This window comes from Enterococcus sp. GPZ-007 (assembly GCF_059374735.1).
Window position 1 is genome coordinate 1 of the sequence record NZ_JCAFYN010000015.1, and the last position, 56990, is coordinate 56990.

The window sequence follows — 56990 nt, forward strand, 5'->3', positions numbered from 1 at the left end:
TTACGAAATTCCAGCTGAAATTTCGAAAAATCAAAAGCGCATCGTCTTAATCACAATGCACCGTCGTGAAAATTTGGGTGAACCGATGCATTCCGTTTTTAATGCTATTCACAAAGCGGCCAATGATTATCCAGATACCCAATTCATTTTTCCGATGCACAAAAATCCTGCGGTCCGGGAGGTTGCTAGCGAGACTCTAGGCAATCTAGAGAATGTCTCGTTAATCGAACCCTTGGATGTGATTGATTTCCATAACTATGCCAAACAAAGCTATTTAATCTTAACTGATTCTGGCGGTGTTCAGGAGGAGGCTCCTTCCTTAGGTGTGCCAGTATTGGTTCTGCGTGATCAAACGGAACGGCCGGAAGGCGTTGCAGCCGGTACATTGCGCTTGGTTGGAACAGATACTCAAGCCGTTTATACCACTATCAAAGAACTGTTTGAGAATTCAGCTGCCTATGAAGACATGTCAAAAGCTAGCAACCCCTACGGTGATGGGAAAGCCAGTGCAAGAATTACAGAAGCGATCGCTCATTATTTCCAATTAGCGGATCGCCCTGAAGACTTTAGCCACTAAGGAGAATAACGATATGAAATATTTTCAACGAATTCGTATTGAGTGGATGTCGATCATACTAGCCGCCGTCTTCCTCATTCAAAATTTAATTTTAGATGATCGTTTTGGTTTTGTTCCAGTATTGAGTATTTCGCTTCTAGCCTTTTTGGGACTGCTTGTAGGCTTTTTAGGCAATACTATTATGGTCGCTCTATTTTCCATGATGGTGATGTCTACAGGAACTTTTCTTCTGTATTACACGCCTATCATCATGCCTAGACTGGAAAAAATTTACTTGATTATTGTCATTCCGCTCTTTGCTGTTTTAGGACTAATCGCAAAAAATAGTGTGCTATTCAATCAACGGACCAATACTTTCCAGCCGAGAATGCGGCACTATCTGACTACTTTAGACGAAACCACCGGCTTATATAATAAAGGAGAATTCGAATCCCGCTTCGAAAAGTTTAAGTGTGCGATGAATTTGTATACCCGAACCGATCGCGGGATTGTCGTTTCCTTCTATACAGTCGATTACATTGAACAACTGAAATATCAAAATGTTCAGGCCACCGATCAATTACTGCAGGCACTGGCACAAGAATTGAGTGATATTCGGTTGCCAGAAGAAGATCAGTTTTACCTAGGTAATGGAACCTTTGTCGTTATGTCGCCTGTATATCAATCGGGAGATAGTCTTGAATTTATCCAAAAAATGAACAGAATAACCAAGACACAATTTTCACTGTTTCCATTCAAAAACTTTGAACGATCACAAAACACAGTCATTCGTTTTGGAGAGATTGTCATCGAAGGAAATACCGAAATGACCGCAGAGCAAGTAATCAGTCGTGTTAGACGACGTTCCGAAGCTGATTTGACCGATGAATATATATTATAGGGAGGGAAATACGCATGGATCAGCTACTCATTTACTTCTTTGAAGCAAGTAAAATCATCACAGGTATATTTTTTGTCGCGGCTGTGGTCTTATTTCTCTGCTTATTGATTATTAAGGACCGGATTTGGCGTTACTTTAGGAGGCGAGATTACTGATGAGCACAATTCTATTAATGTTTGGGATCATCTCAATCTGGTTTTCTTTACTAATTACCTTAGTCATTCTATTTGGTGCAGTGTACTTTTTGCTGAAAAACATTCGACCTCCAAAAAATCGTTTGGAGCCGCTCAGCTCTTATCCGCTTATCACAATCGTGGTTCCGGCGCACAATGAAGAGATCGTTATCCAAGATACGGTGAAAGTTATTTTAAAAATGAATTACCCGCGAGAAAAAATGGAGATTCTAGTTTTCGCGGATAATTGTGATGACGATACTTATGCGCGTGTCCACACGATCCTTCAACAGCCAGAGTACGAAGGCTATTATTTGACTAAAGTTATTGATCGCAAAGGATCTGGAGGAAAAGCCGGGGTATTAAATGATGCGCTAGAGATCGCTCATGGAGAGTATCTCTGCGTGTATGATGCGGACGCAATGCCTGAACAAAATGCGCTACACTTTTTAGTGGAGAAAGCCTTGGAGGACCCTGAGCGTTATGGTGCGGTCTTTGGCAGAAATAAGACGAGAAATTATAAGCGGAACTTTTTGACACGCTGTATCAATTTAGAGATTGTCACCAGCCAACGAATCATCCACACCGGTTTATGGCAATTGTTTAAAATTGGACAAATTCCCGGCACCAATTTTATTATCCAAACAGAGATGATTCGAGAATTAGGCGGATGGGATAATGGTGCATTGACTGAAGATACTGCATTAAGCTTTAGAATTATGAAGCTTGGCAAATTAATCGCCCTAGCCTCTCGTGCTGAAGCTTTTCAACAAGAACCTGAGACCTTATCGGTTTACTACCGTCAGCGGAAACGTTGGGCTAAAGGAAACTACGAAGTTATCATCAATAATGTCAAAGATATTTTCAGCGGCTCCAACTGGCGGATTCGCCTGCAGAGTATTTATTATTTCAATACGTTCTTCTGGTTCACCAGTGCGATTATTTTATCCAATATCATGTTTATTGCTAACTTGATCGTAATGATTTTGCATAATTGGTTTCCTTCGATTGAAATAATTTTCACCTTTGGCGGGAGCAATCGACAAATTGGTGCTCTTCTGCTGGTGAACTGGGCTTTAATGTTTGCGATCTACTTATTGCAGATCCAACTAGCCTTGTCTAGTCAATTTGGACAAGCAACCACTGCGAATTTCTTTTATGCCATTGCATCCTATTTTACCTATTCTTTATTATTCATAGGTATTTCAATCGTCGCCTTCTTTTCCTATATAGGGGATAAAGTGCTTCGGCGGGATAGCAGTAAATGGTATAAAACACAACGTTTCGACAACTAGGAGGCAAATTTATGCGCAGACGTCCGGCAATTATGTGGTCACTGCTGGCATTACTTTTTTTAGGCTATATCGCCACAGTGCTTTTCAATATAAATGATAATCAGAAAAAAATGGAGAAAACAATCTATCAGCAATGGCGGTCTACTTACGTGAAGGAAAGCTCTGTAGGGACTTTCATCAAAACAAATCCTAGAGAAAAAATCGATATTTCATTGTCTGAAGGGCATGGATATGGGATGCTGATCACTATGGAGGCCGTAAAACGAGGATGGGCCTCTGAAAAAGATTTCAAAGGTTTTTACCAGTATTACGATAATTTTCGGATCAATAAAGAAAATCCGCTAATGAGCTGGCGGCAAAAATACGAAGCAAACAAACAAATAGAAAAAGAAACAACCAATGCGACAGATGGTGATTTAGATATTGCTTATGCTTTAATTCAAGCAAGCAAACAATGGCCCAATAGTCAGACTGACTACAAAGGTGCCGCGCAGAAGCTGCTTTTAGGCATTAAAACAGAAAACTACAATTCAACCACCAAGCTGTTAACCGTCGGTAATTGGGCAACGAAAGAGTCTGACTCTTACGCATTGATTCGTCCATCAGATATCATTCCCAGTTATTTTGATACCTTTGCATCGTTCAGCGGTGATGATTTCTGGCGAACACTTAAAATAAGCTCGGTAAAAGTATTGGAAGCTTTAAGCGCTCAACATGAAACTGGATTGATTCCCGATTTTGCTTGGGTGGAAAACGGCACGGTCACACCTGCGAAAAAGAATCAGGTCGCAGATGCCAATGATGGCAATTACGGTGCCAATGCTTGCCGAATTCCTTGGCGCCTTGCAAGCTCAAATGACAAAGCTGTCAATCAGGTATTAAGTAAAATGATGAACTTTTTCTTAGAAGAAAACACGATCACTGAGGGCTATACACTCTCAGGAAAATCATTATCTTCAAGTAAATCTAAAAACTTCTCGGCTCCTATTCTATTTGCCGCAAAACAGAAGGAAGCCTATGGAAATCTAGTAAATTCGCAAGCATGGGTAGTGAACGACGGATTATCAGAAAATGACTACTATGGTGATACATTGACAACCTTGATAACCATGCAGATGAACAAATAAAGACAGGAAGAGTCGTCTCTTCCTGCCTTTTTTAACGAAAAATATCAACGTCGTATAAAAGGTTTTTCAAATTTTGAACATCCCAAGGCAACAATTCCCAAATCGTCAGCCCAACGACATCACTTTGTTCTGAGATAGCCTGCATCGTTTCTTTCACTTCTGATAAGGACATTTTACCAGCTGCAGCAGAGTAATCTGTGACTCCTGGCTCTGAAAAATACAGGATGCGAAATTCATTCGGGTCTAATACATCTAGGTCAAAGTGAACGACTACCTTAGTAAACTGATGCTGATTTAACCATGCTTTTATTTCTTCTGGTGTGATTCGGGCTTGATCTTGAACTTGATATTCTATTCCTAGTCTCTCTAGAATCACTTTTTCTTCCGCAGTTGGTTCCTGCAGCCCAACATACAAAACATCTTTTGCTTTAAATGGATGCTGGATCTTCTCTGCTAATACGGGGTCGCCGGCATTTTAGCCCGTGGCTGATGCAACGTTGATTTATTTAGCCGCATATTCCCCCACCAGATAACCATACTGCAGCATATGCCCTTCCATTGCTGCTAAAAGATCTTTTTTCTTAGCTGAGACGGGCAAATCTAGCTTTTTATCCAAAACAAAAACATGGTATTTATAGCGATGACTGCCGAAGGGCGGCTTTGGTCCGCGATAGCGATGTCTACCGTAGCCTATTCCTTGAACAGCATTATTTAATTGAGCTACCTGCTCACCTTCTGGTATTTCTGCAGGGATATTCTCAGTTGCCGGCAAATTCCAAATTAACCAATGATTGTAAACACCGACTAGGGGATGATCAATATCATCCATGATCACCGCCAAGGAAACTACAGCTTTATCCAGTCTGGATAGCTGCAGCTCCGGTGAGATATCTTTCCCATTCCCTGAATATTCTTCAGGGATCATGCCGCCAGCAGCGAAGGCAGAACTGGTGACTGTCAATTTAGAAACATTTTCAATCACGATATCTTTTTGCCGCGTAACTACCAGAATGATCACAACTACCAAGACAATTCCAACAACCATTTTCCCTCTCCTCTTCATCAGTTTTCCTCTCTCATCGTTCGTCGGATGCGGCTCAAGGAAACAGGCGTGACCCCGATATACGAAGCAATGTGGCCATGACTGACCCGCCGATCAATGTCCGGAATCTCGTTCTTCAATTTCACATAGCGCTCCGTTGCCGTTTCTGCCAGCAGCGCTGTCTCCCGCACCAATTTAATGCGCAAGGTCTCTTCAAGGATGCCGATATAGATTTTTGTTAATGAGGGATCATCCAGCATCAGCTTTTGAACCCGCTCATAATCGAAACAAACTAACTTACAAGGCTCCACCGCTTCAAAATTACACATAACCTGTCCGCTAAATACAACATGCTGCGTACTGAAGACTTGACCTGCTTCAAGAAATTGGTGTGTCAGATCATTGCCTTGATAATCCAAATAATACTTTCGAATCAATCCATCCACGAGCAAATAGAGCTTGCTTTGATTGTCTCCTGCCGCAACAATCAAATCTCTAGCGGGAAATTCGGTAAAGCTCCCCAATTCTATTAATCTTCCAAGAACCTCTTCACTGATTGTCACCTTGGCATAGCGTTTGACTAATCTCCGGATTGCTTGTTCAATATCCTGCATCGCCTGCTCCTTCTACTCTTTTTTATTTAATTGTAGCGAAGGAGGAAAGCCCTGTCATTAACATAGGATAATTGAAGGTACTATTTTCTTAATAATTATTTTTTAAGTCTTTGCCCCACTATTCCCCAAAAGTTACCTTTTGGTATCAATGGCACTTAAAAGTACGTACTATACATTTTTAAACTCACCCCATATACTAAGCTCAGGAAATTATAAGGGGGCTTTTAAATGATTCATTCATTAACAGATAAAGTACGATTTAACAACGGGGTGGCAATTCCCGGACTAGGTTTAGGTGTCTTTCAAATACCTGATGAGGATACTGCGGAAGTGGTTAAAAATGGGATTATTAATGGCTATCGTTTGATCGATACCGCTCAAATTTACGGAAATGAAGTTGGCACAGGGATCGGTATCAAAGAAGGGTTGGCGGCGACAAATCTCAAACGAGAAGATCTATTCGTTACATCAAAAGTCTGGAACAATCATCTCACTTATGAGGAAACGATTACGGCCTTCGAAGAAACGCTAAAACGTTTAGAACTAGATTATTTGGATCTATACCTGATTCATTGGCCCGGCCAAGCTGCCTTCAAGGAATCTTGGCAAGCTTTGGAAGAACTATATTCAGCCGGAAAAATCAAAGCCATTGGCGTCAGCAATTTCGAGATCCATCATTTAGAAGAATTATTAGCTTTTGCAAAAGTCACTCCTGTGGTCAATCAAGTAGAATTGCATCCAAAATTAGCACAGCAAGCACTCCGCGACTTCTGTGAAAAGCATGATATCAAAGTCCAAGCTTGGTCACCTTTGATGCAGGGAAAACTATTAGCTGATCCTGTTGTGAAAGACATCGCTGAAAAACATCAAAAAACACCAGCACAAGTCATCCTGCGCTGGGATATTCAGCAAGAGATCTTACTGGTTGTCAAATCGGTCCATGAACAACGGATGAAAAGCAATGCAGATGTTTTCAATTTTGAACTGAACCCCACCGACATGGCTCGCTTGAACCAATTAAATGAATCGTTGCGTGTCGGACCAAATCCAGACGAATTTGATTTTTAGCTTGGTCTAAACTTCCAGTTAAGTTCCTGCATTCCCTCTAGGAATCACTATACTATTCACCACTTGATTAAACTTAGCCGCTCTTGTCCACTGAGGAAAATGAGCGGCTTTTTCATGCAAATATAGAACTTAGGCATCATGACTTTTTTGATTAATCTTGGCAGGATTATCTGGATATACTGTCTGATGCCGTTAATGATATACGATTCTCCATAAATCATTTTCTGCTCCTTCATTGACACACATGTGTCATGAAAGTATAGTTTAAGAGAGCAGCCTTGCTGTTTCAAACAAATAAAACAGATTTACTAATAGTCTGTCAGGGAGGGTATTATGGGAAAAGAAGCTGAGATTATCACGGGTTTGTTTGAGGCGATGAAAGTCGATGACTTTTCATTGATCACCGTTACGCAAATCGCCCAAGAAGCAGACATTGGACGCAAGACATTCTATCGCTATTTCAAAAACAAGAAAGAAGTCCTTGAACGCAGTGTTGAATTGCTATTTATGGAATATGCCGCCTTCGAAAAAAATTATTTCGCTTCAGACTATGAGACGTTGATTTATTACCACTTTGCGTTTTGGCGTAAATACAGCAAGCAATTGAAACTCCTCTATAAAAATGACCTGATGTTCTATGTTTTTCGACAATATCAAAACCATGTCCCGAAACTGAATGCTGCGTATATCAGACAAGACAAACTTAGTCCAAATGTTGCAAAATATGCCAAGGCCTTCACGACGGGGATCTTCTGGTCGATCCTCTATACTTGGGTAGAGAACGGCGCAAGAGAAACACCCACCGAACTGGCTAAGATTTGTTCAGACTTTTTAAGTCACTAAAAAGTGCTCAGATAATTTTCTGAACACTTTTTTGCTTATTTTTTCCCTACAACAAACAGGTACATTCCTTCGGCTGGCGTGGTTTGCTGAATAATCGGCAGCTTCAGTTTTTCCAAACTTGCCTTCATCGCATGCGACGGGATCCGATGACCACCATTGGCATGAGTCGTTTCTGATTCAAATTCTACGATCACAAGTTGTCCGTCGGGCTTAATGATGCGTGCCAATTCTTTCAATGCTGCTTCAAACGGGTGAACCTCATGGATCATCACTGAAACGATGGCAATATCCACTGAGCTGTCAGGCAAATCAATCGCTTTGATATCGCCGGTCATGTTGGTGATATTTGTCAGCTGCTCCTTCGTCGCTCTTTCTTGGATCAAATCCAGCATTTTTTGTGATTGATCAAATGCGATCACTCGCTCTGCTTGCTTAGCCAGCGGCAAGGTTAAATAGCCAGTCCCCGCCCCACCGTCAAAAATTGTTTGCCCCATTAAATCCGGTAAATAGCTGATAATCGCTTCGGCAGATAATTGCTGCCTGCGTTCTTCTCCGTCTAAGACCGCGACCATTCGTTTGAAATTCTCTTCGTTTTCTAAGTTGTGGTTCTCATGTATGTGATGTGACATTCTACTCATCCTTTTCTTTTGTTTTAATTATTGTATTTATATTAAAGATATTTTATGTCGCTGATTAATCTAAAAATGAAGAGCGGGCTTCATTTTAAAGCGCAGACAGCTGACTAAGCTTCACCGAAGCAAAATACTCCCACATCTTAGCTTCGCCTTCATTGATGATCTGACTGATGGGGCAACTATGCTGATTATTCGCCAAACAACTGACTTCATCAGGAAAACCATCGATCGCATGGATAACATCTAAAAAAGAGATTTCCGCAGGACTCATTTTTAACCGATAGCCGCCTTTTACTCCTGAAACCGATGAGACCAGATTCGCTTTTGCCAACTGAGTCAAAATTTTGGATAAATAGGATGGTGAAACCTCAAATTTATTGGCAACATCGTGAATGCTCAAATTATTATCCGATTGATCCTTTTGCGCAAAATAGACCATGACATGCAAACCCATATTCGCTGCTTTGGTAAACTTCATGAATATCCTCCTTTCCAATTAAAGATATTATTTATCTATAATATACACATAAAAGCTATTTGTCAATCTGTCTTCAAAAAAACGATCAAAATCTTTTCGACTCTGATCGCTTCCGGTGATTACTTTAGCAGCTTCAACATAAATACAACGATCGTCACCATCGACAAAATCACAGTAGCAACGGACAACATTCCATGAAACCCCGCATCCTTTTCGCCCGGCCCAAATTTCATCCAAAGTCCACAAAGCAAGGTGCAAGCCAACATAACCAAGGTAAAAATCCCTAAAATTCTCATTGAACTCCCTCCTATCCTTTAACTGCGTTCTCGACAAGCATTCGACAAAGCTGGTGGCGTTGGTCCTTATCCATCACATCGATTGAAGAATAGCGTTCAAAATCCTTCCCTCGATAGAACGCTAGTTGCAGAAACGAAACCAATTGATAAGCAATCACACGACACTCCACTTCAGCCTTTTGATTGTTGAAACAGTCCTTTACCATCGGCAAAATCTGATAAGGTAAATCAAGTTCTCCTTCCAAGAGTAAGTATGGGATTGTTGGTCGGGTTAATTCTGCATACTCACAAGTACTATCTGCGGTAGCGATTAAAAAGGCGATCAGCTTTTCTGTAGGATCATTCGATTCCTGTTGTTTTTCTTGCTTTTGTCCACTTTTTTCGATCAATTGGTTCACAGCGATACTTACCAGCTCATCTTTGGATTTGAAATAATAATTGATCATCGCCAGATTGGCCTCTGCTGTCTCCGCGATTTTTCTAGCGGTAATTTTTTTGGCCCCGTTTTCCTTCTGCAATAAATCCACCGTTGCTTGAATCAGCCGCTCCTTGACATTTTCTTCATTCATCTACATCCCTCACTTTAACTAAACGTGTTTAATACATGATTAATTTTATCAAAATATGGAGAATTGTCAATAGCCACCGCTTCAGTATTTCTATAATGAACTAGCCAAGTCAGATGGCATCAGCTATCATTTGCTTATAAAAAAAATTGTGATGGAGGGATACTATACGGTATGAGTTTGAAGGAAAGTGCACTCAAGAGGGCAATCGACCTTTTATTGAAATTCCTTTTAACGTATGGGAAGTCTGTCAGCAGAAAAGCAATATTCCTGTGGAAGTTACGATTGAGCAAATTTCCTTTGAGTGTAAATTAATCCCTAAAGGACAAGGGCGGTACTATATTCTATTAACTAAAAAATATTTGACACAGCTCCCAGAAAAAAGCAGCTATTCGACTACCTTTAGCATTCTCAATCAATTATCGAGAATCAATCATGATAGTCCATACTCCACTCCACTTCGGACGATCGATTCGATCAATCTTGTTTTGCAGCTTGACGATGGCCTATCCGGACAAGCTTCACAATGCTCACCGACTTGCCGCTAGAGGAAATAGTAACTATTATGAAAGCAAAAAAATAGCAGGTGTCCTTAAGTAAAATGGTGGAAACCCTAGATTCCTTTGGGTTGAAGCATGCAGAAAAAATGAGCTGTAAAAAAGAACATTTCGCTTAGCTACCGAATTTATGCTTACTTAACGTAAAAACGGATCATACGATCAAGAGTCATTTACTGCTTTACTTCGACAAATTATTCTATGACCCGGCTACGGACATACTTACAGACTATGATCGCAGCAGAATTATTGGGTATTTGGAGATAATTGATGACTATTGAATAAAAATAAAAACGAACAACCATAGACGATCAATGATAGCCTATGGTTGCTCGACTTTGTGGTTGTATTTCATTCTTATTCATACACGTTTTCCTTTTTTCATCACTCTTGCTGTGAACGAAAATACTGATTAAACAAAACATAACTGGACACGAGAGAAGTAAGCGGCAAGATGATTACTGCAGCCATTCCCGTCAACAAACTCGTCAGCAACTCCCCTACAAAAGCTTTGGAGTTGATAATTTCAAGAAACGAATAGTTCAAATCTTGAAACCAAATAATCAACGCTAAACTTGAACCCATAAAAGCAAAAAGCAAGGTGTTGATCGTAGAACTCAGTATTTCATGAACTACCGTCATACTGGATTGAACTAGCTCCTTGAATGTCAGCTTCTCCAAGCGACGATAAATTTCATAGGCCGAACTGCTGACAGCGATGCTGCTGTCGATCACGGCTCCCGAGAAGCTCATCAAGATGATCGAGAGATTCAATGCGGAAAAAGGAACAGAGACAGAAAGGTCCATCATCTGTAATTCATCTAGTTCCTCCAAAGCAAAGCCCTGTACTCTAACTACGTGAATGATCGGCAACGTGACCGCTGTAAATACGACCAAGAAAAACAAGATACAGAGAAAAGCGGCTTTCGTTTTTTGATTCACATCATTGATATAAAACAATGTCACGATCGTTACAGCTAGAAAAATCAATAAGGTTACTGGATATACTGGAAAGCCTTGACTCAATAAATACAACAGCAGGATAAACAAACAAAAATTAGCAAACGTCCCAGTGATCATGTAGATTGAACTTTTCTTGAAGATCAGCAGCACCAATCCCATCAAAATCAAGGTAAGAAAAATCAAGACACTCATCACAATCGCCTCCTGCTCATTTTTTCAGCCATACTGAAGGCAAACAAGGCGGCTGGAACAGACAACACGATCGCGAAGCCGCCACACAAGGTTCGTAAAATCTCTAATGACAAGTGCATACCGATCACCTCAGAAAAAATCCAGCCATTCGCCATGTAAAATACAAAGGAGGGAATGGCCCCGCTAAGATAAGCGAACATTAAGACATTGATCATTGACGAAGCAGTATCTTGGGCAATTTCTCGTCCTGATTGCATGAGTTTTTTCAACGGAAGCTGCTGGTTTTGTGCGCGAATCTCATCCAGTGCTGAAATGATCGTCACTACATTGTCCATACTTGCACCGATCGCGCCGATCAGCAGCCCGGCTAAAAAGACGGAACGGTAAGGGCGCGTGATAAACTGCATTTCTTCATACCGCAGGCCTTCATCTTTCAGAAAATTCATCGCAACGACACAGACAGTAAACGCGAGAAAGACACTGACTAAGGTACCAAAGATTTTTCGAATATCCAGCTTTTTAAAACCATAAGAGGTACCCATCGCAAAAAATACCGCAATGATTGTATAGATACTCATCAAAAACAGGAGAGACAAACGGCCGTTTTGCTGGTTGATCCATAAAAACAAAAGCAACAAGGTGCTATTCAATACCAAGCCTAGCAGCGCGCGAAGCCCCTTTTTCCCGCTAATGGACAGCATCACAAAAATAAACAAGCCCAGCAAAATAAAGACATAGCCATCTCGTTTTAACGCCTGTACTCGCCAAGTATTCCTCGTTTTTTGCAGAATCAGCTGATCTCCTGTGCGATATAGCGGGGAGACACTTTCATTTTCATAATAGGTGGTTTCTAGGGTGACGCTGCCGCTTTGATTCAGCAGCTTCCCCGTTACTTTTTGCGTCTGCGTTGCGGCATCCGCTTCTGCTTTTTCTACTCGCATCACCGGTTCTGAATAAAGAGCACTGCTCTTTGCTTGGATCAAAAAACCTAGCAAGAGAATAGCCAACAAAGCAAAACTATACATGAGAATTTTCTTCATAGAAGACCTCCCTCAAAATTCATCTTTCACTTATTCTACCATCCAGCAATAAAGTTAGGTGCACCTATAGTTGATACTTAAAAAAATTAAAGGAAAAATCTCCCGACCGGCTTTCTGATCAGGAGATAGGCTCACTATTTCTTCAATTGATTACGTTTTGCCTCTTTAATGATTTTTAACGCGCGTTTGCGGGTCTTAATATTGGGACTTTTTAAACGGCGATACGCACTTGCCAAGTCGGTTTTTTCCATTGATTTCCCCTCTTTTATTTAATGTGCCAGCATTTCCTGCGCGATTTCATGACCGCTCATTTTTACTGGATAAAAAGTTGGCCAATTCTCTAGCTCAGCAAACAACGCTTTCTGACTTTCACCACCAAAGTAAATATGGAAATGTGCGGCTTTGGCTGGTGCAATTCCGTGATCGCTGAACTGAACATATTTGTAGTTCCCTGCATCCGGATCTTTAGTTTCAAAGGTAAAGCGGACACCACGATTTCCTTTTTCATAGGTTAGGATCTCGGATCCAGCATATTCATACGTATAGTTGTGATGCTTCCCGTCAACGATGAAATCTATTTGATTATCGGTGATCTTGATTTCATCAACATCTGTCTGGTAGCCTGTTTCATAATAGCTCTTATATTCGTCTGCCGTCTTGTCCTTGTTTCGCTTCGCTTTGTAATCAAACACTTGATCCAATGTACCGTCCTTCAATAAAGGATAGACCGATTGCCAATCCCCAGCATAATCGGATAGTTTACGGTCCTTCACCTGTGAATCTTTGAAATAGCCGTTATAAATCGTTTCTTCTTGCTGAGATTCTTCTTCAGGCTTGACTTCTTTTCCTGCAACACTTGTTGTTTTCTTTAAAGCCGCTAAATTTTTTTCCATCACTGACACATAATTTTCACCAGCATCCATTTGCTTTTGAGTTAAGCTCTCTAATGGATTTAGGACCTCCAGTTTTACCTTCGTTTCATCTGCGAGCGTTTTTGCCGCTTTTCCTTGGTGATTGTTCTCGAAATAGATATAGTTGATTTCGTTGTCCTCAACATAGTGCTTCAACTCAGCAATACGTGAAGGATCCGGATTGATTCCTGAGATTCCCACTTGATTCAAGCCATAATCCAAAGCCAAATAACTGAAGGCTGTATGTTGAGTCACGAAATTCTTCTGTTTGGCCGTTTTCAACACATCTGAATATTCTTTATCTAAGGCTTCAAGCTTTGTTACATATTTTTTTGCATTCGCTTCAAATTCGGCTTTTTTATCTGGATACAAGTTGATCAATTGATTTTTGATGGAAGTCACTTCTTGGATTGCTCGATAAAGTGAAAACCAAGTATGTGGATCAAGTTCATGGTGATGTCCGTCCTCATGACTGTGATCATGATCTTCCTCACCGCCAGGCAATAGAAGCATTTCCCTTGTGCCTTCCACGATCCTAGGTTTGTCCTTCTGCCAAGACTTAAGGGCACTTGGTACCCAAGTTTCCATGTTCTCATTATGATAAACAAATGCATCTGCTTCAGTGATTTTCGCCATGTCCTTTGCCGATGGTTCATAATCATGGGGCTCCGAACCTGCAGGCATTAATAAGGTCACATCGCCATCTTCTCCAACAATATTTTTCGTAAAATCATACGCTGGATAAAACGTTGCGACAATTTGCAACTTTTTTTCTTTATCTCCTGTCGCTGCTTGATTACTCTTGCAGGCAGTTAACCCGATAAGTGCTAACAAACTGATCACGATAAATCCTAACTTCTTCATTCCAAACCTCTTTCTATCCGTTACTTTTTATTTTAATCCTCAATTATAAAAAACACGTGGACTCTGTAGATTCTTTCTCGAGCAGTACTATTTTGTCGTATCGTAAGATTCCTTAAAAAGCTTCCTCCATTTCTCAACCTTAAATTTCCTTGATTTCCATTACAATTTACAGGATACAAAGCGTAATCGTTACGATTCAACAACGATACTTCATCATTTGGAAAAAAGCGTGTCAACATAAAATAACATGAAATCCCATTCATGTGAGTGTGCCTTCATTTTTTACTCCATCCACTACGAAAAAAAAAGCGACTAAAATCAGTAGATTTTAGTCGCTTTTTTCTAAGCCAATTGTTCTTTCTCAAACTGACTATTATATAAATCCGCGTAGAAACCTTTTTGTGCCATCAATTCTTCATGGTCGCCTTGCTCGATGATATTTCCTTCATTCATGACCAAGATTAAATCAGCGTTGCGGATCGTTGATAGTCGGTGAGCGATCACAAAAGAGGTCCGGTTATTCATCAACTTATCCATCGCAGCTTGGATCAGTTCCTCTGTTCGTGTATCAACAGAGCTGGTCGCTTCATCCAAAATCAGCATTGGTGCATCCTTGATGATCGCACGGGCAATCGTCATTAATTGTTTTTGACCGACTGATAAGCTGACACTATCATCCAGATAGGTATCATAGCCTTTTGGCAAGGTCCGAATAAAATGATCAATTCCGACTGCTTTACATGCTTCGATAACTGTTTCATCAGAGACATGCTGCTGGTTATAGATCAGATTTTCTTTGATCGTTCCTTCAAACAACCACGTATCCTGCAGCACCATACAAAATTGATCATGAACTTCTTCTCTGGTCATATCTTTGGTAGAAACACCATCAATGACGATTTCTCCATGATTTGTCTCGTAAAATCGCATCAGCAGATTGACGATCGTGGTTTTTCCGGCGCCAGTTGGACCGACAATCGCGATCTTTTGTCCTGCTTTAGCATCCACACTAAAATTATGGATGATCGTCTGATCTTTATTGTAGCCGAAGCTGACATTTTCAAAACGAACATTTCCTTCTGGATTTCTCAGCTTTTGTTTTTTTTCTGACTCATCATCTAATTCTTCTTCTTCAAGAAATTCAAACACACGACTCATTGCAGCTCCTGCCGATTGCAAATTCGAAAAGGCTTGAGCTAACTGAGATAACGGTTGTGAGAATAAACGAATATACACGGTAAAGGCTACAATAACCCCTAATGTTATATCGCCTCTTAAAGCTAAAACAGCCCCAACAACGCAGACAGCGACATAACCAAAGTTTCCAATGAAACCCATCAACGGCTGCATGATTCCCGAGAGAAACTGCGATTTCCAAACACTGCCGTAAAAATCTTGATTGATGTCTGAAAATTCTTTTTTCATATCTTCAGTAGCGCTGTAGGCGTTGATAACTTGTTGACCGGAATATGCTTCTTCAGCAAAGCCGTTGATCTTGGCTAATTTTTCCTGTTGTTGGTTAAAATGAACTTGCGACTTTGCCATGATGACTGCCATGAGGATGAATCCTAATAAAACAGCTACGACTGATGTGATTGTCAGCAACAAATTCGTGCGGAACATCATCACTAGACATCCGATAAACAACGTGATCGAGGGAAACAATGAACTCAAGCTTTGGTTCAACGATTGGCTCACTGTATCCAAGTCATTCGTCACCCGACTCAAAGTATCTCCTTGACTATGGGAATCAAAATAATTCAATGGAACCGCGTTGATTTTTTCCGAAATTTGACGACGCATTTGTTTAGAGAAGCGTTGAGTAACTGTCGCTACGATGAAGCCTTGAAAGTAGGAGAGGATTGCTCCGATTACATATAAAATGACTAGACTTAATCCAATCTGACTGATTCGTGTGAGGTTGATCGAACCACTTAAACCCTCAGTGACCAAATCGGTGATCTCACTTAAGCGATTTGGTCCAACGATCTGAGTAACGCTACCAATCGTGGCAAATATGATCGCTAGAAGCAAGGGCCATTTATATTGATTCAATGCTTTACGTACATTATCTCTTAATGGGTGTTCTTTTGTCTGCGCTTGAACATTTTCTAAGGTATTATCCATGTGCTAATTCCTCCTTTGAAAGCTGTGAATAAGCAATTTCTTGATAAACATCATTTGACTCTAGTAATTCTTCGTGGGTTCCCTGTCCAACGATGTGTCCTTCATCTAAAACAATGATTTGATCGGCATCCATGATGGTGCTGATCCGTTGGGCGACGATCAATTTTGTTGTGCTCGCTAATTTTTCGTTTAAGACTTCCCGTAATTTTTTATCAGTTTTATAGTCTAACGCTGAGAAGGAGTCGTCGAACAAGAGAATCTCTGGCTTGCGGGCAATCACACGGGCAATTGCCAAACGTTGCTTTTGTCCTCCTGAAAAGTTGCTGCCGTTTTGCGCAACGTGACTATTTAGCTTGTCTTCTTTTCCATTTACAAACTCACTAGCTTGTGCGATTGACAAGGCTTCGTCCATTTTTTCCTCATCCAGCGGAGCATTGCTACTGATCCCAAAGTCCAGATTTGATTGGATTGTTCCGCTGAACAATACTGGCTTCTGCGGAATATAGCCAACGATATCATTCAAATTCACGTGGCTATAAGTGTTGATCGGCTGTCCATCAATCGAGATCGTTCCTTCACTGGTTTCATAAAAACGCGGGATCAAATTCAGAATGGTACTTTTCCCGCTCCCAGTCGAACCAATGAAAGCGACTGTATCACCTTGTTCCGCTTTAAAGTTGATATCATGGATTACCGGCTCAGAAGCATCCGGATAACGGAAAGACACATGATCAAATTCCACAGTCCCTTTAATATCTGGTTGAACCTTCTCCCCCTCATCAGGAAATTCAACGGTGGTTTCTTTATTCAGCACTTCGTTGATCCGTTTTGCCGAAACGGTCGCCCGTGGCAGGGTCATAAAGATCATCGACATTAAAACAAAGCTCATCACGACCTGCATTGCATAAGAAGAAAACACGATCATATCACTAAACAGTGTGAGCTTCGTCATGCCTGCTGCCTGTTGAATCATATAAGCACCAATCCAATAAACAGCCAAAGTTAATCCACTGGAAATCAAGCTCATTCCGGGGCTCATAAACGCCATCATGCGCCCTGCGAATAAGTTGGTCGATGTTAACTCTTGGTTCGCCTCTTCGAATTTTTCTTCTTGATAGTCTTCGGCATTATAAGCACGTACCACGCGTAGTCCTGTTAAATTTTCTCGCGTAATACTATTTACTTTGTCCGTCAATTGTTGTACTTTTCGGAATCTTGGCTGCACTAGCGTTAAAATGACCGACAGCATGATTAATAAGATCAATACTGCTACACCGGTCGTCGTTGTCCATTGCCAGTTCTTGCCGGCGATTTTTAAGATTGCCCAAACTGCTGTGATGGGTCCTTTAATCAACAATTGCAATCCCATCGCGACCAATTGTTGAATTTGTGTTAAGTCGTTCGTAGTCCGTGTGGTCAAACTTGGAATCGAAAATTGTTGAATCTCGTGGGTAGAATAGTCCATCACCTTGCCAAACATGTCTTGGCGCAGCCGACAGGTTAAACTTGCAGCGATTTTGGCTGCGAACAAACCGACGATTGATGAAAAGACAAAGCTCATTAGCGATAGTAAGACCATCCAGCCACCTGGTTTTAAGATCTCGCTGAAAGCCGTATTAGGTGTTTGTAACAGTGTCGTGATTTGCGACATATAGTCTGGTACTTTCAAATCCATCCAGACCTGTCCGACGATAAATAGAACACTTACCAGTACCAGCAGCCGTTCTTTCGTATTGGTTCTTTTGATTAGTTGTATCATAGGGGGGCCTCCTTACTCGTTTTAAATAAACAAATGATAGTTCGGTTTTAAATTAGCATGCTAACTATTAAAGGAAATTGAAATCTGATCGTTTGATCGACCAGATTAGAGTTGGATATTCTGTTTGAACTTTTCCATCGTCGCGAAAAATTGTGTCAATTCTTCATCTGAAATTCCTTGTTTCAATTTTTTTTCAATTTCATCGACCTGCTTCTCAATTTTGATCGTTGTTTGAATTGCTTTTTCTGTTACAATCAATTGCTTCAGCCGCCTATCCTTTTGAGATGGAGCAGTCGTTAAAAATCCATTCTTAATCATGCGGTCAACTAGTTTGCTGGCGGTAGGTTTGCGAATAGATAGCCTCTCTTCCAGATCTTTTTGATAGATTTCTTTGTCACGATTGTTTACCAGATACCCTAAAGCAAAGCCTTGAGGCCCTCTAATATGAGCATCAGGGCTCATCTTTTCAACGTACCTAGCAATCAACAGTGATAACTCTCTGACCTCAAAACCAACTGTTTCCGGTTCTTTCATGAGTTTCTCTCCTTAATTAGTTATCATGCTAACTATTTTAAAGTCATTTTCTCTTTTTGTCAACCTCTGTAATTACCATTTGCCGTCTCTTTAAGAAAAGCGTAATAATATCGCTGACCAGAGCACACAGCAGGACCGCACTTGTAGCGATAAATACTTTATTACCAGCGGAAATACCGCTCAGTCTGAACAACAGATATAACAGTAAGGATATCCCCACTAACAGTCCGCCAAATAAACGATTGGAAAATTGCCAGATCCGCTTGCCATATTTCAAGAAAGCAATCCCGCGGAAACCAATCCCGCCCGTATATCCCTGCGCACTAATTAAAAGAACAACTAAGCCTAGCGCCCCAAACATTATCGGTACACTATCTACCCCTGCCTTTTCAATAATTCCCATAATCGGCATGTCCAGCCCCCCTGTTTTCTTCGCAAAGACTTTTTCTCAAATAAATTATAGCCCAAAATACAGTGATTAACGAAACAAAAAATCAAAGATTTCTCGGCCTTTCGTACCTTTATCTATGCGAGAATCAAACGAAACTATTAACATAAAGAAGCACGCTCAAATCTAAGATTTGAGCGTGCTTCTTACATTGTTTTATTCAACGTCAAGCTCTAATTCGGACGAAGCAGACTGCTCTTTACTAAGCCGTCTAATACCGCCAATGTAAAATATCCCTGTTAACAGAGCCGCACTAGCATCAGAAAATGGTGCTGCATGAAGCAACCCATCCATTCCCCAATTACTTGAAAAAAGCAAAATCGCCGGAATCAATAGAATGATTTGACGCGTCAGTGTTAAGAAAATCGCTGAACGGGTCCGACCAGTCGCTTGGAAGAAGTTTGAAGCAACAATTTGAAAACCGATGACTGGTAGAAACAGGAACCATGTCTGCAACGCCTTAGTCCCAAAGGCTAGTAGTTCCGGTTCATTATTGAACATCCGCACCAATTGCTCTGGCATTAATCTAGTTGCTATCCAGCCGATACATACGATTGTGGTCGCAATAATGATCGCATACTTTTGAGTCTCTTTGACTCGGCCAAATTTTTTTGCACCAAAGTTGAAGCTGACGATGGGCTGAGCACCCTGTACTAGTCCCGTGATTGGCATCAATAAGATCGTTTGTATACTATTGACGATCCCCATTCCCGATACAGCGATATCTCCGCCATAGTTCAACAGTGTCATATTCAACACGACGTTCAAGATACTATTCCCAAGCTGTAGCAGAAAGCTTGGTAGACCCAAGGTTGTGATGCGAGCCGCAACCTGTCCCTTGATGCGCATATTTTTAACATGCAGCTGATGATGACTGCGTTTGCTGAGAAAATAAGCCAAGATCCACACCATTGAAATAAACTGCGACAAGATCGTTGCCAACGCCGCGCCTGCCATTCCCATATCAAAGACATAGATAAAGACTGGATCAAGAATGATATTGACTCCTGCCCCCATGAACATCGTGATCATTGCTAGTTTAGGCTGTCCATCCGCCCGCAAAAAATTATTCATCCCGATACTGACGATCTGGAAAACAGCTCCTGAGAAAATGATACGCATGTAACTTATGGCATAAGGTAAAACAGTATCACTAGCGCCAAATACTGATAATAACGGCGACAAAAAAAGATGTCCCATAATCATGAACAGAAGACCACTGATTATCAGCAAAGAAAAAGCATTTCCCATTGCTCGTTCTGCTTCTTCGGTTTTTCCGGCACCCAGCTTCATAGAAAATAGCGTCGCGCCGCCGACACCAAATAAAATACCGATCGACAATAAAATGATCATGATTGGAAACCCAATCGTGATGCCAGCCAAACCATTGGCACCCAATCCAGGAGCATGCCCGATGTAGATTCGATCGACCACGTTATACAACGCATTGACGACCATTCCAATGATTGCCGGAATCGAGAATTGCATTAATAATTTTGAAACCTTTTCTGTTCCTAATGGATTTGCTGCTTCCATTTTTTACCCTCCTTTTAGGTCATGCTGTTCGGTTTTTTCAACCATTTCCTCTAATAATTCGAAAAGCAGATCGCGTTTAGCTTCGTCCATGCCCTCCAGCATGATCTTGTTCCAACCAACAAACTTCTCAACCATTGCTTCCCGCATATCCTGCCCCTTTTGAGTCAGAGAAATTTTATTACAGCGTTTGTCCTTTTCATCCTTTTTCTTCGTAACTAAGCCCTTTTCTAAGAGTGACTGAACCGTTCTTGTCGTCAAAGCCTTGTCTACTTGAAGATACGCACTAATTTCCTCTTGCGTCACTGCATCATGCCGATAAAGATACATTAAGATCGGCTGTTCTGCCGTGGTAATATTTAACGGCTTCATCGCCGCATTTAGATAAATTTGATTTTTACGATATAAAATCGAGATCAAACGTCCGACACTTCGTTTCATAATTTCCTCCAGACTATCCAATAATTAGTTGACTACTCAACTAATTTACCAAACGTTAGTTGATCAGTCAACCATTATTCAAACATTTGTATGATGCTAACGAAAAAGAATTATCGAAGATTATCTCCGCACCAAAAAAAGTGATCAAAGCACCTAGGCCTTGATCACTTTGAATGGTTTGTTATCACGCGTGCTTAGTATTCGAACCTGTTGGTGTCTCGCTACTGTTTGATTTCGCTAAGCACTTGATTGAGCCGCGAATAATCATTGAAGCTGCAAAACCGACTAGTGCTAAAACAGCAAAGATCCGCAAAACATTTGTATAGGAATGGAACATTTCTGTAATCTTACCTAAGAAGATCGGACCGAACATTCCGGCTGCTGCCCACGCAGTTAAAATATAGCCGTGGATCGCACCGACTTCTCTCGAACCAAAAACATCACCGATATAAGCTGGAACGATTGAGAATCCCGCGCCATAGCAAGTCATCAACAGGCAGATCAATACTGCGAACAGCAACGGTGAACTGACCACTGATAAACTCAATAACACAACGATATCGATCACAAAAAGAATCGTAAAGACATTTTTTCGTCCTAAAACATCTGAGATCAACGCCCAAACTAGGCGACCACAACCATTGAAGACACCCATCACACCCACCATTGTGGCTGCCATGCCGGCGGTCATCCCAGTAATTTCTTGGGCCATTGGTGAAGCTTCTGAAACAAGCGAAATTCCGCAAGTAATATTTAAAAATAGCATAAACCATAATAACCAAAATGTTTTGGTCTTAATTGCTTGATTGGCGGTCAATTGTACTCCACGATATTGTACCTGCACTTCTTCTTTTGGATCTGGAGCCTCAAAACCTTGCGGCGTCCAACCGACTGGCGGCTTTTCCAAATAGCGTGAAGCCGTGAACATGACTAAGAAATAAGCAACCCCTAAGATATAGAAGGTTTGAGAGACACCGACCCGCACCATTAGCTGTTGAGCGATCGGTCCAGTGATCATAGAAGCAAAACCAAATCCCATGATGGCAAGTCCAGTAGCCAAGCCCTTTCTATCCGGGAACCACCGAATCATCGTTGATACTGGCGTGACATAACCAGCTCCTAACCCGATTCCGCCGATAATTCCATAAGTCAGATACAACATTGGCAACGAATGACTTGAAACGGCAAAACCAGTCGAAATGATTCCTAACCCGAATAAAATCGACGCGACCGTCCCTGTTTTTCTTGGGCCAAATTTTTCCACAAATTTCCCCATAAACGCTGCTGATGTTCCTAAACAGAAAATCGCTAAACTAAATGCAAAAGAGATTGACGATTTATCCCATCCTGTCAACTCTTTGATCGGTTCTTTGAATACACTCCACGCGTATGCTGAACCGATAGATAGATGAATCGCTACTCCTGATAATGCGATCAGCCATCTATTTTTTTCCCTGCGCATCCTCTTCCCTCCTGATTTCATTGCATTTGTGTGTTTGAGTGCGATAAAAAAGAGATAACACGCGTTATCTTTTTTTGTTCAAAAATTTATTTTATTTAAGCACTCAATAAACACGAGTATACGCTCTCATTTAATTAAATTCAACAAAAATTTTGATATAATCCGATTATCTTGTTTGCTATTAAAAAAAAGAATATTACAGTACGTGTTTATGTGTATCTCACTTATATTTACGTTAGCTAAAACATATTTTCAACCAATAAGAAAGAACACTTATCCTTAGTTAGATAAGTGTCCTAAAGTGTAGCATCTATTTAAGAAAGCTCCTCATTCATTTCCTCTTCGATAATTTTGATCCGTTCTTCAAAGCTGAGTACTTGATGGATCTGATGGAGCATCCACATATAACCAAAAGGATCGATGAAGATCGAGTTCTGAAGCGCATCATCCATCATGCTGGTAACCCCTTGAACTTCTGTACAGCCGTTTTCCAACGCTGCGGCATGCGTCTTTTCAATATCTTCGACCGAAATATTGAACCAAATAGTGTTTGGTTTATCTGGTGTCGGCGCAATCAAACTGTATTCTGGATTCTCATCCAACATATGAAAACGCGTATCATAGAGAGTAAAAACAGCTTCATTGCTGCCTTCTGAATAATTCGTCGCTTCTACTACTTCAATTTCAAATATTTTTTTGTATAACTCCAACGCTTTCAAACTATTCTTTACGACAAAATCGATTTCTGTACCTTTGATCATTTTATTGTCCTCCTTGATTAATTCCAGCTGCTGTTCGATTTTCTTTAACTTTTTTTCTTCTGCAGCAATTGTTTCATAGGATTGTGCCTTCTTTTTCTCCAAAATCTGTTCCAAAAAGTGTGGATCATTCATTCTTTCGAGAGTCTTGTTAATCTCGCTCACCTTAAAACCAGAATCTCGCAATAATAAAATTTGATTGAGTCGTGCGATTTGATCAAGGCTATACAGACGATAACCGCTGATCGGATCGATCGAAGAGGGAGAAAAGATTCCCTGCTCGTCATAATGGCGAAGCATTCGAGGAGATATATTTACAAGCTTGGAAAATTCACCTATTTTGTACATTGTTTACTCCCATCCTTCAGCATTCGAATGATAACCTTATCATATACCTTCACACAGTGTGAAGGTCAACAAAAAACTGCCGAACGGGTTTCGTTTGACAGTCTTTCACTTCAGAATGAATCCCTTCATTCGATCTTAATGATTTTTCTGATGAACAGGAGCGTAAAAAGACATTTTTCCTACACCCGTATATTCTTCTAGATTAAAATTCCCAGCAATTTGAAAGGCTTCGCTTTGGCTCAATTCACCATAACTGCGGCCAATCAATTGATCCAGTTCTACTTGATCCGTATAGCTAAGATCAAAGCGAGCATAAGTACCCGCGGGCAATTCAAACTCTGACGGACGAGTTTCTGTGGTATCTGTATTACCGATCAGATAGCATTGATCGCCGTTAATCACTGCGTTCACAGCCAACAGATCACCTTCGATTTTGGAGGCATATTCTTCTTTTGCCCGCATCTTCTGCTTGCTCATTTCTGCCAAGCCATCTGGGGAATTCGGGGCATTTAGAGTCGTGATCCAGCCGTGAACGGTCAGTGCATCTCTCTCAACAATCTTAAACATGACTAGGTTCCTTCTTTCTTTGACATTTTTATCTATCGTTAAATCTTCTTTTATTAAAGAAAATCAGGGATTCATCCACTACACGCTAAATATATGCCCCCTCACCTAGTCAATGCAATAAAGATGCCTATCAGGTTTAAAAAATGAATCAAGCCTGCCGCCGCAAGTACAAAAAGCACCGTGCATAAAAGAGTGATAAACAACGTAACGAGTAATAGAATACGAATTACTCTTCTGGTCGAAGGATTCATTTCATCCTTCAAGTTTCTAAAATGGATTACGCACACCCAAATCGCAGCGATCGTTATTAACAGCTGAGTTGGAATGATTCCAGCCAAACTTTCGCCATTGACCACTGCCGCAAATCCAACAAATGAAAAAAGCAGTAGCATACCAGCACAAATTACAGAAAACAAACCAACTCGAAGCGACTGCAGCAGCTTTGCTTCTTTCTTCATCTTAGCCATGTACTTCATATCCCCTTTCATCAAATAATCAAGAGATACTTCATAATAATCACTGAGGGCGACCAGCGTCGGAATATCGGGATAATTTTTCTCATTCTCCCAATTCGAAATCGTTTGACGTGTCACCCTGAAAATTTCCGCCGCCTGCTGCTGGGTCAGTCCCCGCGCTTTTCTTTCTTTTTTTAATATCTCAGCAATCATGATGATCTCTCCCTCCTAACTTGATGATAGGACCTCTAACTAAATTATACTAGAAAGCCGTGCTTACATATGATTTTTCTCGCGCAAGCGCTGTTTGACATTGCCTTTATGTGCAACAAACCTATCCTTTTATGCAACAAGCGAAAAAAAGATTCTATCTGTCGCAAATCCTTGCTATGCTAAAGTCACAGAGGGGGGAACTTATGAACATCAACTTTACTTGGATAAAAGAAAAAGCCTTAAACGAAATCGACATCTTAGCGAACCCTGAAAATAAAACGACGCTCAAGCGACTTGAAAAACAGCTGCAACAAGAGCAGGATCTTTTAGCGGTCAATCCTAAAAACAACCGCTCAATCAAATTGCCGCTTGATCAAATCGTTGCTTTTGAAACCATGGGTCATTTAGTAAAAGTCTATTTGCTTAATCAGCAAGAATACATCCTGCAAAAAAGACTCAAAGATTTAACAGGTTTAGAAAACCTAAACTTTTATCGCATCAATAATTCTCAGATTTTGAATCTAAACGCTGTCCAGTCTTTCCAATTAGGAGAGCATGCACGGTTAGAAGTTCATACTAAAACAGGTTCAACTTATGTTGTCAGTCGCCATTATGCCAAAAAAATTAAGGAGAGACTCTCATGTTCAAACAATTAAAAAATAATTTCTTTCAAGCAGCTTTTGGTACCCTCGTTTGGATCACAATCCTTTGCTCAATCACAGATTTATTTTCGCGAATTCCTTTTAGCTACATTTGGAACCTGATTGGAATCAGTGTTTTGATCGGTCTTCTATTTGGGGTTATTTACCCGTACCTGTGGAGCTATTCTACCTTTAAAGCTTCTATGAACATATTTATCTGCACGGTGCTCAACACCCTTTGCGCTTATACAGGTGTGTATCTCTATTCGACTCAGATGTTTGACCTGATCCGCCCATTCTTTATTGCAGTTTTGCTCGCCACGCTAGTTCTGCACATCGTCACTTTCTACTTTTACTCAAAACACGACAATAAGAAAATGGCTGCTACTTTGAATCAATTAAATCATTAAAAATCCCTGGCTCACACGAGTCAGGGATTTACTGATTTATTAGAATGTCACCGTCTTGTCAGCCCACTCCACCATTTCGACACAATCAAACATCGTCGAAATCGGACAAGAAGTCTGGTCTTCCAATTGGCGAGATTTAAGACAGGTTCCGCAGGCCAGTAATTCGCCGCCCTGCTCTTCCAGCTTCTTCATCTCCGCAGGGACGTCATATTGTTCGTCTTCGATGTTTTCAACTTCCACCGCTTCACCCATCAGAAAAAATTTAACTTCATGCTCCTTCTTTAAGGCCGCTACGCCAAAGCGAAAGGCATTCCACGCTTTTTCATGCTCCTTGGTTTCCAAGATAATCGCTAATTTCATTTTACCCGCTCCTTTAGTCATTAAATACTTATCATGCTTAAAGTATAGCGATTTCAGTCATTAAAAACAACGCTTACACTGATAGTCAGACCATTTAAAAAGGTACCCGCATTTTAGCGGATACCTTTTGCTTTGATCAAATTATTCTGTGACACGGGTTACGTCTTCTTGCATTTTTCCTTGCGCAAGGATATCTACTCGAGTTTGTAACTCTTCGTACATTGAAAGTACGGATTGACGTGATTCATTCACTTCTTCAGAAATCTCTTTGGCTTGATCGTTGATGGTTGCTAATTCTTTCTTCGCTTCATCGATGATCCGGTAAGCCTCCATCTTAGATTTTTCTACCATACGGTTGGCCTGTTTCCGTGCGGAGATTAAGACTTCACCAATTTCTTGCTGTGTCGAAATCGCATCATGTTTTAACTGCTCATTTTCTGAGCGAAGCTCTGCGACTTTTTCCCGCAACTCATTGATTTCTTTTTCTTGAACTTCTTTAGCTGCTTGTTCCTCTACCATTTGATCCATCGCTTGATCTTTCTCGACAATCACTTTGTCTAATTGAGAATATTGTTCATCCTTCTCGTTAATCTCTGCGATCAGTTCATTGATCTGAGCTTCTAATTGATGGATTTTTTCTAGGCGTTGAATTTCTTCATCTTTTTGCTGCGCAACCAATGCTTGATGTTCTTCGTGAATCTCTTCCAACTCCTGTTCTACAGTGGCTAAGTGGGCAACGGAATCCTTCAGTCTTTCATTTTCAGCCTGAACTTGTTCCAATTGCTGTTTCAAATTATCTAATTCTTGCGTTTCTTTCAGACGTTGGACCTCTTGCCGAGCTCGTTGAACCTCAGCTTCTAGATCCTGGATCTGACGACGATTTTGGGCTTTTTCTTCTCCCATTCGTAAAACAGATTGACGATAGTTTTCATTTTCTTTCGTCAGCTGTTGGGTTTGAGCTGTCATTTCCTTTTTATATTTCTGTAAAACTTGTTCCTTTTCAAAAATCAAACGTTTCAATTCTTTGATCTCTTCTGCCTGCTTTTCTGGTGACTCTGGAACGGTGTTATCAGAAACCATTTTTAAAGCAGGAGCTGGTTTGGCTTGTGGTTGTGCAGCCGCTGGTGACTGTGCTTGTGTTTGGGCTGTCACTGGTGCTTGACCTTCATTTTCAACTTTCTCTTCTGGAACAGAATTGATCTCATCGATAATGTTCTTGTTGAAAAACCATCCGCTCTTTTTTTGTTGTGCTACCATTTTTTTCCCTTCTTTCCGTTAGTCTTCTTCTTGAATCATTACAAATTTATCTTCTCCATTCTCACGAGAGAAAGTACAACTATAATCTTGTTTCTGCTTCTCCCCATCCCTTACATTTAGCTGGAAGGTAATTTGTGTCAGATTGGATACCCCCTCTGCTTCAGCAGCAAAGGCTTGGATATTTTCTTTGATTTGCTGACGATTGTCTTCACTGGTTAAATCTCCAGCCAAGGCAATATTCAACGTTTGGGTCGGTATATCTAAGACGATCAAGGTCGTCGGTAATCCAAAGTAAGGACTGAGTTTATTTGATAAATCGCTCTCCATCGCATACTGCTTCTCGCGACTATCATCAGAGAATAATTCATCCCAGGTATATTCCTGTAAGCCGACCCCTTCTTGCGGATATTTTTTGACCGGCAGCTTATTGATTAATTTCTTTTGTTCCTTTTTCATCACTTGGATGTCATCTTTTAATGCATTGTTCTGCTCATTGATTGCATATAGCTGATCTTGTACTTGAAATAGACTGTACGTGGTTAAGAGCAATCCTACTGCTAGGCAGAAGGTCACGAATAGTAACGCCAATATATGCTTCGTTTGTTGAATTTGCTTGACATAATCCAACTTTCGCTGAAAAGTCGCCGATGCGTCTCTTGGTGGCTTGATCATCTGCAATCGAACGTTGATAACCATTCGATATAACCACACTAAGAGCACTATAATGATGAGCCCTACGCAAATCCAGTTAATGATTATCACGTGTTTTCCCCTTTTCTTTTAGTCTTCCAATCTAGCGAGATGAATCGCTGGAAAACGGAATTGGACAGTTCCTTCGATTAACTTCCGATGGACAAAACCAAACGTCCGGCTGTCTTTAGAAACGTCTACATGATCACCAATCACAAAGTAAACATCTTCTGGAATTTTGTTTAACGTTTGAAATTCATCCGCCACAGTTGGTGATAAATGGTACATATTCGTTGTTTCAAAATCACCCTGTTCGCCGATATCTAAAACCATTCGATCGTTTCGGACAAACATGCTGTCGCCTGGTAAACCAATCACACGTTTGACAAACATCCCCTCTTCCTTATCAACTGAGAAAGCAATAATATCATAGCGTTGAATTTGAGTTTTTTTCTTAACAAGAACCTGATCCTTCTCGGTCAGCGTCGGAATCATCGACGTGCCCGAAATCGTATGAACACTATACCGCTTTTGTAACTGTCCTCTCATAACAAGCAGCATCGTTACAGATAGAATGATGAGAAGTAGGACGGTTAAGAGTAATGCCCTCCTGTCATTCGGTGGATCCTCTGCGTGTCCGTGTCGCTTATTTGCCATGAGTGATGGCACCCCTTTATTTTGCTTTAATGTAGGTTACTAGATCAGATTTCGCTAAGTTGGCATCAATCACCCGATAGGAAATCACGGTACCGCCATAAACATTGCCCTCTGAGATTAAGATTCCCTCAGGTCGAACCACTTCTACAAAAGCAACGTGACCATAGCGTGGATCTGATCCGGCTGTTCCTGGTGTGAAGGAGACCAACCAGCCAGCCTTGGGTTCACGACTGACCTCATAGCCTAAAGCTTTTCCTTTAGTTCCCCATTCACCGCCGTTGCCCATAAAGTCATCGACGCTCTTGCCTAACTGTTTCACACGATTAAAGGCGTACCAAGTACATTGTCCGACTGGGTACGAACCTGAGGTATTGTAATTGACCCCGTTATAATCCGGGTAACGCATCAATGAGCGATATTCTTCAGGAATCTCGTCTTTTCCCTTGATAAAGACACCCGAAGACTGATCGACTTTTACGCGATCGTATTGCGTCAAGTTGTAGACAGCAATGATCGAATTTAACTTTCTATTATAAGAAGTATCGGTCGCATACTTTCCAGTTAAGGCTTGCGTTGCCCGCAGGTAATTCTTTGCGGTAGAACGCCAAGTATTTTTATAATATCCATCATTGCCGGAAATACCGCCGCGTAATAACTGGACGTAATCTCCGAGTGAAGCAGCATAATTCGGATACTTGCGGAAAGCGGAATTAATGGAGTAAAGATCGCCATTTCCACGATCTTCTTGTGTCGCCATCGAAACAGCTTGTCCTTGATACGTCCCCTTCACTCCGAAAAGATTATAGTTTGGCGGTAATGACAAACCACTGGTTCCAGAACCGCTTTCTAACAGTGCTTGTGCGATCATCACGGAAGCGAAGACATCATATTCTTGTCCCAGTTTGCGTGCATCTTCTGCGATCGTCGAAATAAATTTTTTTGAACCTTCATTTTCAGTGAAATTGATAGAGGCCGGATATTCCGCTAAAATCGTCTGACCATATTCCGTCAATATCACATTCGGCATCGCTTGAACCAACAAGTCTTCATCGATATTCATCGGCTGAAGCACGACTTGTCGTTGTTTTTCCTTTTTATCTGTATCCTTGTCTTCTTTTTCAGTATCGAGCTCTTCAGCTTCATCCTTCGCAGTTTCCGTCGATTCTGCTGAATCATCTACCTCTACATCCTCAACAGTTAGATAGTAGTCTTTGCCAATGTAGACACCAACTATTTCGAGCTGATCATTCTTCTTTTGATACAGGAGACTGCCGACGCTGATTTCCTCATTTACTTTTTCTGGCGTGCCGGTGATCTCTATCGCAAACAAATCGCCGTAAAGCTTGGCAGCTAATTGCTCTACACTAAAATTCTGCTCTTGTTCTATCCCAAGTTTTTTGATTCCATCGTAAATCAAAGCAGCATGAGCCTTGTTTTCAAAGCTGGACAGCAACGGCAGCTCATAGCCCTTCAAATCTGATTGAGCCACTTCTGACGTCTTCAGATCATTTGGCAGCTGCAATGTACTAGTTTCAGAAAATGCATACGGTGTCGCTTGGATAACCGCGTCACTCGTCTGAACTTTCGGTTCACTTGATGCTGGCGGCGTTGGTACATTTTGCCCAGGACTCGGAACCGGAGTTGGCGCAGGCGGATCTGGCGTACTTGGCGGTTCCTGACTAGTACTTGGCGGCGTCACAGAACTACTCGTTGTTCCTGTTGAACCACCAGTATTTGAACTAGTCGTACTTCCCGGCGTGCTACTAGAAGTCGACGTTTCACTTGGCGGTGTAGTCGAACTGGTTGTACTAGATGTTTGGCTCGTTGTACTCTCGCTTGTCGAGCTTTGACTCGATGAGCCGCTGTTAGTCGAACTTTCATTTGTCGAACTCTCACTGGTTGAGCTTTCGCCCTTTGGCTGTTCCGCTGCACTGCTCGACGGTGTTGTTTCCGGTGCTGGCTCCGTTGGCGGTGCACTTTCCGCCGGTGCTTGTTCCGCTGGTGACTCCGTTGCAGCAGGTGCTTCCGTTGCAGGAGCCTCTGGAACTGGCGCCGCAGATGGTTCTGCCGGTGTTTCCGGTACAGGTGCTGGCGCAGGCTCTGGTGCCGCTGGTGCAACAGTCGAACTCTCTGGAACTGTCGTCTCTACGACAGAAGATTCTTGTAGTAAATTATCTGCTTTCAATGCTCCGCTACGCAGACTAGCAGCTCCCCAACAAACTACTGCTACCCCGCAAATTACCATAACAATCTTTTTCATGAACATTTCCCCTTCTTTCTATCCTGAATCAAGCTAAGTATTTGAAACAAATACTAGGGGCAACCAATGAATTGAAAAAAAATCAAGGATGCTGAAAATAATCCGCATCCTTGATTCAATCTTCGATAATGATGCATCCACTTAAATTTTCCAATGAATGCTGATCATCCTCCGCCGCTCATCGCTAATAGCATCTGATAAGTCACAATATTTCACTGACTCGCGGCATTTTGGCTTCTCCTACAAAAAAGGAGAGACGCTAATCAACATGTTCACTGATTGAGTATACCTATCAACCTTCAGCATGCTGTCAGTAATAAAATTACAATGACCGGATCTCTATATGTATTTTTTGTTTTTTTATGAACCTTTATGACCGTTGATATCTGCTATAAAAGAACTTGTTTTTTATACCCCTCGCAGCAACCTCATAAAAATCGAGAAAACACCTTCATTGCGCGCACCATTGGTTACACATATTATTCTACCCGCATTTATAAGGAATGTCTCAGCCATTTTTGAAATATAAAATTTAATTTTTGGATAAAATTAAGAGAATTGGGTAATTGTATCCGTTTCCACAATTGTAGTAGCCTAAATCTAAGTAATTGTGAATTTATTAAGAACATCCTAGAAAGAAAAAATCTTTTTTTGTTTTTTTTATTTATTTTTTGAATAATTACGTCCGCTTTTTTTCTGCCGCCAAAAAATAAAGAAATATCGACTGCAAAAGTCGATATTTCCGTTAATTTACCTGAATTTTTTCTTTTTTTATTTGCAGGTTCTGGAGCGTTGAATGTTCCTGTAAAAGCTCTGCCAATTCCAAGAGATTTTTGATGCAAAGATCCGCACCATGTTGGTAAAATATTTCAGCCGCTTGCTGATTCAACTGCTCCATTTCTTCCTTAGAATACTGTTTGTATTCCTCCAGTGATAGCCCCATCACGGAGCTGCCTTCTGTAACAGCAATGCTTAATACCCCCGCATTTTTTCCTTCTTGAATGTCAGAGATTGTATCCCCTACCTTAATTACCTCCGCCATTGAACGGTTTTGAAAAAAACGCATATTCTCAAAAATCATAAAGGGATACGGGCGTCCCAATGAATCTACATCATCCGGTGTAACAACGTAATCTGGATGGTATCCTTCTACTCTAGCCGTTTCAAAAACAACCTCCATCATTTCCTTGGTATAGCCCGTTGTAGAGCCGATGTTATAGCCTAATTGTTTGATTTTTCTCATCGCTTGCTTCGTTTCTGGCTTTAAGTGACTGTTTTCCGCCAGATCTGCAAATAGGTAGGTTTCAAAATCTTGATAGATACTAAGAACATCATTTTCATCAGAAGGACGGCCATAAAGCGCCAGCCATTCTCTTTTTACTTGATCAAGCGAAAGCAGCTGCTTGATATGATCTATTTTAAGCATCCCCATTGGTTTTCGAATCTCTTGGTTTGTGAGCTCGATGTTCTTATTACTAAAGGCTTTTTTGAAGGCATGGACTGGAGCCATACAGCCGAAGTCAACTGTGGTCCCTGCCCAGTCTAAAATAATCGTATTAACTGACATGAGCTACCTCCGAATAGTTTTCAATGACCTTGACCAACCGATCAATATCTTCTGGATAGATTTCCCCAATATTTCCAATTCGGAAACAATCAACGCTGCTTATTTTTCCAGGATAGATGACAAAACCATTTTGTTTTAAATGCTGATAAAAATGCTGAAAATCAAACGCTCGCTGCTTTGGATAAAGAAAAGATGTGATAAAAGGACCTTGATGCTGCGTGATGAATGGCTGGTAGCCTAATTCTCCCATTTTTTGCCGCAGTAGGCGATTATTCGTCAAATACCGCATGTAGCGTTGGTAGATCCCACCTTCCTTATCTAATTCTTTCAGTGCTTGATAGAAGGCCAAAACAGTATGAGTCGGCGAAGTAAAGCGCCATTTGCCATCCTTTTCCATCGTTTCATATTGATCATACAGATCTAAAGACACTGTTCGAGCAAAATCTTTCCGTTGTTCAAGCTGCTCCCGTTTGGCTAAAACAAACGAAAAGCCAGGAACACCTTGAATGCATTTATTCGAACTTGAAATGAGAAAATCGATCGACAGTGCGGAAACATCTATGGGAATCCCGCCAAAGCTAGACATCGCATCAACAATAAACAGCAAACCATGATCTTTAGCCAGTGCTGCTATTTCTTCCAACTCGTTCAGAATGCCAGAAGTCGTTTCGCTGTGAACCATGGCGATCGCTGATATCGTGCGATCACCAGTCAGGATTTTTTCTATATCTGAAGCTTGGGGAATCTCATCCTCTGCCACTTCATAAACACTGTACATTAGATTGTAACGCTCGCACATACTGACTATTCGACGGCCATAGGCGCCATTGGCACAGACCAGCACATGATCTTTCGGTCCGATCATCGAACCTATGACTGATTCCACACCAAATGATCCGCTGCCCTGCATCAAAATAGTGGTGTATTCTTCTGAGGTGACACTCGCTAGATCCAACAGCTTTTGTCGGATTTCTTGTGTGATTCCTTTGTATTCTTGGTCCCATGTACAATGATCCACCATCATCGCTTGTTTGACAGATTTACTCGTCGTCAGCGGCCCTGGGGTTAATAATTTATATTCCATGTTACACTCCTTAATCGACTAATTTTTGATGCTTCTCTAATAATTCTGCAGTCAATTCTTTCGGGAAAACCTTTTGATTTTTGGCTACTTGTTCCGAATTGACTGTTTCTCCTTTGTATAGAGCACTAGGGTAAATCTCCAGCAAGTCTTTGCGGCCTTTTTCTAAAATCAGATCCAGCATTTTTTGCGCTTCTGGATTGGTTTGTTTCCCTTTATCAATCACTGCTAATGATTCGGTCAAAGCATAGGTTCCCTCTGATGGCTCAACGAAATCAATCGGCAATCCGTCCTGTTTATCCTTGACTGCCTGATGTCGTAATCCGAAACCGATCGCAACTTCTCCTAAACGAACCTTTTTCAATGGGCCTGAACCAGAACTTTCCAAATGATCCCCCGCATTTTTATAGATACCTTGCAAGATTGTTTTTGCTTCATTCTCGCCATAATTATCAACTAGTGCTTGGAACAGCAACCAGGCAGTAGAAGATTGTTTGATGTCTGAGATGGATAATACATCCTTGTATTTCGGATCCGCTAACTCTTTCAAACTCTTCGGAATCGGCAGCTTCATTTCCTTCATCACATCCGTATTGTAAAAAATCGTTCCTTCTTGGACGGTAAAGGGTGCGGTGTAGTCTGGAATCTTCGTTAATGAATCAACAGGTAATTTTAGTTCCTTGAACATTTCCTCTTTTTTCTGAGCACTATTTAAATAGAAGGAACTCATCGTCACTAAGTCGGCTTCAATATTTTTTCCTTCTGCTAAAAGCTTGCCGCCCAATTCAGATGTGCCGAAAGATTGTAGCGTATACTTGCCCTTGTAGCCGTTCTTATCTAAAACATTCTTAATGACCTCTACCGGTTCTTCATCAGCATTTGTATAAATTGTGACCTTTTCGTTCGCAGCGTTACTTTTGCTGCAGCCGCTTAATAATAGAAGGAAAAGCAGACTTCCAAGTAAAGCGAGTAGTTTCTTTTTGTTCATTCATCATTCCCCTTTTTATAAGTTGTGTAAGTCCTTGCATGGCTAAATTGATTACTAATAAAAACAACGAAAGCATAAATATATCGTTAAACCGACCAAAATGCTGGAGCTCTTTTAATTTGGCAGTAATAACCATTGTGTTGGCACTTGTTAAAAAAATTACAGCACTAATCGTCACCATCGAGTTGAAAAAGTAATAGGCGAAGATATCAACGATCGTCACCTTTGAATTAGGGATCAAAATCCGCCAAACAGTTTTCAGCCAGCTGTCTCCCATTAGCTTGGCGGTATTTTCCCAATTCAAATTCATCTTTTGCAGCGCTTCTTTTGCCATCTGATAGGGTGTCGAGAAGTAATGAACAATCGTTACGATGACTAAAACGATTAACGTGTTATGCAGCTGACTGCCGCTGAATAATAATAAGTAAGCAACTCCCAAAACCATTCCCGGAATCGAGTTGGTGATTGTAGCGATACTGTCGATCACTTGGTTGAGTTTATAAAGCTTACGCTCTCTAGAAGTTAGGATTGCCGCTAGATAGGCAATGATCGTTCCAATTCCGGCAGTCAATAACGCCATCATCAGCGAGTTTTTCAACGTTAAAATCAAGCTGTCATCTTGCATAAAGCGGGCAAAATTATTTAGCGTTGGACGCAAATCATAAGGCCAATTACTCACCAGCGGAATAATGATCAAGACAGCAAAGACACCTAGTATGAACAGTGACAAACTAAGAAAGAGTAGTCGAAAGCACCAATCTCTCACCGCATTCTTTTTGATTACTGCCTGACGTGGTCGTTCATAGCGTACTACCTTCTTCTGTAAATGATTCAGAACCAAGATACTGATGATCGATGGTAGCAGCATTGTCAGGGCGACCAAGGAGCCAAACTGAAAGTTCGGAATTGTTCCCATAAAGCCTTCATATAATAATGTCGTGATAAAGGGTGTTTGTCCGCCAACTGCACTTGGAATCCCAAAATCAGTAAACGACATGAAGAAGCCTTGCAGAAAGGCGACCGCCAAAACGCGAGTCAAAGGATTCAGAATCGTCTTATATAGTGATCGATACCAGCTGTCCCCCATCAAACGAGACACAACAAATAATTGTGTATCCAAGTATTTCATCGAGTTATTGATCAAAATAAAGATTGGCGGCAATGTATAGATGACAAAGCCTAATAAAATACCGATGGAGCCATAGATATGGAACAGTTCCTGTTGAAAAACCTTGCTCCATAGGCCTTGTTTACCAAAGGCATAAATAAGGACAAAGCCATAAGTAATGGTTGGTAAAAGCATCGGAAAATGCAGAATGCTCTCATTCACCTTTAAAAATCTCTGATTGATCCGAGTAAAATTATTTCCGTAAGCTAAGAAAAAGCCCAAGACTGTTGAACAGCTTGTCGCCGCTAAAGAGTATTTCAAGCTGTTGCCAAACGATACCTGCCAATCCTGATTGAAAATCTGGATACTACTTCCCCCCGAACTGGGAAAAGCGGTCAGCACGATCTGAATGATCGGATAAGCCAAAAATAAAAAGAAGAAAGCAAGCACGCACCAGCTAATCATTTTTTTCAATGAAAAGGCGATTCTCATGATGCCACCATTTCCACAGATTGCTGAAATATTTGCTGAATATTTTGTTGCTTGATCGCCAATTGGTTGACGATGAACTCTTCGACAAAATGACAGGAAGCTTTACTCATAATTTCGACCGGCGAACTGCATTGAGCGATTTTTCCTTCATCGAGAACAACGATTTTATCAGACATCGTCAAAGCCTCTTCTGGATCATGAGTGACGATGACGATAGTCAATTGAAGCTTCCGCGCGATTTCTTGGATTTTGACTTTGATTGATTCCTTGATTACCCCATCCAAAGCACTTAGCGGCTCATCTAACAAAAGCAGCTGCGGCTTCATTACTAGCGTGCGTCCAAGTGCAACCCGCTGCTTCTGTCCACCGGACAATTGATGGATCGGTTTCTCCAAATGGTTTTCCAAATTCAATAATTGGATCAGTTCATCAACCTCTGCTTTAGTAGAACACTCTTTTTTATTGCGTAGTCCGTATGTCAGATTTTGATAAGCTGTTAAGTTAGGAAACAAAGCATAATCTTGAAATACAATATTGAAGGGCCGCTTTTCCATCAATGTGTGCGTGATATTCATCCCGTCAAAGAAAATTTCTCCCCCACTTGGCTCTTCCAATCCTAAAATCAGATTTAATAAAGTGGTCTTTCCTGAACCTGATTGTCCAAGAATAGAAACAATCTCGCCAGATTCGATTTCTAAGTTAATGTTTTCCAGTACGGTCGTCTCTTGAAATTTTTTCGAAATGTTTTCGAGTTTTAACAAATGTATCTCTCCTTTATTCGCATTTACGAATCAATTTTTCAAACTGGATACCGTCAGCGAAAACAAACAAGGACAGCGGTATCCTCTGACAAAAAGTATACCGATGCAGTGTAAAGACACCGTCAAGTTCACGCAAAGATAAAATAAAGATTGTTATGGTTGTGTAAAGAAAGTAAATTTTTGCACTTGGTCAACAGGAAAAAGACGGCCAAACGCATTCTGGTAGACTTATTGTTTTTTCTGACCTCTATTCGTTGCACCCGCAACGTTTTTCTTTTATACTATTCTATGCTCGTTTCAGTGAGAACTAATTAAAAATCAGAGAGGAACATTTCTTTGGAGAATTCTTTTGTAAAAACAATCAATCGCATTGCTCAACTCTCAACCTGCTATCGAGAAAATAAATTTAAGAAGTTAGGCTTAGGTGAGATGCATCATGCTTACATCTTAAGTGTTTGTGCTGAACCAGGAATTTCACAGGAAGAGCTGGCCTGCAAAATCTTTATTAACAAAAGCAACGTTGCTCGACAATTGGCGCAGCTGGAGCAGAAAGGTTTCGTCACTCGACAAAGCGACCAGCAGGACGCACGACGGCTGAGAATCTTTCCAACCGAAAAAGCCTTAGCCATCGAGTCAGAAATTCGTTCAATCCTAGCAGATTGGAACCAAACGTTGTTAGCGGAGATTCCGGCTGAACAACAAGAGGCTGTATTATCTGGATTGCACACAATCATGGAGAAAGCCGAAGCAGAAATGTGCAGCAAGAAATAATAGACAACATGAATAAGGAGCAAAAATGAAATTAATTCTAAACTACCTGAAGCCTTATCGTTTCCGAGTAACGATAGGTGTAATCATTAAATTTTTAGGAACCATGATGGAATTGATCCTGCCTTGGACTTTAGCCTATATTTTAGATCAGGTCATTCCGCAAAAAGACCCCGAGAAAATTCTTCTCTGGGGTGGTGTCATGTTGGCGGCTTCTGCCTTTGCCTTGTGGGCAAACATTGTCGCCAATCGGATGGTCTCACGGGTCGCAAAAGATACGACGGAACATATTCGTGGAGACCTGTTCCACAAGATTACTTATCTAGACACGACGCAAATTGAAGACGTCGGAGTCTCCTCATTAGTTTCACGTGTAACATCTGACACCTACAATATCCATCTGACCCTTGGTGTCATGCTGCGGATGGGGATTCGCGCACCAATTCTTTTAGTTGGGGGGATTTTGATCACTACTACTTTAGATCCGATTTTGACATTGGTGCTAGTTGCAGTGATGCCGATCATCTTTGTGATGGTGACACATATTTCCAAAAAAGGAGTGCCGCTCTTTGGCAAGCTGCAAAAGCAAGTTGACCAGCTTGTTTTGACCGTTCGGGAAAATGTGACTGGCTCGCGGGTAATCAAGGCCTTATCAAAGGAAGCCTTCGAACGTCAACGATTTGAAAACGTAAATCAGTCTTTAGTCAATGCAGAGACGACAGCTAATGTAACTTTGGCTGCCTCTCCCGCTCTGTTGGATTTATTCCTGAACTTAGGTTTAACGTTGGTGATCGTCGTTAGTGCTTACCGGGTGAACGCTGGTTTGACACAGCCCGGTGTCATCGTGGCCTTCCTGACCTACTTCACAATCATTCTAAATGCGATGCTCTCGATCACGCGAATCTTTGTTTTGTATTCTCGCGGCTTAGCTTCGGCGAATCGGATCAACGAAGTCCTGCGCAAAAAAACTGCTATAGTGCCGGGAACATTGGCTCAGCGAAACACCGCCTCTACTAAATTAGTTTTTGAGGATGTGTCTTTTGCATATCCAGATGGCGCTCCTGCGATCGAACATATCAGCTTTCGTGTCGATCCTGGTGAAACGTTAGGTATCATGGGTGCGACCGGCAGCGGAAAAACCACGATCGCCAGTCTGATCCTGCGCTTATATGATCGAACTTCCGGTCAGATCTTATTAGACGGTCAAGAGATCAAACACTATTCCCTTGATGCGCTGCATCAAAACATTGGTGCTGTCTTGCAAAAAGACGTGCTCTTTGCGGATACGATTCGAGAAAACATTCTATTTGGTCGAACCTTTTCGGAAGAACAAATTCAACAAGCAATTGATGATGCGCAGGCACGAGAATTTATCGACAAGCTCGCAGATGGTCTGGAGCATCACCTGGAAGCCAAAGGACAAAATCTCAGTGGTGGACAAAAGCAGCGGGTGCTCTTAACTCGTGCTCTGATTGGACAACCCGATCTATTGATCCTTGATGATTCTTCCAGTGCGCTAGATTACCATACCGACGCAAATCTGAGGAAAGCATTACGAACAAATTTTGGCGAGACAACAAAAATTTTGATCGCTCAACGGATCAGCTCGATCCAGCATGCTGATAAAATCCTTCTATTAAATAAGGGGAAAATGATCGGCTACGGGACCCATGAAGAATTACTCGCGGAAAACGCGACTTATCAAGAAATCTACCAAGGACAGACTGGAGGGCAAGCCATTGAAGAATAAAGGTTCACGCAAGGGCACGCTGCTTCGTTTGTGGGGTTATTTATATCAGTTCAAATGGTTGCTGTTCTTAGCAGTAATCTTAACGATCGCCAGCAATTTATTTGCTTTAGTCGGTCCCCTGCTCTCCGGCTATGCTATCGATGCGATTCAGATTGGTAAAGGCAATGTCGTTTTCCAAAAAGTTTTCTTCTATTGTAGTTGGATGGTGGTCTTCTATGCAGCTTCCGCGATTTTAAGCTACGGCATTAAACGGCTAATGATCTATTTGAGCCAGAAAATCGCGTTTCGTCTGCGGAAAGATCTTTTTGAAAAGATTGTTTCGCTGCCAGTCGGTTATTTCGACCAGCACCAGACTGGGGATATCGTCAGCCGGATGAGTTACGACATCGACACCATCAATACTTCGCTGGCTAGTGATTCTGTTCAAGTATTGAGCAGTTTAGTCACTGTCATCGGCTCTTTTGTTATGATGATGGTGATTTCGCCCCTGATGGTCACAATCTTTTTAGTTACAGTACCGGCATCAATTTTACTGACGCGCTACTTGACCAATAAGTTCCAGCCGTTATTCCGCAAACGTTCTGCCAAGCTTGGTGAATTAAACGGTTTGACCGAGGAATTCCTATCCGGCGAACAAACCACCAAAGTTTATCATCAAGAGGAAACGATGATCAGCCGCTTCGCTAAGAAAAATGAAGATGCAATGACGGCTTATTACAACGCGGAATACTACGGCAGTATGACTGGTCCTTCCGTCAATTTCATCAACAACGTATCCTTGTCATTGATCAGTATCTTGGGTGCTTTCCTATTCTTATTTGGACACTTAACGCTAGGAAAACTTTCTTCGTTTGTTTTGTACTCTCGGAAATTTTCTGGACCGATCAATGAGCTGGCGAATATTTTCAGCGACCTGCAGTCTTCTATCGCAGCGGCTGAACGGATTTTCAAGCTGTTAGATGAAGAACCCGAAGTCCAAGACATACCTAATGCTCATGTCTTTGAAAAAGCCCGCGGCGATGTTCATTTTGACCATGTTTCCTTTAGCTACCAAAAGGAACAGCCGGTCATTCAAGATTTATCCTTTGATATTTCCGCCGGCAGCGTCGTCGCCATCGTTGGTCCGACGGGTGCTGGGAAGACCACGATCGTGAATTTGCTGATGCGCTTTTACGATCCTGATAGCGGTGCAATCTACTTAGATGGACAAAATATCAAAGAAGCGACCCGCAGCAGTCTGCGGAAGCAATACGCGATGGTCTTACAGGATACTTGGCTCTTTACCGGAACGATCTTCGAAAATCTGACCTATGGGAATGAGGACGCCACATTAGAAGATGTGATCAAGGCGACTAAAGCCGCCCACATTCATGATTTCATCGCACAACTGCCAAAAGGCTACGATACGGTGATGACTGAAGATGGGTTAGCGATCTCGCAAGGTCAAAAGCAATTACTGACGATCGCTCGGGCAATGCTGCTGAATGCGGAGTTGTTGATCCTGGATGAAGCCACTTCAAATGTGGATACACAGACAGAGCTGCAAATCCAAGAAGCGATGGGTAAATTGATGGTAGACAAAACTTCCTTCATTATCGCCCACCGTCTCTCAACCATTCGTGAAGCCGACCTGATTCTCGTAGTCAATGACGGAAATATCGTTGAACAAGGCAATCACGAAGAATTGCTAGCTAAACATGGGCGTTATTACGAGCTTCATCAAGCACAATTCGAAAGCTAAAAAATCAGAGTATCCACGAAAGCGTGAATACTCTGATTTTATTTTGTCTTTTTCGCAATCTGCTGAACAACCTCCGCAAATCGTTCGCGTTCATTGATCCAAGGATTGTGGCCTGAATGTTCAAACCAAACGATTTCCTTACTTGGAGCATCCAGCTTCTTATAATAATCTTCTGCTAAACTAAGTGGCGCATTGATATCATGCTTCCCCAGTAAAAAATAAACGGGAATATCTAATTTTGAGTAATCCCTCCGCAAGTCTACATCGTATAACTGCGGATACACGTGATTGAAGGTTTGCAGGATGCCTCGAAGATAATTCACTTTATCCAAGATACCGTATTCCTTTGCTGCAAGATCACGCATGGTTTGGAAGCCAGCATTTTGAATCTCAGGATTTCGCGCCATCGCTTGACTCAGATAATTGAGATAAGTCGCGCTTTTGGTCGTAACTGAACTGCCGTAATAAGGCGGCTCACCGTTTTTCTTTAGTGTATCAATAACCTTTTGATCGCCGTTTTCCTTCGCCAGCTTCATCGCTAGCGCATAATCAATTTTTTCCGTCTCTTCAAATGCTACCATCTGCCCGGTTCCAATAAAAGCTTGATAAAGTTCCGGCTGTTCTTTCGCCATAAAAATACCTAATGCGCTCCCCCATGATTCACCGACTAAATACAATTTTTCCTGCTTAAACTCTTTTAGGAGTAAACGGACCAACGCCGTTCCATCCTTCACATAAGTTTCTGGTGTTAATTTTTTTCGCGAAATCGCAGAAAAGGATTTTCCTGAGCCCGGCTGTTCCCAATTGACCACAACAAAATTTTTTTCTAGTTCTGCAAGTTCATAACGCGTCGCAGCCAGCTGCGATCCACCCGGTCCACCAGCTAAAAATAAAAGTAATGGCTTGTCGCGATTTTCACCTCGAATGCTGATCCATTCTTTGCGCTCGTTCAAATGAACTTCTCTCAGCTCTGCAATACTATTTTCTTTAACAATTTTCGGTGTCGAGGCTGTCAGTTGAGAAAAAAATACCAAGACAATCGCGAAAACGATGACAATCAACATACCCTGCACGCTCCTTTTGACTCCTCTTGTCGCAAACACGTCATTCCTTCCCCGAAAGCGTTTAAATAAATATAGTAAAAATTTTATCAATAACGCCACAATGAATAGCACAAGTAGTAATACAATTAAGATAAATAGCCCCAAAACCAACATTACAATCCCTCCTCCTTTTTTGACCACCGTTCAACAGTGTCATCATAACAACTTTTTGAACAGTAGTCAACTTTTTGTGATATACTATTTTTGGAGGTTGATACGATGAGTAAACGAGAATTGATTTTAGATGCCCTGCAGGAATTGCTTTACGAAGGAACGGCTGGGACCGCTTCTGTTCAAGATATTGCAACGAAGGCGGGGATTGCGAAAGGCGGACTATACTACTATTTCAAGAGCAAAGAAGAAGTCTTGGATGCTCTAGTCGAACGCCAGTACAGCAATGTCATCGAAACTTGTCGCACAAAATTAGCCGCTGTCGAGGCTCCTGCACTAGAAAAAATCAAGCTATTATTATATTTTTACCGCAGTACCGAAGTAGACCGTGCAATTGACGTTGCCTTGCATGAACCGCAAAATGCCGCGATCCATCAGAAATCGATGGCCTTTATCCTGCGGCAGCTTTCACCAATCGTTGGTGAAATTTTACAGCAGGGCCTCGAGGAAAAGATCTTCACCTGCGATCAGCCGGAACAGATAGCGGAAATTTTACTGTCACCAATTATCTTTTTGCTCGATCCCGGCTTGTTCACCTGGACCGATCAAGAAGTACAATTGAAATTAAAAGCATTGGCGCAAATGCTCGAGGCCAGTCTTCAAGCACCGATAAACTCATTTGCATTTCTTTATGAAAACTGGACACAGCAAAAATTAAAATAAAAAGTTGAAGGCCGCATCGCAGCCTTCAACTTTTTAACTGTTCAGCATATTCTCGACTATTTCTTTGCCAAGAAATGTTTTTTCCCCTAATTCATCAACGGTCATACCCTCCGCCGCTAACCGTTTCACCATCACCGTCAGATCTTCACCAACCTGAATCACGTGCTTGTCTGGATCATAGAAACAAGCGACCTTTTGTCCCCAAGGCATCGTTGCGACATCTCGCAGGAAATCCAGCTTTTCCTCTTGCGTACGCTCAAGAAAGCCGTCAAAGTCCTCCGTCTCAAAGTAAAATTCTACCGTATTGTTCTGATAGTTGAACGTTTCTTTGTCGCAACCCGTAAAGCGAATCCACGATTCTTCCGTTTGCAGCGACAATCCGCCATTGAAGGTCACATTCTCACCAAAATCAGAAATAATATCTACCTCTAGAATTTTACGATAGAACGCCTTTGACCGTTCCATATCTTTCACCACCAGCATTGGTCCTCGATATTCCATGCCATTCCTCCATTTCTTAAAAACGTTTACATTATTGTTTACTATATCACAAAAGAGTTGTTCAGTGTTTGAAAAATATCATTCCACGTGTATTGATCCGCTGATGTGCTAAGACAAGAAAAAAACTTGGAGCCTTTCGACCCCAAGTCCTAAAAAACTATTTTGCTTCAGCATACGTCAGCTTTTTGCCAGTCATTTCTTCATAGTCATTAACCATGATTTCCCAAGCTTTGTCGATATCTTCATCCAAACCGAACAGTCCGCTGCGGCCTACGATATAAATATCTGGTCCAGCCGCATCAATGCGTTTAAAGGATTTACGATTGGAAGAACCGTCCATCTCGATCACGTAATTGTAGCCTTTTTCTTCCCGTAACTCTCGTAAAGCCACAATCTTATCTAACGTGCTTTCGATAAAGCGTTGCCCGGCAAATCCAGGATCAATCGTCATGATCGTGATTTTATCCACCAGTTCGATATACGGGAAAATCGTATCAATCGGTGTTTCAGGATTCAAGACAATGCCCGCTTTTAATCCCGCATCGTGAATCTGATCAATCAGACGGAAAGCCAAGCCATCCAATACTTCTGCGTGCATGCAGATCCACTCGCATTGCAGATCGACTAACTGCTGTACCCAAAAACTAGGATCAGTCACCATCAAATGGGCGGACATCGGCAGCGTCGTGATTTTTCGCAGTTCTTCAATGAACCATGGCGATAATGTAATATTCGGTACATAATGCCCATCCATAATGTCGATATGATAGGAATCTACTTTGTCATTTAAAAAGGTGATCTGTTCTTTAAACTTGTCTAAATCCATCGTCATCAATGATGGGGAAAATTCTACTTTTTTCATGTGTCGTCACACTTTCCTAAAAAATTTGAATGTCTTCTAAATTAATATCGTCTTCTTCTTTTTCAACTTGCAGCGCCGCGTCTTCTTCGGTGACATTTTTCTTAATAACCGCGAGAACTACCGCTGTCACGACAACATTGACTAAGATTGCGATCACACCTGCCCATGGCTTCGACATAGTCGGAATCATCAGTACTCCACCAAATGGGACTGTCGCATCCGCACCTAAGATCATCGTCGTTGCTCCGCCGGCAAAACCACCGATCGCTGTTGCTACGACACCTCGCACGATATCATTCATAACTAATGGAATGACACCTTCAACGATATTGATGACACCCATAGGAACGGCCGATTTCAGTGTTTCAACTTCTAATTTCGTGTAGATATTCTTGCCGAATAATTTCGCGATAAAGAAAGCTAAACCAAAACCGATCGGTGTTGCCGTATTAACCAGCTGTAAAGCGGTAATCGGTCCATTTAACCCTTCCGCCTGCATCGTCAATACAAAAGCGAAGACTGTTTTATTGATAGGACCGCCGTAATCAACACCACTCAGTAGACCGATCACACCACCAAAGATCAATAGTGAAGAATTGCCTAATCCATCTAAGAAGTTTGTTAATAATCCTGTTAGTGCAGCAATTGGCGCACCAATGATATACACCATGATCAGGCCACCAATAATCGATGTTAAGAATGGGATAATCAGCGTTGGCATCAAGCCTTTTGCCCAATTTGGCAGCTTGACATATTTTAAAATTGCTAATACTAGATAACCTGCTAAGTAACCACCTAAAATTCCGCCGATAAAGCCTGCACCGATCGCATTTGCTGTCAAACCAATGATGAATCCGGGGGCAATCCCTGGTTTTCCACCGATCGAGTATGAAATTCCGGTCGCGATAACAACTGGCAATAACCCTAACCCTTTACCGCCCATCGTAGCTAAGGCATCCCAGATCGTAAACTCACCTTGAACTAATGCATCTTGACTGGAACCGCCAAAGGCCATTCCGATGGCGATCAAGAACCCAGCACCACAGACGATCGGAATTAAGTAAGAGATCGCTGTCAATAAGTGCCCTTTAAGATTTAACTCTTTAATTTTTTTCATTTTTCTTCCTCCATTAAGCGAATGCTTCAACAACATCTTCTGGCTTTTTCGCCTGCAACAGATTTCCGACCACTTCATCGTTCCCCAATTTTCTGGCAAAAAGCGACAACAATTTCAAATGATTGGTCGCACCGTCAGTATCATTCCCCACTGCGAAAAGAATAATGCCCTTCACGCCTTTGCCATCCAAGCTTTCCCAAGGGATCTCTTCCTGATTGATTCCGATGGCTACTCCGACTTTATTGACGTAGGCGCTCTTTCCATGGGGGATCGCGATATAATTTCCAATGCCCGTTTGGCCTTCCGCCTCTCGTGCGTAAATATCTTTAATAAATCCCTCTACTTCTGAGATATAGCCATTGCTCAGTAACTGGTTCGCCAAATCATTCAAAGCATCATCTTTGGTCTTGGCGGTCATATTGGTTTTGACGATGTCTAAATCTACGATATCTTTTACTTCCATTTGACTTCCTCCTAAACCTTTTGAGCAACAACCTCTTGCGCTTTTTCAATCAATTTATTGGGTGATTTGACCGCGATCTCCGTCGGTACTTGAATAATTCGTTTCCCATCAAAACGTTCCCGTCCCGAAATTTTTACGTCTACTGCTAGAATCACGATATCTGCTTGATCAATCTCTTCTTGGGTTAATTCATTTTCGATCCCGATTGTTCCTTGTGTTTCTACTTTCATCTCACAGCCCGCTTTTTTTGCGGCGTTTTCTAATTTTTCCTGAGCGATATAAGTATGGGCAATCCCCACTGTACATGCTGCTACTCCAACGATTTTCATGTTGTTTCCTCCTAATTGTTGTCTTCTAATAGTTGGTAAAAAAGTTCTTCGCCTTCAACATTCAATAATTCTGCTAAAAAATCATCGTCTGCTAACCGGCGCGTGAATTGCGCAATCTGTTTCTTTATTTCTTGACTTTCGTCGCTTTTCAGTAAAATCGTGATGATTAGTTGAACCTCTGGCGTTCCCTCGTCCAAATCAATTGCTTCTGCCAAACGAATCAATAAAACTTGGCTTTGCTTGATCTTCGGACTTTCCAAGTGGGGCAGGATCACATGCTCAGCAATCATCGTATTACCGACCTTTTCCCGCTGATTCAATAAATCAATCAGCTCTTCCGCTTCAGCCGGATTGGCGAATTCTGCAATGAAACGTTGAATCTGGTCTTTATCTGTTAACGGTTGGTCTAAAAAGACACTGAAAAAATTATCGTTCATCATAGATCGCCTCGATTTTCTTTTGTAGTCGATTTTGATCATCTCGCGTAAACATCGCACTGACCAATAGGGACTGAATTGGGATCGTATCGCTGACACTGATCGTTGTTAAAATCAGATCGATTCCCGGATATTTCTCTGTGAAACGTTTCGCGTCCCGTGAAGCTACTACGTCCACAATTTCCAACTCAGGAAATTTCTTCTCGATCTTGACTCGTAAAAGCTCCGAAGTTCCAACACCAGTCGTACACATGATCACCGTGCGGATCGGCAGCTGGTTCGTCTCGATGATGCGGGCAAAGTACAAAGTGATAAAGCCGTTCTCATCTTCATTAATCTTTGATAAATCAAAGCGTTGGCTGACTTCATCTGAAACATTCGCAACATCGGCAAAGATTGTTTCATAGGTCATCTTGATTTGATCTAACAAGCTGTTTTTCACATGAATCCCATGGTCCAGGCGATTGATCATCGGCTTGATATGATTCGCTAAGTCAAGAAAGATCGAATCTCCTTTGATCGGGATATTCAGCCGCTGGCTCATTCCATCTAAATACATATTCGTAATCTCCACGACCTTTGTAGAAAACTTGGTAACTTTGCTTAAGGACCCCTGCATCCGGGATGAGGTCAGATACTGATAGAGATAGTACACTTCTGACTCCGGCAAGTCGCTGTGTAAATAATTTTCAACTTGAACGATCGCTGCTTTGGCAACTTGATAAAGGGCGGTGTCTTGCTGCAACCCTTTCTGTTCCCTTTGAGAAAGCGGACTCATTTCTTCATTCGGCAGCTTGCGAACCTTTCGCAAACGACTAATTAAAATATATAAATGAGAGAAAATATTGACATTGTATGGATAAGGAATCGTCATTTCCAATTGCTTTTCCATCAGCTTCAGCTGGTCTAAGATAAACAGCACGTCATAATTATTAAAGTTTAATTCTGAATTGTTCTTCAGTTCATCGATCTCAATGATGTTGTGCATTTGGATCAAATCAGCAATCGCGCGACGAATATTAGCTTCCTTTCCCAGAACGGCTAATGTTCGTTGCTTTCGCTCCAAGCTCAGATTGTAACTTTGCAGATGCTCCGCGATGAGCTGCTCATCACTGAAGATGACCGACTCGCCAACATAATATTCTTCAAACAAGTCATAGACATTCTTCGCATTCGGCGAGGAAAGCAATAACTCCTCCATCACACGATTTCTGCGCTCCTGCGGAGAATATTGACTCCGCTGACTGGGTTGAAAATTTGTCTGGCCGATGTACTTTTCGTAATCTAATTTGTAGCCTCGCCCCTTTTCTGACTGGATCAATCCGTCGCCATAGGTTTCGTTGATTTTTTTGATCAGGCGATAAATGGTTTTTTGCGAAGTTCCTAGGTGCTCCGCCAATTCATCGGATGTGATATAGTCATGTCGTTTCGTTAGAAGTAGTAACAGCCTTTGTTCACGATTATTCTTTGCTCCCACGGCTATCAACCTCCCCTTCTTGTTTTTATCATAACCTGTCAGAAAGAAAACGCTTCACTCGTTTTTGACCGTTGCAACGGACAAAAAATAAAAAGTCTTCATGTTCATTATAGTCAGGAACGGCTTAGAAAGCGGCAAAGATTCGCATAATTCACAATTTTTATGTCTGCTATTCTGCTTGTAAGAGTCTTTAAAACAAAATAAAAGCGCAGGACAAAATGTCCCACGCTCCTTTCCTCGCTATTCTATTACCATCCACCTGATGCTCCACCACCGCCGGATGAACCGCCGCCGAAGGAGCCCCAAGAGGAGCCGCCGCCTGATCCGCTGTCATTATCGGACCAGTTATTGGAATTGTAATTTGACGCTAGATAAGCCGTAGTCAATACATCACCATTGCCGGAGTATAGTGTATCTCCAATAAGTATACGACCGAACATTTTCTTCTCCGCGGAAGGATTTCGCAACAATCTTCCTTGAATGATCGCCCGTCTGATGCCTCTCACCGACATCCCGATCAGTAAACCACTTAACAAGATGTGGTACAGCTCTGTATGCTTAACCGTCCGCTGCAATTCTTCATCGCCGGTAACCGAAGCGGTCTCCGATTGATATTTCTTGTAGTTTTCTTTTAGGAAAACGCGTGCTCGTAAAAGATTGCCTACCAACAGCAAGCTAACGAGTGCCAATATACCTAGGAGCACCACTCCGATCCAATGGAAAGCCATCAGCTGTGTGCGTTGACTCTTAACATTTTCGATTTGTGAATCTACTAGAGCTGTCTTCGTATTCATAATCTCGAACACTTCATCTAAAACCTGATTGACCCCTTTATCGTAATCCTCGTCCTTGAAGGCCTCCACAACATCATCATTATTGATGATATCATCGGCTTTACCATCGGGAATCAGTCCTTCCAGACCATATCCAACCTCCAAACGAAATTCTCGTTCGTCCAGAGCAATTAGATATAACACACCATTGTTCTCAGTCTTATCACCGATCCCTAGCTGATTGAAGATCTTATTGGCATACGATTCGATGTCTTCTCCACGCGGCAGCTCTGGTATTGTAACGATTTGAAATTGCGCACCGTTCGTGCTTGCCGCTAATTGTTTGTTCATTTGGTAGATCTTTTGCTTTGTTTTCTGACTCAGCATATTGGCATTATCAGAAATAAAGATGTTGTTCTTATTGATAGTCAAATGACCATCGGTTCCATCAATCGCCACATCATAGTTATTGGCTTTATTCGGATACTCCTTCAAATTTGCTAGATTCTCATTCATAGCTGATTTGAAGGATTTGCTAGCTGTGACTTTCTTACCAGACAAAATATCTTCTCGTTCTTGATCTAATTTCGTTAACTGCTGATCATAGGTCGCCTTCTTCTCTCCATACCCGTTACTTGTAAAAAGACTGAACAGTCCAAACCCGCTGATCAATAACACGACAACTAAAATTAAGGAAAAGAACCCATTCCGTTTACGCAGCTTACGATAATTCTCAACAACCTCTTGATGGATTCGTTCCCCTGAAGTACGCGATTCCCTTTTCATTTTCTCTCACCCATTCTTATTCAAAGCTAACGTCTGGGACTTCTTTAGCTCCTTCATCCGCTTTAAAGTTTGCCTTTTTATCAAAGCCTAATACTTTCGCTGCCATGTTTTTCGGGAAGCGAACTAGACTTTGGTTGTAATCATTGACTTGTTCAATATAGTTTTTGCGTTCAACTGAGATCCGATTTTCCGTACCTTCCAGCTGTACCATCAAGGTCTTGACGTTTTCATTCGAAGCGAGCGTTGGGTAGTCTTCCTGGATCACGTTCACCATCGTTCCTAAACTTTGGTCTATTTGATTGTTGGCAGCGTTCTTTTCTGCCGGTGTCTTTGCATTGTTGTAGGCTTTACGCGCCTCAGTGATTTGTCCAACGATTTTTTCTTCGTGATTCATGCTGCCTTTGACACTATTTACTAGATTCGGAATCAAATCTGCCCGCCGCTGCATCACATTCTCCACCTGCGACCATTTTGCATCCACATCGTTTTCTGCTGAAGCCAATGAGTTATATGTCGTTACTAAATATGCTCCGATTGCCAGAGCGATGACGACAATCCCAACAATGATACCTGAACCTCTTCGTTTCATTTTTATCCCAACCTTTTTCTGATTTATTTGTTATTTGTGATTGATCTAATTATAGCATTCGGGTAGGGGGGCGCCTCAGACTTTCGGCTGATTTTTTACATAAACGGTTGACAAAAAATCGACCCGAATTTTCCCTTCATATATAGAATGAAAAAAGCCTGCAAACTTTTTATTTAGAAAGTTCACAAGCTTTTGATTTTTAAGTAAAATGGACCGGTCGTGCTTCGATATAGCCGCGATAACCCTGAGGCTCCAATTGAATACGCGGTCCTTCATTTTCAGCCCACTGGCAATTATTCAGACTTGGATCATATATATCGATCTGTTCCATCACTGCTTCGATCGCCTCGTCAAAACGAGACTCATCATAAGGATCACCTTGAAACAGCAGCATCGTACAAGCAGGCAAGTCGATCACTTCAAATCCTGCAGGAACGATCCCCTGATAATCAAATGGTACTTCCACCCCTTGCGCATAAATCGATGTTCCTTCTGGTCGCAGGCTTTCCGGTAGCCACAATCCGATTGGCTCATACAACGCCTCTTTGATACTGGCAAGGATACCCCAGACATCGCAGCCGACCTCGCGAGCGTAATCAATATAGGTATCCACCTTTTTCCCGCGCAATAAAATCAGCTTGCGCGCCGGAAAATTGATCAGTCGAACATGCAGATTCTTCGATAACGGCGGCAAATCGTCATGCTCTTCTCCCATTAAGTAGTAGCTTTCAACAGGATAAGGTGTGAATAAGGGGATCGGTGGTGTCTTTTTTTGATAAGCCTTTGGAGTAACACCAAATTGTTTCCGAAACGCTCGTGTGAAGCCCTCATGAGAATCAAAAACAAAATCTAAAGCAACATCAATCACTCGCAGCTGTTCATCCCGTAAAACCAGCGCCGCTTTGGATAAGCGTAATTTGCGAATATACTCGAAGGGTGATTTATCAGTATATTCTTTAAACATCTTGGCACAATGCCATGGTGAATAGCCCGCCTGCTGCGCTAATGCATGCAGGGTAATATCTTCCTCTAGGTGTTCATCAATGTAGGCTTGCATTCGCGTTACTGCCGCCGCATGCTCCAAGTTTGCCATAATACCTCCAATTTTCTTCTGAACGATCCAACAAGTGCACAAGGAAGGTCAAGAAATGCTTCCTCTTCTCTTCTATACTTATGTTATCAACTAAGAGGAGGAAATCAAAGTGAAAATCAAAAATAGTTTAGTGGGTCATATGGAAAAATTGTGTCAGGAAATCGGATCCCGTGCGACAGGTTCAGCTGGAAACAAAGCGGCGGTTGATTATGCGGCTGAGACGTTTCGTTCTTTAGGGTACGATGTTCGACTTCAGGAATTTCCTTGTATGAATTGGCAAAATGACGGTGCAGAATTGATTGTTGATGGTCAAGCAATCGAAGTAGCGGCGGCAGAATATGCAATGCCATGTGATGTCCGCGGTGAATTAGTTACCGTTCAAACCATCCAAGAATTAGAAGCAGCCAATTTGACTGATAAGATCTGTGTGATGTATGGAGAGCTTTGTAAAGAACCGATCATGCCGAAAAGTATGATCTTCTGGAATCCTGAGGAGCATCAAGCGATTGTTCGTGCTCTTGAAGAAAAACAACCGTTAGCTGTTATTACCGTCAGCTTTCTTGACGATGTTCCAGTACCAATCATTCAGGATGGCGACTTCAATGTTCCATGTGGAACAGTCAAAGGATCATTGTTACCCTCACTATTGAATAAAAAGTTCGCGACATTACGTTTGATGACTGAGCGTAAACCTGCTACCGCTGCGAATGTGATCGCAACGTTTGGCACCGGCAAAAAACTCGCCTATTCTGCTCATATTGATACAAAACCTACTACTCCTGGTGCGTTAGATGATGGAACAGGAGTTGCCGCACTGCTGACTCTGGCAGAAGAAATGATCCAGACCGACCTAGAAAATCAACTTGAATTTGTTCTATTCAATGGTGAGGACTATTATTCAATGCCGGGGGAAATGACGTTCATGGCACAATCGTTAAATCAACCTGAAGAATACGAATTTGCCTTTAACGTTGATGGTGCCGGGATGCAAAATAGTACCGTCTCATACTCGCTCTATGAATGTTCAGAACAACTGACCGAGCAGCTAGAGAGCTTTGCAGCGGATTATCCGACTGTCGAAAAAGTCGAGCCTTGGCCGATGGGCGATCATATGCTGTTCGCTGGCGCTGGAATCCCAGCAGTTGCTATCGCTTCGACTCAAATGTATTTATTGATGGAAGCGGTGATGCATACCCCGAAGGACAACTTATCAATCGTTGATTTCCAACGATTGGAAGAAGCGGTTGTTTTCTTGAAAGAACTCTCTGCATCCTTAAAAAAATAGCTCCGACACTTATAGCCCGTTCATCCTTCTCAGATGGACGGGCTATTCTAAATAAAAAACTGTAAATACACGTACTTAAACGACGTGTATTTACAGTCAAAGGTTCTATCTTACAACTACCGCATATTTTTTCAAATTGTAGCTTGCTTCAAATTTATTCGCCGCAACCCAATATTTTCCAGCATTTGGATCAGAAACATGATACATATTGCCGCCCTGATCATAGCCATCCAAGGTCATGATATGGGCATTGTCGATCCCGGTCCCCCAGAAATACTTTCCATATTGCGGACTAGCAAAATTCAACGTAACGTAGACCACAACAGAATTTCCGTTACGCAATTCCTGCTTCAGTGTTGCTGTGGAGCTGCCGGAAATATTCGCGACTTTCCCGTATCTGCTGCCCCATTTTGCTAATGGTGCTGGGAAAATCGACTGGTAGACATTGTTCATCACGATATCTGGTCGTCCCGCGAACCCGTTATTGGGATTCTTATCAGCCGCTAAAGGCATTTCTTTAATAAAGGTTTTTAGATTGTAATTTCGTGCATACCCCTTTAGCTGCAAACTTTGTAGTAAAGACGCTGCTTCACAGCCCATCGGCATTCCTGCTGAGTTTTGATTGATATAGGGTGCATTCAACAAAATGTACTCAGCTGTATTGCCCTGCACAGCATACCAAGAGACACCCTCATAACGCCAACCTGCTCGTTTCAATGTATCTCGTTCATTGGCATTCAATGTATAGTGGTGCGTCCCTGTTCGCGCATTCGGATTGTATAAGCGATAAAGTGGAAGGCCGCTGCTTGGCGAATACCAAGAAATACCTTCGTAACGCCAACCCGCTCGTTTCAATGTATCCCGTTCGTTGGCATTCAATGTATAGTGGTGATCTCCCACATTGGGATTGTACAAACGATAGACGGGATTGCCGCTCGCCGGTGCATTCCAGCCGATTCCTTCGTAGCGCCAGCCCACTCGCGTCAAATTGTCTCGTTCATTCGTGTTAGCAGTGTAAAAGTGCTCTCCGCTATTAGGATTATAGAGCCGCGACATGGCTGTCCCCGCAGCATCAACGGAAACCGGCAAACAAAGCAATCCGATCAATAAGCCAACCAACAAACCAACTTTCTTCATTCAATGATCCTCCTACTCTATACTGACAATATCTTTAGACTTATTTATTATATCATCTTTCTAGTAAGAATCTTTCCTATTTACTCCACTCACAAATAAAGTCAGCGCATTTTTCGATATCATCAGAAGCGTTGGTTTTGCGTCGGATCAAATAGAAATTCCGTTTAAAACTATCGTCCAATCGTTGATGCGGAATATTTTCCACCGCCCGCTCTGAAATCAGTGAACAGCCGAACCCCTGCCGCAACAGACCAACAATCACTTCATTGTTTTGGATCTCCATCACAGGTCCATTTATATCCTTTTCTTCTAAAAAACGCTTCGTATAGTAATAAACGCCCGAGGTATTTTCCCGTACGAGCCACGGACCTTTTTCTGTATCACCAGCTAATACTAACTGATCCTCCATCAGTGGAAAACGCTTGATATTTGGCGCAGACAATGGCTTTTCGATAAAACCAAGATCCACCGTATGATGCTCTACTGCTTGTAACACCTCTAAGGAATTCATCATCTGCACACTGAAACGAATGTGGGGAAATTCTTGATGCAATTGGATCAAGAGCTTGGGCAATACATAATTGGCAAACGAGTGGGAAGAACCGATCACACAGCGAACGATCTGCTGTTGATTGGTCTGGATTGCTTGATACAAGTTATCCCAGTCGTCCATCAGGTCCACGACACGTTCATATAATATCTCCGCTTGCGGCGTTACCAGAACTTCTTTTCTGCCGCTACGAATAAATAATTGTGTGCCAAATTCATTCTCTAATTGTTTGATCTGAGCGGAAACTGTTGGCTGTGAAATAAATAAAATCTCTGAAGCCTTTGAAAAATTCTTAGTCTCATACACTACTTTGAATGTTTCTAGCCATTTGAACATCGTAATCACTTCCATTATCTTTTTCTATCTAAGGTATTATATCAATAAATTCTAATAATGAAAGATATCGGTTATAATTTGTTATGCAAATGAAATGTCAATGAAAACTATGTTGATCTTTTCATATCAAACGGCTTTAAATAACTAACTATATTTATAATCAGAAAGAGGTCTAATAATGTTTACAATTTTTTACACAAAAACCAACCCCATAGTACCCGGACTAGGGCTGTCCATAGGTGTAGCGGTCTTAGCGAAACTATTGGCTTTACTTGTTCCTAAGCTTGGGGGTGCTACCCTAGCGATTCTCTTAGGGATTGTATTAGGAAACACGCTATTTAAACAACCAGCATTAGCCGCAGGGACGAAGTTTGCAGAGAGTCGTTTATTAGAATACTCGGTCGTTTTGCTTGGGTTCACCGTAACCTTTCAAACAATCGGTGAGATGGGGATCAAAGGTTTGATCTTTATTGTATTGATCATGTCAACTGTCATTATCAGCGCTTATTGGCTCGGTCAAAAGCTTGGCTTTAATGAAAAAATGGCTTTAATGATGGCCGGCGGAAATGCCGTTTGCGGATCATCTGCGATCGGAGCAATTGCACCGGCGATCGAAGCGAACGATGAGGAAAAGGGGCAAATCATTACCCTTGTGAATTTATTAGGAACGGTAATGATGCTGACGCTGCCCTTCTTAGGAATATCGCTATTCGGGGATGCACTATTAAGCAAAAGCGCTCTGCTTGGCGGAACCTTGCAGTCAGTCGGTCAGGTCGTCGCTGGCGCCAGCTTAGTCAATCCTGAAACGGTCAAATATGCGATGCTCTTTAAAATAACGCGAATCATTTTCTTGGTCGTGGTCGTTTTTCTATTCGAACGTAAAGCACAAAAGGATGGACTAAAAACAACCAAGGAATCGAAGAAAAAATTTCCGATCCCTTGGTACGTCACTTGTTTTTTGATTTTCTGTATCATTAACAGCTTCTTTTCGCTGCCGCCAATCTTTAGCGATGGTGCGCATTTTATCAGCACTTGGTTTGAAACGACTGCCTTGGCTGCGATCGGACTGCGATTAGATTTTCGCAAATTCCTAAAAGAAGGACCGCGTTTCCTAATTTATGGTTTATCCGTTGGGGCGGTCCAAACCATTGCTGCGGTGGTATTCATTTTTATTTTGCACATATGATTATTGAATTTGATTTATCTTTTTATATTGACAGTCTCGCCTCTTGGTCAGGTTTTGACCATAGCGGGGCTTTTTTATTTAGTCAACTCCAGAACTTGATACCATGAATTATCCTTTTCTATTTTTTAAAAAAGAAATCGGAAAAAACCTTCCCATCATTGATAGGAAGGCTTCAAACGAACTTATTAAATTATCTTTTACTCAACAACCGCAACAATTTCAACTTCTACCAAAGCACCTTTTGGCAAATCAGCTACCCCAACACATGAACGGCTGGGCTTCTCCTTCTCAAAAAAACTGGCGTAAACTTGATTAAACGCGGCAAAGTCAGACATATTTTTCAAAAAACAAGTCGTTTTTACAACTTTGTCATAATCTGCTCCGACAGCCTTCAAGACACCACCGACATTCTGTAAAACCTGATAGGTTTGATCTTCGATTGTTTCTCCAACTAACTCCCCGCTGACAGGATCTAGTGCAATTTGTCCTGAGGCATACAACATCCCATTCACAACTTTCCCTTGAACATATGGTCCAATCGCTTGTGGCGCCTCCGTTGTTTCAACTGTGTAGACTGCAGCCTCTTGAAAGTTCACCTTTTTTACATTATTTTCCATTTTTCCCACTCCTTTTTTAATTACAATTAATCACAATTAGTTTTCTCTAAATATATATTATCCACTAAACCAGTTCATAGGTTTTGGGATTTAACAGATTTAATCCATCTCACGTCTCACGCTTGGTAAACTGCAAAAGCTTAACTCGCAAAAAAAGCATCTCACCGAGTAGGTGGGATGCTTGGAGAATCCCACTCAACAAATGTCAAACAGGACTT

General features: G+C 41.6%; 61 protein-coding genes and 1 pseudogene. 16 read left to right on the forward strand and 46 right to left on the reverse strand.

Annotated features, from left to right (window positions below; genetic code table 11):
- From wecB to AC4J95_RS09500, 5 genes are all read left to right on the forward strand, one after another.
- Positions 1-577: non-hydrolyzing UDP-N-acetylglucosamine 2-epimerase (gene wecB / locus AC4J95_RS09480; RefSeq protein ID WP_494549671.1), on the forward strand; the 577-nt coding region annotated here is incomplete at its 5' end.
- Positions 578-590: 13 nt separating this feature from the next.
- Complete coding sequence (locus AC4J95_RS09485; RefSeq protein WP_494549672.1) at positions 591-1457, forward strand: diguanylate cyclase domain-containing protein; 867 nt, start codon at positions 591-593, stop codon at positions 1455-1457.
- Positions 1458-1471: 14 nt separating this feature from the next.
- A complete protein-coding gene (locus AC4J95_RS09490) occupies positions 1472-1612 on the forward strand; it encodes a hypothetical protein (protein WP_494549673.1) in 141 nt (46 codons plus the stop codon).
- Positions 1612-2925: a glycosyltransferase family 2 protein gene (locus tag AC4J95_RS09495; RefSeq protein WP_494549674.1), complete on the forward strand. Its 1314-nt coding sequence runs from the start codon at positions 1612-1614 to the stop codon at positions 2923-2925. Before AC4J95_RS09490 ends, AC4J95_RS09495 begins: the two co-directional genes overlap by 1 nt.
- Positions 2926-2936: 11 nt before the next feature.
- Positions 2937-4052 (forward strand): glycosyl hydrolase family 8, encoded by a 1116-nt coding sequence (locus AC4J95_RS09500; protein ID WP_494549675.1) that lies wholly within the window; start codon positions 2937-2939, stop codon positions 4050-4052.
- A 31-nt stretch (positions 4053-4083) separates the two neighbouring features.
- On the opposite strand, the gene AC4J95_RS09505 is transcribed toward AC4J95_RS09500, so the two are convergent.
- From AC4J95_RS09505 to AC4J95_RS09515, 3 genes are read right to left on the reverse strand one after another with little or no spacing between them, the layout of a single operon-like run.
- Positions 4084-4497 (reverse strand): arginase family protein, encoded by a 414-nt coding sequence (locus tag AC4J95_RS09505; RefSeq protein ID WP_494549743.1) that lies wholly within the window; start codon positions 4495-4497, stop codon positions 4084-4086.
- Positions 4498-4554: 57 nt separating this feature from the next.
- Positions 4555-5097 (reverse strand): YbhB/YbcL family Raf kinase inhibitor-like protein, encoded by a 543-nt coding sequence (locus AC4J95_RS09510; protein ID WP_494549676.1) that lies wholly within the window; start codon positions 5095-5097, stop codon positions 4555-4557.
- 17 nt (positions 5098-5114) lie between these two features.
- Complete coding sequence (locus tag AC4J95_RS09515) at positions 5115-5708, reverse strand: Crp/Fnr family transcriptional regulator (protein ID WP_494549677.1); 594 nt, start codon at positions 5706-5708, stop codon at positions 5115-5117.
- A 228-nt stretch (positions 5709-5936) separates the two neighbouring features.
- Between AC4J95_RS09515 and AC4J95_RS09520 the strand changes: the two genes are divergently transcribed.
- Positions 5937-6776 carry an aldo/keto reductase gene (locus AC4J95_RS09520; RefSeq protein ID WP_494549678.1) on the forward strand — a complete coding sequence of 280 codons (840 nt, stop codon included), beginning with the start codon at positions 5937-5939 and terminating at the stop codon, positions 6774-6776.
- Between the two features lie 333 nt (positions 6777-7109).
- Positions 7110-7619, forward strand: coding sequence for a TetR/AcrR family transcriptional regulator (locus AC4J95_RS09525; protein WP_494549679.1), 510 nt, complete (start codon positions 7110-7112; stop codon positions 7617-7619).
- Between the two features lie 35 nt (positions 7620-7654).
- On the opposite strand, the gene AC4J95_RS09530 is transcribed toward AC4J95_RS09525, so the two are convergent.
- The 4 genes from AC4J95_RS09530 to AC4J95_RS09545 form a co-directional block, all read right to left on the reverse strand.
- Positions 7655-8248: a class I SAM-dependent methyltransferase gene (locus AC4J95_RS09530; protein ID WP_494549680.1), complete on the reverse strand. Its 594-nt coding sequence runs from the start codon at positions 8246-8248 to the stop codon at positions 7655-7657.
- A 94-nt stretch (positions 8249-8342) separates the two neighbouring features.
- Positions 8343-8732 carry an RrF2 family transcriptional regulator gene (locus AC4J95_RS09535; protein ID WP_494549681.1) on the reverse strand — a complete coding sequence of 130 codons (390 nt, stop codon included), beginning with the start codon at positions 8730-8732 and terminating at the stop codon, positions 8343-8345.
- Positions 8733-8851: 119 nt separating this feature from the next.
- A complete protein-coding gene (locus AC4J95_RS09540) occupies positions 8852-9028 on the reverse strand; it encodes a hypothetical protein (protein WP_494549682.1) in 177 nt (58 codons plus the stop codon).
- Positions 9029-9039: 11 nt separating this feature from the next.
- The gene (locus AC4J95_RS09545; RefSeq protein WP_494549683.1) at positions 9040-9597 is read right to left on the reverse strand and encodes a TetR/AcrR family transcriptional regulator; all 558 of its coding nucleotides are present in this window, start codon (positions 9595-9597) and stop codon (positions 9040-9042) included.
- Between the two features lie 221 nt (positions 9598-9818).
- Between AC4J95_RS09545 and AC4J95_RS09550 the strand changes: the two genes are divergently transcribed.
- Complete coding sequence (locus tag AC4J95_RS09550) at positions 9819-10142, forward strand: DUF1905 domain-containing protein (protein ID WP_494549744.1); 324 nt, start codon at positions 9819-9821, stop codon at positions 10140-10142.
- Between the two features lie 393 nt (positions 10143-10535).
- Here AC4J95_RS09550 and AC4J95_RS09555 read toward each other — a convergent pair whose 3' ends face one another.
- From AC4J95_RS09555 to AC4J95_RS09625, 15 genes and pseudogenes are all read right to left on the reverse strand, one after another.
- Entirely contained in the window at positions 10536-11306 is a 771-nt protein-coding gene (locus AC4J95_RS09555) for a YibE/F family protein (protein ID WP_494549684.1), read from the reverse strand.
- On the reverse strand, positions 11306-12346 hold the full coding sequence (locus AC4J95_RS09560) for a YibE/F family protein (RefSeq protein ID WP_494549685.1): 1041 nt from the start codon (positions 12344-12346) through the stop codon (positions 11306-11308). The genes AC4J95_RS09555 and AC4J95_RS09560 overlap by 1 nt, the downstream gene beginning before the upstream one ends.
- Positions 12347-12480: 134 nt before the next feature.
- Positions 12481-12597, reverse strand: coding sequence for a putative metal homeostasis protein (locus AC4J95_RS09565; RefSeq protein WP_494549686.1), 117 nt, complete (start codon positions 12595-12597; stop codon positions 12481-12483).
- Between the two features lie 18 nt (positions 12598-12615).
- Positions 12616-14121 (reverse strand): zinc ABC transporter substrate-binding protein AdcA, encoded by a 1506-nt coding sequence (locus AC4J95_RS09570; protein WP_494549687.1) that lies wholly within the window; start codon positions 14119-14121, stop codon positions 12616-12618.
- A 342-nt stretch (positions 14122-14463) separates the two neighbouring features.
- Positions 14464-16248, reverse strand: coding sequence for an ABC transporter ATP-binding protein (locus tag AC4J95_RS09575; RefSeq protein WP_494549688.1), 1785 nt, complete (start codon positions 16246-16248; stop codon positions 14464-14466).
- Positions 16241-18007, reverse strand: coding sequence for an ABC transporter ATP-binding protein (locus tag AC4J95_RS09580; protein WP_494549689.1), 1767 nt, complete (start codon positions 18005-18007; stop codon positions 16241-16243). The genes AC4J95_RS09575 and AC4J95_RS09580 overlap by 8 nt, the downstream gene beginning before the upstream one ends.
- A gap of 105 nt (positions 18008-18112) precedes the next feature.
- Positions 18113-18541 carry a MarR family winged helix-turn-helix transcriptional regulator gene (locus tag AC4J95_RS09585; RefSeq protein ID WP_494549690.1) on the reverse strand — a complete coding sequence of 143 codons (429 nt, stop codon included), beginning with the start codon at positions 18539-18541 and terminating at the stop codon, positions 18113-18115.
- A 43-nt stretch (positions 18542-18584) separates the two neighbouring features.
- Positions 18585-18953 (reverse strand): hypothetical protein, encoded by a 369-nt coding sequence (locus AC4J95_RS09590; protein WP_494549691.1) that lies wholly within the window; start codon positions 18951-18953, stop codon positions 18585-18587.
- 192 nt (positions 18954-19145) lie between these two features.
- Complete coding sequence (locus AC4J95_RS09595) at positions 19146-20525, reverse strand: MATE family efflux transporter (RefSeq protein ID WP_494549692.1); 1380 nt, start codon at positions 20523-20525, stop codon at positions 19146-19148.
- 3 nt (positions 20526-20528) lie between these two features.
- On the reverse strand, positions 20529-20963 hold the full coding sequence (locus AC4J95_RS09600; RefSeq protein ID WP_316403543.1) for a MarR family winged helix-turn-helix transcriptional regulator: 435 nt from the start codon (positions 20961-20963) through the stop codon (positions 20529-20531).
- Positions 20964-21147: 184 nt separating this feature from the next.
- A complete protein-coding gene (locus tag AC4J95_RS09605; protein ID WP_494549693.1) occupies positions 21148-22425 on the reverse strand; it encodes an L-lactate MFS transporter in 1278 nt (425 codons plus the stop codon).
- A gap of 314 nt (positions 22426-22739) precedes the next feature.
- Positions 22740-23186, reverse strand: a complete 447-nt coding sequence (locus AC4J95_RS09610; RefSeq protein ID WP_494549745.1) for a VOC family protein — start codon at positions 23184-23186, stop codon at positions 22740-22742.
- 147 nt (positions 23187-23333) lie between these two features.
- A pseudogene (locus AC4J95_RS09615) lies at positions 23334-23531 on the reverse strand (MerR family transcriptional regulator); the annotation flags it as partial.
- A 135-nt stretch (positions 23532-23666) separates the two neighbouring features.
- Positions 23667-24098, reverse strand: a complete 432-nt coding sequence (locus AC4J95_RS09620; RefSeq protein WP_494549694.1) for an effector binding domain-containing protein — start codon at positions 24096-24098, stop codon at positions 23667-23669.
- A 101-nt stretch (positions 24099-24199) separates the two neighbouring features.
- On the reverse strand, positions 24200-24766 hold the full coding sequence (locus AC4J95_RS09625) for a helix-turn-helix domain-containing protein (protein WP_494549695.1): 567 nt from the start codon (positions 24764-24766) through the stop codon (positions 24200-24202).
- Positions 24767-24969: 203 nt separating this feature from the next.
- Here AC4J95_RS09625 and AC4J95_RS09630 point away from each other — a divergent pair, with 203 nt between their 5' ends.
- Together AC4J95_RS09630 and AC4J95_RS09635 are read left to right on the forward strand one after the other, a co-directional pair.
- The gene (locus AC4J95_RS09630; protein ID WP_494549696.1) at positions 24970-25422 is read left to right on the forward strand and encodes a LytTR family DNA-binding domain-containing protein; all 453 of its coding nucleotides are present in this window, start codon (positions 24970-24972) and stop codon (positions 25420-25422) included.
- Complete coding sequence (locus AC4J95_RS09635; RefSeq protein ID WP_494549697.1) at positions 25407-25817, forward strand: hypothetical protein; 411 nt, start codon at positions 25407-25409, stop codon at positions 25815-25817. Before AC4J95_RS09630 ends, AC4J95_RS09635 begins: the two co-directional genes overlap by 16 nt.
- Positions 25818-25856: 39 nt before the next feature.
- On the opposite strand, the gene AC4J95_RS09640 is transcribed toward AC4J95_RS09635, so the two are convergent.
- From AC4J95_RS09640 to AC4J95_RS09685, 10 genes are all read right to left on the reverse strand, one after another.
- The gene (locus AC4J95_RS09640) at positions 25857-26177 is read right to left on the reverse strand and encodes a DsrE/DsrF/TusD sulfur relay family protein (RefSeq protein WP_494549698.1); all 321 of its coding nucleotides are present in this window, start codon (positions 26175-26177) and stop codon (positions 25857-25859) included.
- A gap of 141 nt (positions 26178-26318) precedes the next feature.
- Positions 26319-27434 carry a hypothetical protein gene (locus AC4J95_RS09645; protein WP_494549699.1) on the reverse strand — a complete coding sequence of 372 codons (1116 nt, stop codon included), beginning with the start codon at positions 27432-27434 and terminating at the stop codon, positions 26319-26321.
- A gap of 18 nt (positions 27435-27452) precedes the next feature.
- Positions 27453-28196 carry a hypothetical protein gene (locus AC4J95_RS09650; protein ID WP_494549700.1) on the reverse strand — a complete coding sequence of 248 codons (744 nt, stop codon included), beginning with the start codon at positions 28194-28196 and terminating at the stop codon, positions 27453-27455.
- 18 nt (positions 28197-28214) lie between these two features.
- Complete coding sequence (gene lepB / locus AC4J95_RS09655) at positions 28215-28781, reverse strand: signal peptidase I (protein WP_494549701.1); 567 nt, start codon at positions 28779-28781, stop codon at positions 28215-28217.
- A gap of 16 nt (positions 28782-28797) precedes the next feature.
- Positions 28798-31041, reverse strand: coding sequence for a glucosaminidase domain-containing protein (locus AC4J95_RS09660; protein WP_494549702.1), 2244 nt, complete (start codon positions 31039-31041; stop codon positions 28798-28800).
- 745 nt (positions 31042-31786) lie between these two features.
- Positions 31787-32608 carry a phosphonoacetaldehyde hydrolase gene (gene phnX / locus AC4J95_RS09665; protein ID WP_316403554.1) on the reverse strand — a complete coding sequence of 274 codons (822 nt, stop codon included), beginning with the start codon at positions 32606-32608 and terminating at the stop codon, positions 31787-31789.
- Positions 32598-33692: a 2-aminoethylphosphonate--pyruvate transaminase gene (phnW, locus tag AC4J95_RS09670; protein ID WP_494549703.1), complete on the reverse strand. Its 1095-nt coding sequence runs from the start codon at positions 33690-33692 to the stop codon at positions 32598-32600. Before phnW ends, phnX begins: the two co-directional genes overlap by 11 nt.
- Before the next feature lie 10 nt (positions 33693-33702).
- Positions 33703-34677, reverse strand: coding sequence for an extracellular solute-binding protein (locus AC4J95_RS09675; RefSeq protein ID WP_494549704.1), 975 nt, complete (start codon positions 34675-34677; stop codon positions 33703-33705).
- The gene (locus tag AC4J95_RS09680; protein ID WP_494549705.1) at positions 34601-36277 is read right to left on the reverse strand and encodes an ABC transporter permease subunit; all 1677 of its coding nucleotides are present in this window, start codon (positions 36275-36277) and stop codon (positions 34601-34603) included. The genes AC4J95_RS09675 and AC4J95_RS09680 overlap by 77 nt, the downstream gene beginning before the upstream one ends.
- Entirely contained in the window at positions 36274-37038 is a 765-nt protein-coding gene (locus AC4J95_RS09685) for an ABC transporter ATP-binding protein (RefSeq protein ID WP_316403558.1), read from the reverse strand. Before AC4J95_RS09685 ends, AC4J95_RS09680 begins: the two co-directional genes overlap by 4 nt.
- A 336-nt stretch (positions 37039-37374) precedes the next feature.
- Between AC4J95_RS09685 and AC4J95_RS09690 the strand changes: the two genes are divergently transcribed.
- From AC4J95_RS09690 to AC4J95_RS09700, 3 genes are read left to right on the forward strand one after another with little or no spacing between them, the layout of a single operon-like run.
- Positions 37375-37809, forward strand: coding sequence for a MarR family winged helix-turn-helix transcriptional regulator (locus tag AC4J95_RS09690; protein WP_316403559.1), 435 nt, complete (start codon positions 37375-37377; stop codon positions 37807-37809).
- A 25-nt stretch (positions 37810-37834) separates the two neighbouring features.
- Positions 37835-39556: an ABC transporter ATP-binding protein gene (locus tag AC4J95_RS09695; RefSeq protein WP_494549706.1), complete on the forward strand. Its 1722-nt coding sequence runs from the start codon at positions 37835-37837 to the stop codon at positions 39554-39556.
- A complete protein-coding gene (locus AC4J95_RS09700) occupies positions 39546-41297 on the forward strand; it encodes an ABC transporter ATP-binding protein (RefSeq protein ID WP_494549707.1) in 1752 nt (583 codons plus the stop codon). Before AC4J95_RS09695 ends, AC4J95_RS09700 begins: the two co-directional genes overlap by 11 nt.
- Positions 41298-41335: 38 nt before the next feature.
- On the opposite strand, the gene AC4J95_RS09705 is transcribed toward AC4J95_RS09700, so the two are convergent.
- Entirely contained in the window at positions 41336-42361 is a 1026-nt protein-coding gene (locus AC4J95_RS09705; protein ID WP_494549708.1) for an alpha/beta fold hydrolase, read from the reverse strand.
- Between the two features lie 258 nt (positions 42362-42619).
- Between AC4J95_RS09705 and AC4J95_RS09710 the strand changes: the two genes are divergently transcribed.
- Entirely contained in the window at positions 42620-43234 is a 615-nt protein-coding gene (locus AC4J95_RS09710) for a TetR/AcrR family transcriptional regulator (RefSeq protein WP_494549709.1), read from the forward strand.
- Between the two features lie 33 nt (positions 43235-43267).
- Here AC4J95_RS09710 and AC4J95_RS09715 read toward each other — a convergent pair whose 3' ends face one another.
- The 10 genes from AC4J95_RS09715 to AC4J95_RS09760 form a co-directional block, all read right to left on the reverse strand.
- Positions 43268-43735, reverse strand: coding sequence for a VOC family protein (locus AC4J95_RS09715; RefSeq protein WP_316403564.1), 468 nt, complete (start codon positions 43733-43735; stop codon positions 43268-43270).
- 157 nt (positions 43736-43892) lie between these two features.
- Positions 43893-44597 (reverse strand): D-allulose 6-phosphate 3-epimerase, encoded by a 705-nt coding sequence (alsE, locus tag AC4J95_RS09720; protein WP_494549710.1) that lies wholly within the window; start codon positions 44595-44597, stop codon positions 43893-43895.
- Between the two features lie 16 nt (positions 44598-44613).
- Positions 44614-45714, reverse strand: coding sequence for a PTS fructose transporter subunit IIC (locus AC4J95_RS09725; RefSeq protein WP_316403566.1), 1101 nt, complete (start codon positions 45712-45714; stop codon positions 44614-44616).
- Positions 45715-45727: 13 nt separating this feature from the next.
- Positions 45728-46177 (reverse strand): PTS sugar transporter subunit IIA, encoded by a 450-nt coding sequence (locus AC4J95_RS09730; RefSeq protein WP_316403567.1) that lies wholly within the window; start codon positions 46175-46177, stop codon positions 45728-45730.
- 11 nt (positions 46178-46188) lie between these two features.
- A complete protein-coding gene (locus tag AC4J95_RS09735) occupies positions 46189-46506 on the reverse strand; it encodes a PTS fructose transporter subunit IIB (RefSeq protein ID WP_090404353.1) in 318 nt (105 codons plus the stop codon).
- An 11-nt stretch (positions 46507-46517) separates the two neighbouring features.
- Positions 46518-46946, reverse strand: coding sequence for a PTS sugar transporter subunit IIA (locus tag AC4J95_RS09740; RefSeq protein WP_494549711.1), 429 nt, complete (start codon positions 46944-46946; stop codon positions 46518-46520).
- Positions 46933-48420, reverse strand: a complete 1488-nt coding sequence (locus tag AC4J95_RS09745) for a BglG family transcription antiterminator (RefSeq protein WP_494549712.1) — start codon at positions 48418-48420, stop codon at positions 46933-46935. Before AC4J95_RS09745 ends, AC4J95_RS09740 begins: the two co-directional genes overlap by 14 nt.
- A gap of 248 nt (positions 48421-48668) precedes the next feature.
- Entirely contained in the window at positions 48669-49979 is a 1311-nt protein-coding gene (locus AC4J95_RS09750; protein ID WP_494549713.1) for a TPM domain-containing protein, read from the reverse strand.
- Positions 49980-49995: 16 nt separating this feature from the next.
- Positions 49996-50568 (reverse strand): LemA family protein, encoded by a 573-nt coding sequence (locus tag AC4J95_RS09755; RefSeq protein ID WP_494549714.1) that lies wholly within the window; start codon positions 50566-50568, stop codon positions 49996-49998.
- 199 nt (positions 50569-50767) lie between these two features.
- Entirely contained in the window at positions 50768-51661 is an 894-nt protein-coding gene (locus AC4J95_RS09760; RefSeq protein WP_494549715.1) for a helix-turn-helix transcriptional regulator, read from the reverse strand.
- A 109-nt stretch (positions 51662-51770) separates the two neighbouring features.
- On the opposite strand from AC4J95_RS09760, the gene AC4J95_RS09765 reads away from it, so the two are divergent.
- Positions 51771-52946, forward strand: a complete 1176-nt coding sequence (locus AC4J95_RS09765) for a M28 family metallopeptidase (RefSeq protein ID WP_494549716.1) — start codon at positions 51771-51773, stop codon at positions 52944-52946.
- A 105-nt stretch (positions 52947-53051) separates the two neighbouring features.
- On the opposite strand, the gene AC4J95_RS09770 is transcribed toward AC4J95_RS09765, so the two are convergent.
- Positions 53052-54083: a C39 family peptidase gene (locus AC4J95_RS09770; protein ID WP_494549717.1), complete on the reverse strand. Its 1032-nt coding sequence runs from the start codon at positions 54081-54083 to the stop codon at positions 53052-53054.
- Positions 54084-54159: 76 nt separating this feature from the next.
- The gene (locus AC4J95_RS09775; protein WP_494549718.1) at positions 54160-54969 is read right to left on the reverse strand and encodes a LysR substrate-binding domain-containing protein; all 810 of its coding nucleotides are present in this window, start codon (positions 54967-54969) and stop codon (positions 54160-54162) included.
- Positions 54970-55147: 178 nt separating this feature from the next.
- Between AC4J95_RS09775 and AC4J95_RS09780 the strand changes: the two genes are divergently transcribed.
- Positions 55148-56155, forward strand: coding sequence for a YeiH family protein (locus AC4J95_RS09780; RefSeq protein ID WP_494549719.1), 1008 nt, complete (start codon positions 55148-55150; stop codon positions 56153-56155).
- A gap of 197 nt (positions 56156-56352) precedes the next feature.
- On the opposite strand, the gene AC4J95_RS09785 is transcribed toward AC4J95_RS09780, so the two are convergent.
- On the reverse strand, positions 56353-56772 hold the full coding sequence (locus AC4J95_RS09785) for a Rid family detoxifying hydrolase (protein WP_494549720.1): 420 nt from the start codon (positions 56770-56772) through the stop codon (positions 56353-56355).
- Positions 56773-56990: the final 218 nt, after the last annotated feature.

What these genes read in the sequence shown, in the direction of transcription:
- AC4J95_RS09485 (WP_494549672.1), top strand. Translation starts at nt 591, where the DNA reads ATGAAATATTTTCAACGAATTCGTATTGAGTGGATGTCGATCATACTA.
- AC4J95_RS09490 (WP_494549673.1), top strand. Translation starts at nt 1,472, where the DNA reads ATGGATCAGCTACTCATTTACTTCTTTGAAGCAAGTAAAATCATCACA.
- AC4J95_RS09495 (WP_494549674.1), top strand. Translation starts at nt 1,612, where the DNA reads ATGAGCACAATTCTATTAATGTTTGGGATCATCTCAATCTGGTTTTCT.
- AC4J95_RS09500 (WP_494549675.1), top strand. Translation starts at nt 2,937, where the DNA reads ATGCGCAGACGTCCGGCAATTATGTGGTCACTGCTGGCATTACTTTTT.
- AC4J95_RS09510 (WP_494549676.1), bottom strand. Translation starts at nt 5,097, where the DNA reads ATGGTTGTTGGAATTGTCTTGGTAGTTGTGATCATTCTGGTAGTTACG.
- AC4J95_RS09515 (WP_494549677.1), bottom strand. Translation starts at nt 5,708, where the DNA reads ATGCAGGATATTGAACAAGCAATCCGGAGATTAGTCAAACGCTATGCC.
- AC4J95_RS09520 (WP_494549678.1), top strand. Translation starts at nt 5,937, where the DNA reads ATGATTCATTCATTAACAGATAAAGTACGATTTAACAACGGGGTGGCA.
- AC4J95_RS09525 (WP_494549679.1), top strand. Translation starts at nt 7,110, where the DNA reads ATGGGAAAAGAAGCTGAGATTATCACGGGTTTGTTTGAGGCGATGAAA.
- AC4J95_RS09530 (WP_494549680.1), bottom strand. Translation starts at nt 8,248, where the DNA reads ATGTCACATCACATACATGAGAACCACAACTTAGAAAACGAAGAGAAT.
- AC4J95_RS09535 (WP_494549681.1), bottom strand. Translation starts at nt 8,732, where the DNA reads ATGAAGTTTACCAAAGCAGCGAATATGGGTTTGCATGTCATGGTCTAT.
- AC4J95_RS09540 (WP_494549682.1), bottom strand. Translation starts at nt 9,028, where the DNA reads ATGAGAATTTTAGGGATTTTTACCTTGGTTATGTTGGCTTGCACCTTG.
- AC4J95_RS09545 (WP_494549683.1), bottom strand. Translation starts at nt 9,597, where the DNA reads ATGAATGAAGAAAATGTCAAGGAGCGGCTGATTCAAGCAACGGTGGAT.
- AC4J95_RS09555 (WP_494549684.1), bottom strand. Translation starts at nt 11,306, where the DNA reads ATGAGTGTCTTGATTTTTCTTACCTTGATTTTGATGGGATTGGTGCTG.
- AC4J95_RS09560 (WP_494549685.1), bottom strand. Translation starts at nt 12,346, where the DNA reads ATGAAGAAAATTCTCATGTATAGTTTTGCTTTGTTGGCTATTCTCTTG.
- AC4J95_RS09565 (WP_494549686.1), bottom strand. Translation starts at nt 12,597, where the DNA reads ATGGAAAAAACCGACTTGGCAAGTGCGTATCGCCGTTTAAAAAGTCCC.
- AC4J95_RS09570 (WP_494549687.1), bottom strand. Translation starts at nt 14,121, where the DNA reads ATGAAGAAGTTAGGATTTATCGTGATCAGTTTGTTAGCACTTATCGGG.
- AC4J95_RS09575 (WP_494549688.1), bottom strand. Translation starts at nt 16,248, where the DNA reads ATGGATAATACCTTAGAAAATGTTCAAGCGCAGACAAAAGAACACCCA.
- AC4J95_RS09580 (WP_494549689.1), bottom strand. Translation starts at nt 18,007, where the DNA reads ATGATACAACTAATCAAAAGAACCAATACGAAAGAACGGCTGCTGGTA.
- AC4J95_RS09585 (WP_494549690.1), bottom strand. Translation starts at nt 18,541, where the DNA reads ATGAAAGAACCGGAAACAGTTGGTTTTGAGGTCAGAGAGTTATCACTG.
- AC4J95_RS09590 (WP_494549691.1), bottom strand. Translation starts at nt 18,953, where the DNA reads ATGCCGATTATGGGAATTATTGAAAAGGCAGGGGTAGATAGTGTACCG.
- AC4J95_RS09595 (WP_494549692.1), bottom strand. Translation starts at nt 20,525, where the DNA reads ATGGAAGCAGCAAATCCATTAGGAACAGAAAAGGTTTCAAAATTATTA.
- AC4J95_RS09600 (WP_316403543.1), bottom strand. Translation starts at nt 20,963, where the DNA reads ATGAAACGAAGTGTCGGACGTTTGATCTCGATTTTATATCGTAAAAAT.
- AC4J95_RS09605 (WP_494549693.1), bottom strand. Translation starts at nt 22,425, where the DNA reads ATGCGCAGGGAAAAAAATAGATGGCTGATCGCATTATCAGGAGTAGCG.
- AC4J95_RS09610 (WP_494549745.1), bottom strand. Translation starts at nt 23,186, where the DNA reads ATGATCAAAGGTACAGAAATCGATTTTGTCGTAAAGAATAGTTTGAAA.
- AC4J95_RS09620 (WP_494549694.1), bottom strand. Translation starts at nt 24,098, where the DNA reads ATGTTTAAGATTGTTGAGAGAGATGCACTGACCGTTCACGGCTGGATC.
- AC4J95_RS09625 (WP_494549695.1), bottom strand. Translation starts at nt 24,766, where the DNA reads ATGATTGCTGAGATATTAAAAAAAGAAAGAAAAGCGCGGGGACTGACC.
- AC4J95_RS09630 (WP_494549696.1), top strand. Translation starts at nt 24,970, where the DNA reads ATGAACATCAACTTTACTTGGATAAAAGAAAAAGCCTTAAACGAAATC.
- AC4J95_RS09635 (WP_494549697.1), top strand. Translation starts at nt 25,407, where the DNA reads ATGTTCAAACAATTAAAAAATAATTTCTTTCAAGCAGCTTTTGGTACC.
- AC4J95_RS09640 (WP_494549698.1), bottom strand. Translation starts at nt 26,177, where the DNA reads ATGAAATTAGCGATTATCTTGGAAACCAAGGAGCATGAAAAAGCGTGG.
- AC4J95_RS09645 (WP_494549699.1), bottom strand. Translation starts at nt 27,434, where the DNA reads ATGGTAGCACAACAAAAAAAGAGCGGATGGTTTTTCAACAAGAACATT.
- lepB (WP_494549701.1), bottom strand. Translation starts at nt 28,781, where the DNA reads ATGGCAAATAAGCGACACGGACACGCAGAGGATCCACCGAATGACAGG.
- AC4J95_RS09660 (WP_494549702.1), bottom strand. Translation starts at nt 31,041, where the DNA reads ATGAAAAAGATTGTTATGGTAATTTGCGGGGTAGCAGTAGTTTGTTGG.
- phnX (WP_316403554.1), bottom strand. Translation starts at nt 32,608, where the DNA reads ATGTCAGTTAATACGATTATTTTAGACTGGGCAGGGACCACAGTTGAC.
- phnW (WP_494549703.1), bottom strand. Translation starts at nt 33,692, where the DNA reads ATGGAATATAAATTATTAACCCCAGGGCCGCTGACGACGAGTAAATCT.
- AC4J95_RS09675 (WP_494549704.1), bottom strand. Translation starts at nt 34,677, where the DNA reads ATGAACAAAAAGAAACTACTCGCTTTACTTGGAAGTCTGCTTTTCCTT.
- AC4J95_RS09680 (WP_494549705.1), bottom strand. Translation starts at nt 36,277, where the DNA reads ATGAGAATCGCCTTTTCATTGAAAAAAATGATTAGCTGGTGCGTGCTT.
- AC4J95_RS09695 (WP_494549706.1), top strand. Translation starts at nt 37,835, where the DNA reads ATGAAATTAATTCTAAACTACCTGAAGCCTTATCGTTTCCGAGTAACG.
- AC4J95_RS09705 (WP_494549708.1), bottom strand. Translation starts at nt 42,361, where the DNA reads ATGTTGATTGTCATCGTTTTCGCGATTGTCTTGGTATTTTTTTCTCAA.
- AC4J95_RS09710 (WP_494549709.1), top strand. Translation starts at nt 42,620, where the DNA reads ATGAGTAAACGAGAATTGATTTTAGATGCCCTGCAGGAATTGCTTTAC.
- AC4J95_RS09715 (WP_316403564.1), bottom strand. Translation starts at nt 43,735, where the DNA reads ATGGAATATCGAGGACCAATGCTGGTGGTGAAAGATATGGAACGGTCA.
- alsE (WP_494549710.1), bottom strand. Translation starts at nt 44,597, where the DNA reads ATGAAAAAAGTAGAATTTTCCCCATCATTGATGACGATGGATTTAGAC.
- AC4J95_RS09725 (WP_316403566.1), bottom strand. Translation starts at nt 45,714, where the DNA reads ATGAAAAAAATTAAAGAGTTAAATCTTAAAGGGCACTTATTGACAGCG.
- AC4J95_RS09730 (WP_316403567.1), bottom strand. Translation starts at nt 46,177, where the DNA reads ATGGAAGTAAAAGATATCGTAGATTTAGACATCGTCAAAACCAATATG.
- AC4J95_RS09735 (WP_090404353.1), bottom strand. Translation starts at nt 46,506, where the DNA reads ATGAAAATCGTTGGAGTAGCAGCATGTACAGTGGGGATTGCCCATACT.
- AC4J95_RS09740 (WP_494549711.1), bottom strand. Translation starts at nt 46,946, where the DNA reads ATGATGAACGATAATTTTTTCAGTGTCTTTTTAGACCAACCGTTAACA.
- AC4J95_RS09750 (WP_494549713.1), bottom strand. Translation starts at nt 49,979, where the DNA reads ATGAAAAGGGAATCGCGTACTTCAGGGGAACGAATCCATCAAGAGGTT.
- AC4J95_RS09755 (WP_494549714.1), bottom strand. Translation starts at nt 50,568, where the DNA reads ATGAAACGAAGAGGTTCAGGTATCATTGTTGGGATTGTCGTCATCGCT.
- AC4J95_RS09760 (WP_494549715.1), bottom strand. Translation starts at nt 51,661, where the DNA reads ATGGCAAACTTGGAGCATGCGGCGGCAGTAACGCGAATGCAAGCCTAC.
- AC4J95_RS09770 (WP_494549717.1), bottom strand. Translation starts at nt 54,083, where the DNA reads ATGAAGAAAGTTGGTTTGTTGGTTGGCTTATTGATCGGATTGCTTTGT.
- AC4J95_RS09775 (WP_494549718.1), bottom strand. Translation starts at nt 54,969, where the DNA reads ATGTTCAAATGGCTAGAAACATTCAAAGTAGTGTATGAGACTAAGAAT.
- AC4J95_RS09780 (WP_494549719.1), top strand. Translation starts at nt 55,148, where the DNA reads ATGTTTACAATTTTTTACACAAAAACCAACCCCATAGTACCCGGACTA.
- AC4J95_RS09785 (WP_494549720.1), bottom strand. Translation starts at nt 56,772, where the DNA reads ATGGAAAATAATGTAAAAAAGGTGAACTTTCAAGAGGCTGCAGTCTAC.